The 57,671-nt window shown below is 42.7% G+C and carries 40 protein-coding genes and 1 tRNA gene (2 of these 41 cut by a window edge); 13 read left to right on the top strand and 28 right to left on the bottom strand.

Features of this window, described 5'->3' with window-relative positions:
• Positions 1 to 2,539: the 5' end (the start) of a PKD domain-containing protein gene (locus tag ACH3Z1_RS05105; protein WP_490820782.1), read on the bottom strand. It extends 2,624 nt beyond the left edge of the window; 2,539 of the gene's 5,163 nt are visible here — the first part of the coding sequence; it begins with the start codon at positions 2,537 to 2,539; its stop codon lies beyond the left edge, outside the window.
• A gap of 1,320 nt (positions 2,540 to 3,859) precedes the next feature.
• Here ACH3Z1_RS05105 and ACH3Z1_RS05100 point away from each other — a divergent pair.
• Complete coding sequence (locus tag ACH3Z1_RS05100; protein ID WP_490820781.1) at positions 3,860 to 5,257, top strand: MATE family efflux transporter; 1,398 nt, start codon at positions 3,860 to 3,862, stop codon at positions 5,255 to 5,257.
• 81 nt (positions 5,258 to 5,338) lie between these two features.
• Here ACH3Z1_RS05100 and ACH3Z1_RS05095 read toward each other — a convergent pair whose 3' ends face one another.
• The 6 genes from ACH3Z1_RS05095 to ACH3Z1_RS05070 all read right to left on the bottom strand — a co-directional run bounded on the left by ACH3Z1_RS05095 (position 5,339) and on the right by ACH3Z1_RS05070 (position 11,921).
• Positions 5,339 to 6,421 carry a porin gene (locus ACH3Z1_RS05095; protein WP_490820780.1) on the bottom strand — a complete coding sequence of 361 codons (1,083 nt, stop codon included), beginning with the start codon at positions 6,419 to 6,421 and terminating at the stop codon, positions 5,339 to 5,341.
• Between the two features lie 79 nt (positions 6,422 to 6,500).
• Positions 6,501 to 7,598: a magnesium/cobalt transporter CorA gene (gene corA, locus ACH3Z1_RS05090; RefSeq protein WP_490820779.1), complete on the bottom strand. Its 1,098-nt coding sequence runs from the start codon at positions 7,596 to 7,598 to the stop codon at positions 6,501 to 6,503.
• An 88-nt stretch (positions 7,599 to 7,686) separates the two neighbouring features.
• Positions 7,687 to 8,133, bottom strand: coding sequence for a hypothetical protein (locus ACH3Z1_RS05085; RefSeq protein ID WP_490820778.1), 447 nt, complete (start codon positions 8,131 to 8,133; stop codon positions 7,687 to 7,689).
• Between the two features lie 122 nt (positions 8,134 to 8,255).
• Positions 8,256 to 9,089, bottom strand: a complete 834-nt coding sequence (locus ACH3Z1_RS05080; RefSeq protein WP_490820777.1) for a hypothetical protein — start codon at positions 9,087 to 9,089, stop codon at positions 8,256 to 8,258.
• Between the two features lie 237 nt (positions 9,090 to 9,326).
• Positions 9,327 to 11,681 carry an ATP-dependent helicase gene (locus tag ACH3Z1_RS05075; protein ID WP_490820776.1) on the bottom strand — a complete coding sequence of 785 codons (2,355 nt, stop codon included), beginning with the start codon at positions 11,679 to 11,681 and terminating at the stop codon, positions 9,327 to 9,329.
• A 60-nt stretch (positions 11,682 to 11,741) separates the two neighbouring features.
• The gene (locus tag ACH3Z1_RS05070; RefSeq protein ID WP_490820775.1) at positions 11,742 to 11,921 is read right to left on the bottom strand and encodes a hypothetical protein; all 180 of its coding nucleotides are present in this window, start codon (positions 11,919 to 11,921) and stop codon (positions 11,742 to 11,744) included.
• A gap of 92 nt (positions 11,922 to 12,013) precedes the next feature.
• Between ACH3Z1_RS05070 and ACH3Z1_RS05065 the strand changes: the two genes are divergently transcribed.
• From ACH3Z1_RS05065 to ACH3Z1_RS05030, 8 genes are all read left to right on the top strand, one after another.
• Positions 12,014 to 12,244 carry a helix-turn-helix domain-containing protein gene (locus tag ACH3Z1_RS05065; protein ID WP_295201052.1) on the top strand — a complete coding sequence of 77 codons (231 nt, stop codon included), beginning with the start codon at positions 12,014 to 12,016 and terminating at the stop codon, positions 12,242 to 12,244.
• Positions 12,245 to 12,363: 119 nt separating this feature from the next.
• On the top strand, positions 12,364 to 13,020 hold the full coding sequence (locus ACH3Z1_RS05060; RefSeq protein WP_295201049.1) for a response regulator: 657 nt from the start codon (positions 12,364 to 12,366) through the stop codon (positions 13,018 to 13,020).
• A 214-nt stretch (positions 13,021 to 13,234) separates the two neighbouring features.
• Positions 13,235 to 13,714, top strand: a complete 480-nt coding sequence (locus tag ACH3Z1_RS05055; protein ID WP_490820774.1) for an RNA polymerase sigma factor — start codon at positions 13,235 to 13,237, stop codon at positions 13,712 to 13,714.
• Between the two features lie 3 nt (positions 13,715 to 13,717).
• Entirely contained in the window at positions 13,718 to 14,329 is a 612-nt protein-coding gene (locus ACH3Z1_RS05050) for a hypothetical protein (protein WP_490820773.1), read from the top strand.
• Positions 14,330 to 14,376: 47 nt separating this feature from the next.
• Entirely contained in the window at positions 14,377 to 14,643 is a 267-nt protein-coding gene (locus ACH3Z1_RS05045; protein ID WP_490820772.1) for a hypothetical protein, read from the top strand.
• 145 nt (positions 14,644 to 14,788) lie between these two features.
• Positions 14,789 to 15,079, top strand: coding sequence for an isoamylase early set domain-containing protein (locus tag ACH3Z1_RS05040; RefSeq protein ID WP_490820771.1), 291 nt, complete (start codon positions 14,789 to 14,791; stop codon positions 15,077 to 15,079).
• Between the two features lie 166 nt (positions 15,080 to 15,245).
• The gene (locus ACH3Z1_RS05035) at positions 15,246 to 16,205 is read left to right on the top strand and encodes an L-threonylcarbamoyladenylate synthase (protein ID WP_490820770.1); all 960 of its coding nucleotides are present in this window, start codon (positions 15,246 to 15,248) and stop codon (positions 16,203 to 16,205) included.
• Between the two features lie 84 nt (positions 16,206 to 16,289).
• Complete coding sequence (locus tag ACH3Z1_RS05030) at positions 16,290 to 17,267, top strand: ABC transporter ATP-binding protein (RefSeq protein WP_490820769.1); 978 nt, start codon at positions 16,290 to 16,292, stop codon at positions 17,265 to 17,267.
• Here ACH3Z1_RS05030 and ACH3Z1_RS05025 read toward each other — a convergent pair.
• The 9 genes from ACH3Z1_RS05025 to ACH3Z1_RS04985 all read right to left on the bottom strand — a co-directional run bounded on the left by ACH3Z1_RS05025 (position 17,264) and on the right by ACH3Z1_RS04985 (position 32,802).
• Positions 17,264 to 18,346: a serine hydrolase domain-containing protein gene (locus tag ACH3Z1_RS05025; protein WP_490820768.1), complete on the bottom strand. Its 1,083-nt coding sequence runs from the start codon at positions 18,344 to 18,346 to the stop codon at positions 17,264 to 17,266. The two genes, ACH3Z1_RS05030 and ACH3Z1_RS05025, sit on opposite strands and share 4 nt — an antisense overlap.
• 165 nt (positions 18,347 to 18,511) lie before the next feature.
• Complete coding sequence (locus ACH3Z1_RS05020; RefSeq protein ID WP_490820767.1) at positions 18,512 to 20,953, bottom strand: TonB-dependent receptor; 2,442 nt, start codon at positions 20,951 to 20,953, stop codon at positions 18,512 to 18,514.
• Positions 20,954 to 21,007: 54 nt separating this feature from the next.
• On the bottom strand, positions 21,008 to 22,315 hold the full coding sequence (locus ACH3Z1_RS05015) for a sugar porter family MFS transporter (protein WP_490820766.1): 1,308 nt from the start codon (positions 22,313 to 22,315) through the stop codon (positions 21,008 to 21,010).
• A 446-nt stretch (positions 22,316 to 22,761) separates the two neighbouring features.
• The gene (locus ACH3Z1_RS05010; protein WP_490820765.1) at positions 22,762 to 23,718 is read right to left on the bottom strand and encodes a 3-keto-disaccharide hydrolase; all 957 of its coding nucleotides are present in this window, start codon (positions 23,716 to 23,718) and stop codon (positions 22,762 to 22,764) included.
• 117 nt (positions 23,719 to 23,835) lie between these two features.
• A complete protein-coding gene (locus ACH3Z1_RS05005) occupies positions 23,836 to 24,675 on the bottom strand; it encodes a class I SAM-dependent methyltransferase (RefSeq protein WP_490820764.1) in 840 nt (279 codons plus the stop codon).
• A gap of 136 nt (positions 24,676 to 24,811) precedes the next feature.
• Positions 24,812 to 25,273 carry a LytR/AlgR family response regulator transcription factor gene (locus ACH3Z1_RS05000; protein WP_490820763.1) on the bottom strand — a complete coding sequence of 154 codons (462 nt, stop codon included), beginning with the start codon at positions 25,271 to 25,273 and terminating at the stop codon, positions 24,812 to 24,814.
• 563 nt (positions 25,274 to 25,836) lie between these two features.
• Positions 25,837 to 27,252 (bottom strand): RagB/SusD family nutrient uptake outer membrane protein, encoded by a 1,416-nt coding sequence (locus ACH3Z1_RS04995; RefSeq protein ID WP_490820762.1) that lies wholly within the window; start codon positions 27,250 to 27,252, stop codon positions 25,837 to 25,839.
• Positions 27,253 to 27,268: 16 nt separating this feature from the next.
• Positions 27,269 to 30,310, bottom strand: coding sequence for a SusC/RagA family TonB-linked outer membrane protein (locus ACH3Z1_RS04990; RefSeq protein ID WP_490820761.1), 3,042 nt, complete (start codon positions 30,308 to 30,310; stop codon positions 27,269 to 27,271).
• A gap of 614 nt (positions 30,311 to 30,924) precedes the next feature.
• Positions 30,925 to 32,802 (bottom strand): CocE/NonD family hydrolase, encoded by a 1,878-nt coding sequence (locus tag ACH3Z1_RS04985; RefSeq protein ID WP_490820760.1) that lies wholly within the window; start codon positions 32,800 to 32,802, stop codon positions 30,925 to 30,927.
• A 330-nt stretch (positions 32,803 to 33,132) separates the two neighbouring features.
• Between ACH3Z1_RS04985 and ACH3Z1_RS04980 the strand changes: the two genes are divergently transcribed.
• A complete protein-coding gene (locus tag ACH3Z1_RS04980) occupies positions 33,133 to 34,761 on the top strand; it encodes a hypothetical protein (protein ID WP_490820759.1) in 1,629 nt (542 codons plus the stop codon).
• Between the two features lie 111 nt (positions 34,762 to 34,872).
• On the opposite strand, the gene ACH3Z1_RS04975 is transcribed toward ACH3Z1_RS04980, so the two are convergent.
• Both ACH3Z1_RS04975 and ACH3Z1_RS04970 read right to left on the bottom strand, forming a co-directional pair.
• Entirely contained in the window at positions 34,873 to 35,319 is a 447-nt protein-coding gene (locus ACH3Z1_RS04975; protein ID WP_490820758.1) for a hypothetical protein, read from the bottom strand.
• 682 nt (positions 35,320 to 36,001) lie between these two features.
• A tRNA-Phe gene (locus ACH3Z1_RS04970) sits at positions 36,002 to 36,074 on the bottom strand.
• A gap of 228 nt (positions 36,075 to 36,302) precedes the next feature.
• Here ACH3Z1_RS04970 and ACH3Z1_RS04965 point away from each other — a divergent pair.
• A complete protein-coding gene (locus ACH3Z1_RS04965; RefSeq protein ID WP_490820757.1) occupies positions 36,303 to 37,811 on the top strand; it encodes a choice-of-anchor I family protein in 1,509 nt (502 codons plus the stop codon).
• Between the two features lie 81 nt (positions 37,812 to 37,892).
• Here the strand turns inward: ACH3Z1_RS04965 and asnS are convergent, their stop codons facing one another.
• Positions 37,893 to 39,341: an asparagine--tRNA ligase gene (gene asnS / locus ACH3Z1_RS04960; RefSeq protein ID WP_490820756.1), complete on the bottom strand. Its 1,449-nt coding sequence runs from the start codon at positions 39,339 to 39,341 to the stop codon at positions 37,893 to 37,895.
• Between the two features lie 202 nt (positions 39,342 to 39,543).
• On the opposite strand from asnS, the gene ACH3Z1_RS04955 reads away from it, so the two are divergent.
• Together ACH3Z1_RS04955 and rho are read left to right on the top strand one after the other, a co-directional pair.
• On the top strand, positions 39,544 to 40,539 hold the full coding sequence (locus ACH3Z1_RS04955; protein WP_490820755.1) for a PAS domain-containing protein: 996 nt from the start codon (positions 39,544 to 39,546) through the stop codon (positions 40,537 to 40,539).
• A gap of 329 nt (positions 40,540 to 40,868) precedes the next feature.
• A complete protein-coding gene (gene rho, locus ACH3Z1_RS04950) occupies positions 40,869 to 42,437 on the top strand; it encodes a transcription termination factor Rho (RefSeq protein WP_490820754.1) in 1,569 nt (522 codons plus the stop codon).
• A 156-nt stretch (positions 42,438 to 42,593) separates the two neighbouring features.
• Here rho and ACH3Z1_RS04945 read toward each other — a convergent pair whose 3' ends face one another.
• The 9 genes from ACH3Z1_RS04945 to mnmG all read right to left on the bottom strand — a co-directional run.
• Positions 42,594 to 43,355 carry a sterol desaturase family protein gene (locus tag ACH3Z1_RS04945; protein ID WP_490820753.1) on the bottom strand — a complete coding sequence of 254 codons (762 nt, stop codon included), beginning with the start codon at positions 43,353 to 43,355 and terminating at the stop codon, positions 42,594 to 42,596.
• 126 nt (positions 43,356 to 43,481) lie between these two features.
• On the bottom strand, positions 43,482 to 43,949 hold the full coding sequence (locus tag ACH3Z1_RS04940) for a nuclear transport factor 2 family protein (RefSeq protein WP_490820752.1): 468 nt from the start codon (positions 43,947 to 43,949) through the stop codon (positions 43,482 to 43,484).
• Positions 43,950 to 44,033: 84 nt separating this feature from the next.
• Positions 44,034 to 46,883: a DNA polymerase I gene (gene polA / locus ACH3Z1_RS04935; RefSeq protein WP_490820751.1), complete on the bottom strand. Its 2,850-nt coding sequence runs from the start codon at positions 46,881 to 46,883 to the stop codon at positions 44,034 to 44,036.
• 86 nt (positions 46,884 to 46,969) lie between these two features.
• Positions 46,970 to 49,417, bottom strand: coding sequence for a DUF5916 domain-containing protein (locus ACH3Z1_RS04930; RefSeq protein WP_490820749.1), 2,448 nt, complete (start codon positions 49,415 to 49,417; stop codon positions 46,970 to 46,972).
• A 312-nt stretch (positions 49,418 to 49,729) separates the two neighbouring features.
• Complete coding sequence (locus tag ACH3Z1_RS04925) at positions 49,730 to 51,052, bottom strand: amidohydrolase family protein (RefSeq protein WP_490820748.1); 1,323 nt, start codon at positions 51,050 to 51,052, stop codon at positions 49,730 to 49,732.
• An 11-nt stretch (positions 51,053 to 51,063) separates the two neighbouring features.
• Complete coding sequence (locus ACH3Z1_RS04920) at positions 51,064 to 54,123, bottom strand: amidohydrolase family protein (protein WP_490820747.1); 3,060 nt, start codon at positions 54,121 to 54,123, stop codon at positions 51,064 to 51,066.
• A 163-nt stretch (positions 54,124 to 54,286) separates the two neighbouring features.
• Complete coding sequence (locus ACH3Z1_RS04915) at positions 54,287 to 55,291, bottom strand: proline iminopeptidase-family hydrolase (protein WP_490820746.1); 1,005 nt, start codon at positions 55,289 to 55,291, stop codon at positions 54,287 to 54,289.
• Between the two features lie 128 nt (positions 55,292 to 55,419).
• Positions 55,420 to 56,112, bottom strand: a complete 693-nt coding sequence (locus ACH3Z1_RS04910; protein ID WP_490820745.1) for a hypothetical protein — start codon at positions 56,110 to 56,112, stop codon at positions 55,420 to 55,422.
• A 52-nt stretch (positions 56,113 to 56,164) separates the two neighbouring features.
• On the bottom strand, positions 56,165 to 57,671 hold the 3' portion of the coding sequence (gene mnmG / locus ACH3Z1_RS04905; protein WP_490820744.1) for a tRNA uridine-5-carboxymethylaminomethyl(34) synthesis enzyme MnmG. The gene runs 362 nt beyond the window's last position; only the last 1,507 of its 1,869 coding nucleotides appear in the window; its start codon lies beyond the right edge, outside the window; the stop codon is at positions 56,165 to 56,167.

Raw genomic sequence — 57,671 nt, 5'->3', positions numbered from 1 at the left:
CGGTAATATTTGTTACGCCTGATGTTGCGCTACAGCCCGCTGTATTGGTTACAGTTACTGTATATCCACCTGCCGTTGTAACTACTCGATCAAAATTTGTTCCTCCTCCTGTCCATAAATAACTTGAGCCCGCTACATTCGGTACACTCAACGTAGCCGACCCTCCCGCACAAAAAGTATTTGATCCGGTTAACGTTACTGTTACATCGGGCAAGGAATTAACGGTAATATTTGTTACGCCTGATGTTGCGCTACAGCCCGCTGTATTGGTTACTGTTACTGTATATCCACCCGCCGTTGTTACCACTCGATTAAAACTCGTTCCTCCTCCTGTCCATAAATAACTTGAGCCCGCTACATTCGGTACACTCAACGTAGCCGACCCTCCCGCACAAAAAGTATTTGATCCGGTTAACGTTACTGTTACATCGGGTAAGGAATTAACGGTAATATTTGTTACGCCTGATGTTGCGGTACAGCCCGCTGTATTGGTTACCGTTACCGTATATCCACCTGCCGTTGTAACTACTCGATCAAAATTTATTCCTCCTCCTGTCCACAGATAACTTGAGCCCGCTACATTCGGTACACTCAACGTAGCTGATCCTCCCGCACAAAAAGTATTTGATCCGGTTAACGTTACCGTTACATCGGGTAAGGAATTAACGGTAATATTTGTTACGCCTGATGTTGCGCTACAGCCCGCTGTATTGGTTACCGTTACCGTATATCCACCTGCCGTTGTAACTACTCGATTAAAACTCGTTCCTCCTCCTGTCCACAGATAACTTGAGCCCGCTACATTTGGTACACTTAATGTAGCTGATCCTCCCGCACAAAAAGTATTTGATCCGGTTAACGTTACCGTTACATCGGGTAAGGAATTAACGGTAATATTTGTTACGCCTGATGTTGCGGTACAGCCCGCTGTATTGGTTACCGTTACCGTATATCCACCTGCCGTTGTAACTACTCGATCAAAATTTGTTCCTCCTCCTGTCCACAGATAACTTGAGCCCGCTACATTCGGTACACTCAACGTAGCTGATCCTCCCGCACAAAAAGTATTTGATCCGGTTAATGTTACCGTTACATCGGGTAAGGAATTAACGGTAATATTTGTTACGCCTGATGTTGCTGTACAGCCCGCTGTATTGGTTACCGTTACCGTATATCCACCTGCCGTTGTAACTACTCGATTAAAACTCGTTCCTCCTCCTGTCCACAGATAACTTGAGCCCGCTACATTCGGTACACTTAACGTAGCTGATCCTCCCGCACAAAAAGTATTTGATCCGGTTAACGTTACCGTTACATCGGGTAAGGCATTAACTGTAACCGTTGTCGATGATGTCTGTGCATTAACACAAGATGTTGAACTACTCTCCTGTACCGACACCAACTCATATGTTAGCTCGGCGGCTGTTGTCACTGGTACATTAATAGTTGCTACACCTGCACCATTTGTTACTATTACCTGGTTCGATCCTGCAACACCATTTGTTACCACACGATACGTTACTGAATATGGAGCCGTAGCCCCTGCCGCTGTGATGGTAACAGTAGGAATAGTTCCATTTACACATACTGATGCCGCTGATCTGCTAATTGATGCTGTCGGTAATGGATTTACTGTTACTGAACTTGAATTTTCCAAAAAACACCCTGTGGATGAATTTAAAAGTCGTAGTGTTCCATTATAAGTTGTACTTGCAGACGCGGTTCCCGGTACATTGACAGTTATTGTATTTGTTCCTGTATTATACGTTTGAAAACCATCGTTTGTAAAACCTGCAGCAGTTGCCGTTCCGTCCCATATAATCCTGTACTGATCAGGCCCACCACTTACGCCCGAAAATGTTACACTAAAGTTAGGTGTACCAGAACAAATAGCTGGAAGAATCGGGTTAACGCCAGTCGCATCGGGATTTGAGTTTGTAACAATCGTTACAGATGCTGTCTGTGCATTTATACAAGCTGTAGCACTACTTTCCTGGACCGATACTAATTCATAGTTGCGCGTTGCTGCTGATGTTACTGTTGAAGAAAATGTAGCTACCCCTGCTAAATTGGATACAATAGTTTGATTAGATCCCGGCGTGCCGTTGGTAATTTCCCTGTATGTGAAAGTATAAGGTGCTGTACCGCCCAAACCGGTTATTGTAACAACCGGAGCTGTATTGTTTACGCAAGCCGTTAAAGTATTTGCTGAAATAGTAGCTGTTGGTAAAGCTGAAACAGTAATGGTGGCTCCGCTACTCACACTTGAGTTAGTACAGGTTTCCGACAGTGAGTTGGCATCTACAACGGATGTAAGACTATACGTAAATGTTCCTGCAACATTTGTTGGAACTGAAATAGTAACGGTACCCGTCATGGTACCCGCACCTGTTGTGGTAGCGATGGCTGATTGAGCAACGCCATTCAGATTATAGGTAATTGTATAAGGAGCAATGCCTCCTACTGCTGTAATCGTTAATGTAGGGTTGGCGGCATTTTCACAAACGGTTAATGTACCAGTGATGCTTACACTGGGCATCATCACAATTTGAACGATGTTACTGTATGCAAAACTACCATCATTATCAACCCTTCTTCTGTAATACCAAGTTCCGGTTAAATCAGAATTATCTGTTATTCCAAGCGTTGTTTGTGGAAGGTTTACAACACCACTAGTAAATGTAATATCTTGAGATCTCTCCCAACTATAATTAATTGACTCTAATTGATTTTCACCAGATATAGCAGAAGATTGAAGAATTGTATGAGCCGCATCCCAAACTTGGCACTTTGTTGTAGATATTGTTCCTCCGGTTAACTGGGCTAAAGTAATTGCAGGAATAAAAACAAATAGAAGTAAATAGAATAAAACAGGTTTGTGAAATACCCTCCCCCCCCGCACTCCACGCACAGGCCCGTCAATATTGGATATGATCTTCCTCAAACAGCTCATCGGGGGGATATTGAACTTTGATTTAAAGATATATAATTTTGATATTCAATCATTTAACTGTTGAACCCTCTCAGATTATATATACGTTAAAAGACAGCCCATGGTATGCCACACGCTGCAATTATTTTAAGCATACAAAACCCCGACGCTGCGGTCGGGGCATTTGCTCAGGGTTTGGTTTAGGTGAACCAACTATCGGGTTAATTATTAAGCAGGTTCAATATAGCCATTATCCGATATCATTGAAAATCAGATGCCGATTTGAACATGACTATTTTTTTATACCTCCCGTTACAACCCTTTCGCCCTCTATATCCAACAATTACAGCCTCAACGCCCCTCCGTACCTGGCAGGGTATCCATTCAGTTTACCTTGTTTTGTAAGTCCTGTTTAAACCAGATATAAGCCGGATATAAGCCGGATACAAGCCTGATATAAGCCACCCCTTTAGAGAACGCTTTTATATCTGTTTTATATATAGCTTCTATCGTTTTTAAACAGGTAAAAAAAATGAACCCAACCATAAGTTAACCCTCATCCATACCTAAAGAATCTGTCAACACCAGCCCGCCGCGACCTGATAAAGCTGCTGCCGACAAACAAATACTGTTTGTATAATGGAGCTTGTACATTACTTGTTGGTTTACAATGATTTGTAAACCACGCCTGTTTTCTATACCCCTTCTTTTCGCCGCTCATCCACTTTTTTTCAGTTGGTATGCGGGTAAAAAAGATATTTTTGTTCCGCCTCAGGCGAGATGATGGCCTGGGGATATGTCCACCAATACTGGTTTTATGAACAACTAAGCAGGGTACGCAAACATCTTTCTGCTACCCAATTTTCTTCGCAACCCTTATTACTTACGCCTTTGGCGTAATCATTTTCTATTTAATTTATTCCAACAATGACGAATTTTCAACCAACCAATACGCCCAAAAAGGGCTTCTTCAGTTATTTCCGCGAAGCATTGAACAGCGAGCACCAGGATTTTACACAAGGCAGTATCCGTAAAGCCGTTTTCATGCTGGCCATTCCTATGATACTTGAAATGTGCATGGAATCGGTGTTTGCCGTGGTAGACATTTTCTTTGTGAGCAAACTCGGCGCCGATGCCGCCGCTACGGTAGGTCTTACCGAATCCTTTCTTACCCTTATCTATTCCATCGCCATCGGTTTGAGTATGGCAGCCACAGCCATGGTGGCCCGAAGGGTGGGTGAGAAAAATCCCGATGAAGCCGCACATGCCGGAGCACAGGCCCTGTTACTGGGTTTTGGTGTTTCCGTACTCATCAGCATCGTAGGTATTTTCTTTGCCGGTGATGTGTTGCAACTCATGGGCGCCGGTGAGGGTGTAATAAAAATGGGTACCAACTATACACGTATCATGCTCATCGGTAACCTGGTCATCATGTTGCTGTTCCTCATCAACGGTATCTTCCGCGGTGCAGGTGATGCAGCCATGGCCATGAAAAGTTTATGGCTCGCCAATATCTGTAATATCATTCTCTGTCCCATACTCATCAACCAGTTTGGTTTAACCGGTGCGGCCATTGCCACCACCACAGGCAGGGGTATTGGTGTATTGTACCAGTTATACCATCTGTTCAATGGAAAAAATATGATCCGTATCCTGAAATCGCATTTTGTTCCGAATGCAGTCATCTTAAAATCCATTGCCAATATTGCCTCAACAGGTACACTGCAGTTTATCATTGCCTCTGCCAGCTGGATTGTGATGGCCCGTATTGTTACCGGTTTTGGCAGCGATGCAGTAGCGGGTTATACCATCGCCATCCGACTGCTCATCTTCTTCCTCATGCCCGCATGGGGTTTGAGTAATGCAGCAGCCACACTGGTCGGACAAAACCTCGGCGCACAAAAACCCGATCGTGCAGAACAGTCGGTCTGGAAAACAGCACGGTACAACGCTGTTTTCATGGCTTTTGTGTCTGTGCTCTTTGTGGTAGGTGCTGAATTTTTTGTGGGTTTGATTACACAGGACCCCAAGGTGAGTGGTACGGCCACATCTGCCTTACGTATCGTGAGCCTGGGTTATATTTTCTATGGTGTGGGTATGGTTATGATCAATGCCTTTAACGGTGCCGGCGACAGCCGCACGCCCACCTGGATACATTTATTCTGGTTCTGGATTTTCCAGATTCCCTTTGCACTCTTGCTCTCACATGTGCTCGATTTTGGTACCACCGGCGTATTCATCGCCATTGTAGTGACCGAAACCTGTATCAGCATTACCAGTGTGATTTTGTTCAAGAGAGGAAAGTGGAAACTGGTGAAAGTCTAGGAGAATATTGAACAGAGCAATGTCGAATATTCAATGTCGAAAGGAGATCTGGTCCTGACATTGGGTATTCGACATTCTTTTTTAAAATGAAACAGCAAGCGATGTGGTGAATAAAAACCGATTCCTGACAGGGCTATTACCTGTTTCAAAAATATTGTCTTTTGAACGAAGGTTTCTTGCTTCTATCCGCCACACTGCATTCCTGTGAAAAGAAAGATCGTAATTGATAGAATAGCCCCAGGTTTTAAATCCGTTAGCTGTGCCGGTTGAAATAATCACTCCATTTTTGTCGCTATAGTATTCTACCCTTCCGGCAAGTTTTGACCTCGTGCTGAGTTGTAACCGACCTATCAATACCGGTGAATACCAGCAATGATACTCTTTACTGTTTTTAGCTTTTTGTTCTGCACCTATATCTAATCCGGCTGTTAAGGCGAACAGTTCACTCAATTGAAAAATGCCATACAAATTATGGAAATAACGCATCTGCTTTATGCTGTCGGGTTTATCGTTTCCAATAAATGAACTACTGTTCAGTGTAATGCTGCTATCGGGTTTATAGGTTAGCTGGTGGCCTATACCAATGGTATTGTTACCCGGCACACGTTGTATACGTTGCCAGCCATTGAGCAATAAAGCACTGATGAACCATTTTTCATTGGTTGATGTATAAGAAAGTTTTATGCCCGACTCATAATAGGGTGAATTGTCTGCCAGCATACTTCTTGTAAGGTTCCAGCAATCTTTTCCAATAGCACTTTCAAAACCAATATGTGAAGGGAAAATACCAGCATCCATCCACAGGTTTGAACGGGTGGAAAGTTTTACTCCTGCGTTGGCTTCAAATATGTTTTTGAGAACACCGGGTTCGGCGGCAAGATTACTGTTCATATATGTTCCCGCAGCCAATGCAAGATTTGCTCTGATGCCATTTTCCTGATAAACCGTTTTCAGCATCGCAAGGTTGAGGGTAAATTCATTTCTTCTGTTAAATGAATACAGGAAAGAAGGTCTGTTGTTTGTTGTGCTGCTTCCGCCGTCGTAACCATAATAAGTTTCCAGGTAGCCGCTCACCCTGACCGCATTGCCAGACTCATTTGTCTGTGCCCCAACCTGTACCATACCTATCACTGCCATCAAGAGCAGCATACCGGCTTTTTTCATAACAACGGTTTAGTAAACAGGGGAATATTGAATACCCAATCATGAATTTCGATATTCGACATTTCTCTGTTCTTCTGTTCTAAAACCACCCTCTTCTTTTAAACAGCACCAGCATCCACACCGGTACTATCAGCATAAGGCCTACAGCGATGAAGAAGCCGTATTGATGATGGAGATAGGGAATACGATCGAAGTTCATGCCAAAGATGCCACCTATTACCGTGGCGGGTGCCAGCAGACAGGTTACAATGGCCATTACTTTCATGACCTCATTGGTCTTGAGGTTTACATTACTCAGGTAGAGATCCTGTAAGTTCATCATCATATCACGATAGTTCTCTACATGGTCATTGGCCTGTAGAATATGATCGTATACATCTTTAAAATACTTGGTGGTTCTTTCTTCCAGTAATTCACTTTCACTGCGTATAAAACCGTTGATGAGTTCTCTTACCGGGTTCACATTCCGCTTTAATACAATCAGCTCTTTGCGAAGACTGTTGATGACGGCCAGTGTGCGGGTATTACTGCCTCGTATAATGCGCTCTTCCAGTTGTTCAATTCTGTCGCCCAGTTTTTCCATCACGATGTAGTAATTATCTACAATCATATCGAGCATGGCATAACAAAGATAATCGGCACCACTCACCCTGAGTTTACTACCGGCTAGTTTCAGCTTGTCGCGAATAGGGTTGAATACATCCCTGCCCGCATCTTCCTGGAAGGAGAGAACAAAACCTTTCCCCAGCACAATACTGATCTGCTCCGTTTCAACTGCGCCTGTCTGTTCGTTGAAATACAACATGTTCAGCAGACAGAACAGTACATTATCCATTTCATCCATCTTGGGTCGCTGGCTCACACTCATAATATCTTCTACAATGAGGTAGTGAATACCAAAATGGTTACAAACCGATTCCACATCGGCTTTACGGATACCGTCTACATTGATCCAGGAAATATGTTTGTTATCACGATAAGTAAAACAGTCCTGGATACAGTTCAGTTGTGTTTCAACAAATTCAGTCGCATCATAATCATACACTTTCACTTTTATCTCGCTGGCTTCTACCCTTTCAGGTATCACCGTAGGGTTTACATGAAAGATATCGCGTGTACGTTTGGTATCGAACAGCGTTAATGGGTTGAGGTATTTGAGGTATTTGCTGCCGGTCATGGAGTGAAGATAGAAAAACAGGGGAATAAGAAACAGAGAAATAAGGAATAAGAAACTGTTATCCTTCCAATTTTATGTTTCTTATTCCCTATTCCGCTGTTTCCCGGTCTTCTGTAACAACCGCATCCGGTTTTACAATGGCCGAAAAGGTTTTTTTATCTTTTCCTTTCAGATATGAAAAGAAGATTTTAATCGTTTGATCGGGTTGTTTAGTAAGCTGGAAACCTGATGGACTATAGAGGTTTTTTAAAACAAACAAAGACTGTTTGGGCTGTTCATCAAATTCTGAAACAGCGATATAAATATTATCCGTCACCTCATCTGTCTCCGGCAGTTTTGCGCTGCCACTTTTATTGGAAACCACATATACTGTTACAGCAAACCCCGCTGTCTCCGCTTTATGCGTTGACCTGATATTGTTCAACACATAAGAGAGGTTTGTATTGTTTAGTTTTTGCACAGAAGGTTTTTGTGCATACGCAGACTGGACAAGCAAAAAGAAAAACAGGATAAAGAGAGGCAAAGGTTTTTTCATATGCTAATATTATATAAACAAAGGAATATGAATAAGAAAATGAAGATCACAAGAAATTCATCACAATATTTTCTAACTTACTTTGTTTAAAATTTTCTATGAATCTCCTTCGAGATAGACCCTTATTTGTTTGTTTGCGAAGCAGCAATTTGATCGAATTCGAGTGCTGCAACCTCAGAAGGAACTAACTTTAATTCAGGCGCTACGCGGATGACTTTATGATGCATGAAACACTGCACATAATATTTTTTACCAAACTTAATATTTACAACAATTTTAGTTTCAGTATTACCAGATTTTGCATACAGTTCCAAATCTCCTTCTTTTCTAACTTTTAATACGGTTGCAGAGTTATTAAGCGCCCAATACACTAATCTATTGTCGCCATAAACATAGTATTCATTACCACCTGCTACAAAACGAGGTGATCTGTACAAATAAAGAAGAGCATATGAGCTTGTGTCGTTGAAATGTTTTTTTAAATAAGCTGGCTTTTCTTTTACATCCTCAAATACTTTAAACGGGAGTCTACCTACTTGTTGCTTATACCATATTGTATCAACATCTAAGTGTCGATACTCCGATTTTAATTTGTTAATTTGATCGATATAGCTTTTATAAACTAAATAATCACTTGTCGAGTTGATAATTTCGTAGACAAACTCATGTTCTTTTAAAATTTTCAACTCTTTTTGAGAAATTTTATTATTTCCTGAAACATATTTTAACGAAAAAGAACAATCACTTATTCGTTTGATTTTAAAAATACTTGAATCTCCAGTAAGGAGGTTGTACTCAATACTACTATCTCCTCTTATTATGCATTTGGAATTAATGCCGCTACTGCGAGAGTACATCCAAAATTCACCATTATAAGGGTAGCTACAATTACTCTGAGCGAAAGTTATTTTAGGATAACTCATTATAAGGGTAAGAATAAAAAAAATATTTCTCATAAGAACAGTTCTATTACTAAATGAAACTAAGCAGTTCTGCCTTCATTTAAAATCTGTTTAAAATTATAAAAAAAGTAACTGTAAGAGGCAGAAACCATCACTTTAAAGGTGAACTAAATCAACACATATGCTTTCAGTCGATCTAGCGGTCCTCATCAAAGTCAGGGTTGCTGACCTATATTTATCTAATCTCGAAGTAAACTTTTATTTCATTTCGGATATTGAACATTCGTCTGTTTATACAATGCGCAGTTTCGCATAATTCAGCATAATTTTTTTCTCTCCATTTTTCTCAAACAGAATCGTGGCCACCGGGTTGTGTGCCGATCCTTCTATACTGGTAACGGTGCCAAAACCAAATTTCTGGTGCTCTACTTTTTGTCCGGCCTGTAACTGTGAGGTATCACTTGCCACAAAATCGGCAGATGGCACATGGGCTACCACTTTGGGCGCCACGGGTTGAACCGGCAGGTATTCTGGTTTGGCCGATGATTTGCGGCTGGGTGGCGGACCATATTTTCTTTCGGCTGCGGCGGCATTACTGCTTCCGCCAAAACCAAATCCGCGTTGCATACGCTCAAAAGCACTGCCCATATCGCTTCCCGCATTGTTGCGGGCGCCGCCACCTGCATAGGTTTTATCGATATACTGTTCCGGCATTTCTTCGATAAACCGACTGGGGTCATTCTGTACCAACTGACCAAAACGATAACGGGCATTGGCATACGTGAGCCATAATTTCTGCTTGGCCCTGGTTACTGCCACATAAAATAAGCGACGTTCTTCTTCCAGTTCTTCGCGGGTATTGATCGACATACCACTGGGGAACAATGTTTCTTCTACTCCTCCCACAAACACACATTCAAATTCAAGTCCCTTGGCAGCGTGAATGGTCATCATTTTTACTGCATCCTGTTCGCCTTTGTCGTCATCTGCATCGGTCAATAAAGTAATCTGTTGCAGGTAAGAGCCCAGCGATTTATCGCCCAGTTCACCATCTTCATTGCTGGGGCTTTCGGTCCACTCTTTGATGGAGTTCAGCAATTCCTGTATGTTTTCGTAACGGGCAAGGCCTTCTGTTGTTTTATCGTTAAAGAGTTCTTTTACCAGGTTGGTATGTTTACCTACCTGTACCGCCACATCGTATGCATTGGTGCTGGTAAGCATACTCTGGAAATAGCGGATCATGGTATGAAAGTTCTGCAGGGCTTCCAGTGTACCCGCTTTGAAACCAAATTCTGCAGCCCGCGACACCACTTCATACATCGAAATATTCTGTTCATTGGCAGCAATCACACATTTTTCAATGGTGGTTTTACCAATACCGCGAACAGGGTAATTAATGATTCGCTTTAGTGCTTCTTCATCCCTGGTATTGGCAATTACACGCAGGTAAGCCAGAAAATCTTTTACTTCTTTACGCTGGTAGAAACTCACACCACCATAAATGCGGTAAGCAATCCCCATTCTGCGCAGGCTCTCTTCAAATGAACGGCTCTGCGCATTGGTGCGGTAGAGAATGGCAAAATTTTTATTGTAAAAATGGTAGCGTAGTTTTTGTTCCTGTATACAGTCGGCCACAAAACGTCCTTCATCATTATCGGTCATGGTGCGAACCAGTACAATCTTATCGCCTTCCTTGTTTTCGGTCCAGAGGTTTTTAGGAATTTGTCCTTTGTTGTTTTTAATGACTTCATTGGCCACATGAATAATGTTCTGGCTGCTGCGGTAATTCTGTTCCAGTTTCACCACTTTTACATCATCATAATCTTTCTGGAACTGTAAAATATTTTCAATGGTGGCACCACGGAAGCTGTAGATACTCTGTGCATCATCGCCCACCACACAAATATTTTCATGTACTGCTGCCAGCAGCTTGGTAATCTGGTACTGAACAGGGTTGGTATCCTGGTACTCATCAATCAGAATGTATTTAAACTTATGCTGGTACTTGTGTAATACTTCAGGAAAATTTTTGAGCAGCTCATACATTTTAAGGAGCAGGTCATCAAAATCCATGGCACCGTTTTTAAAACAACGGTTGGCATAAGCTGCATAGATCTGTGCAATGGCCGGACGATTGGCCCGCATATCTTCCTGCTGTATATAATAGTCAGTAGCATATTCTGCCGGACCCACCAATGCATTTTTGGCTGATGAAATACGGTTGCCTACTACATTGGGTTTATAGTGTTTATCGTCGAGGTTCAGTTCGTTCACCACGGTTTTAATAACCGAACGGCTGTCGTCGGTATCATAAATGGTAAAGCTGTTGGGATAACCAATACGGTGTGCTTCGGCCCTGAGTATGCGGGCAAATACACTGTGGAATGTACCGATGTATAAATTACGTGCTTCTGCGTTACCGAGTATCCGCTCAATACGCTCTTTCATTTCAGCGGCGGCCTTATTGGTAAAAGTGAGGGCAAGTATATTAAAAGCATCCACCCCATTATTCATCAGGTGTGCAATGCGGGTGGTTAATACTTTTGTTTTGCCACTGCCGGCGCCGGCCACAATCATCAATGGTCCCTTGATATGCGTTACTGCTTCGCGCTGGGGTTCATTCAATCCATTCAGGTACTCTTGCATGGGCGCAAGTTAATCAGTTGAGCGTGTATGAGATGCGGTCGTGAATAAGTTGGGGCCGATTTATGACCCGATGACTGTTTTTTTAACGGCTTTCTTTTTCTGTTCTGCGTGTTGACGGGTTTTACGCTTTGCCAGTTGTTCCATTGCTACTGACCGGGCCAGGGCATACAGAATTTTGTGCCGTACTTTCTGCGATACGGTGATCAGTTCAATACCGGAAGATGATACGGGTTTATACATATAAATGATTCAAGACTAAAATTAGGAAGAAAATCAACCGGCATATGCTCATACGCCAATCGTTTTCCTGTTTCACATGACCTTGTTCCCGCATGGACAAGGATTCCGTAAAAGCAAGTTTTGGCAGGTATCTGACGAAAGTCAGGAAAGAAAGGGGGCTGAGTATTCATCAGCTTGCTATTGATTGCGATATGGAATACAGTCATTTACAACGTATTGAGAAGGGAAAAGTAGATATTGCCCTTACTACCATGGTAGCCATTTTCAAGGGGCTTGAACTGTCTGCCGAAGAACAGGCTGCACTTTTCCGGTCGCTTAAATAAGCTGGAAAATCTGATGCGCCTGCTAAAAAAAGAGTATTTACCACCTCAAATAGAGTATTTTCCACATTAGCAGAAACGATGCGCTTTACTTATTTCACACAGGTATGAATAAAGCCTGTATGGAATACAAAAAAATTAAACTCATGATTGCCGATGATCATGTGATTTTCCGGAAGGGTTTAAAAAAAATTCTGGAAGATGTACGTTTCCTTCAGATTATCGGAGAAGCCTCCAACGGGGTTGAACTACTTACCCTGGCACATCAGTTAAGACCCGATGTAATACTGGTAGATGTATCCATGCCTGTTATGGATGGGGTGATGGCTGTTAAAGAACTTTGCAAGCGCCAGTTAACCAGACGCATCATTGCCCTTTCGGTTTTCAGTCACGAAACCCATATCATGGAGATGCTGGAAGCAGGTGCCATCGGCTATCTCACCAAAGGTGTTGGAAAAAAAGAAATCCTCGAAGCCATTGAAGCGGTGTATGAAAACCGACCCTACTTCTGCCAGGAAAGCAGCAGACAGGTAACCGATCTTATTGAAAAATACCATACCGGTTACCGCAACCACCTAGTGGTATTTACAGAAAGAGAGAAAGACATCATACAACTCATCTGTGAAGGCGGCACCAGTAAAGATGTGGCCCGGAGTTTATACATCAGCCAGCGCACGGTTGAGGGTCATCGTACCCGTATCATGCAAAAAATGCGCGTAAAAAGTATCGCAGGCCTGGTGGCTTATGCCTGTGAGAAAGGGTTGTATAAGGGGGAGTGAAGAGGAGGCTGCGAGCTTCGAGCCGCTAGCTGCTAGCTAATACTCGTAAATGGAGGATTTCACCATAGATTGTTGAACTTGCCTCCCCAAGAGCATCAGCTAGAAGCTAGAAGCTAGAAGCTAGAAGCTAGCGGCTCGTAGCTCGCAGCTTTTTCCCTCCTTTCTGTAATTTCCCTCTTACTATTGCAACTAACCTTCAGGAAACCATCATCATTTGAGCGAAGCAGCATTTCTGGAAGCGGTTAAAAACAGCCAGGGCATTATTTATAAGCTCGTTGGACTCTATGCCAATGATGCAGAAGAACGTAAAGACCTTTACCAGGAAGTATTATTACAGTCGTGGAAAGCCTGGCCCTCATTCCGGGGAGATGCCAAGTTCAGCACCTGGCTATACCGGATATGTCTGAACACTATTCTTACCCAGAAAAGAAAAGTAACCCGTATTGATTATATCGAATCGCTTGAACCGGTTGAGCACCTGGTGACTGATACGACCAATCATAAAAAAGAGGAAATAGAAAGGCTGCGACGGGCCATCCGCTCTCTTTCCGAAACCGATCGTGCCATTGTTTCCATGCACCTCGATGGATATGAGAATGCTGAGATTGCAGATGTGCTGGGTATCACCGTAAATCATGTGGCCGTTAAACTGCATAGATGCAAACAACAATTGGCTAATCTTTTAAAGCAATAACAGATGAGCATAGAAAAAACCTGGAAAGATATAGATGAGCAATCTGATGAAGCGCTGGCTGCATTGCTTAAACCATTGGTGATTGAGCGTCTGCAATCAAAAAATCCTCTGGCTACCATCAAAAAAAATATGCTGATCAATAGTATCTGGGCCATGCTCATTGCCATCGGCTACCTATTGGTTATTATTTATTTTCCTTTCTGGCAAACAAGGCTCATTATTGGTTTTCTGTTCCTGTTTACCGGTTGGGCTGCTTACGTAACATTAAAAGAATACAGAAACATTCAAACCAGCTCTCCCGGGAGTCCTTTGCTGGAAGAAATGGAAAGACATTACACCAATATCAGCAATTGGATAAAAATGCAGCAAAAAACAGGTATCCTTATCTATCCCATCAGTGCTGCAGGAGGCTTTATGTTAGGTGGCGCAATTGGTGCAGGTAAATCTGTAGATGAGATTATGGCAAAGCCGGTAATGTGGATAGCACTATTTATCGTGACCGCCGTTCTTGTTCCATGCGCTTATTATCTTGCCAAATACATGAGCCATCGGGCTTTTGGCAGACACCTGGAGACATTAAAAAGAAATATCGACGACCTGAAAGAAAAAACATAAGCTCGTAATTTTTTTCAAGGAAGGGCCACTAACTAAAAAAAGAAATGATGGAAACTTCTGCAAAAACAAATGCACAAAACACCAGGTTTCAAAGAGTCGCTTATGGTGTTTTTCTGTTAGCCGGTATCTACTTTCTCATGAGAAAAGACTACGGAAATGCGCTTTTATTTTTTGGTCTTGCCCCCATTTTTGATCCTTTTGATGCAAAAATACCTTTTGGGAAAAGGCCATTATATCAGAAAATATGGCTGGTGGTACACGTAATTATCACACTGGTCTCGCTGGCACTGGTTATTGCCTATAAAGCATGGTGATGTTTTGCTATTGGCGTTTATGCTATTTATACTTGATTTTTTCCCAAGTGTCCTCGCCAGCTATTTCCAACTGTTAATAATATAATAGGGTCTGTTGGGTTACCATTGCCAGCATCTGGTATTAAGGGCAAGCAAACAACCAACCATGATTCAGAAAACCATCTACAAAACCAAAGACTACTGTAAAGTAAAATTCAACCTCGATATACAGAATACTGAAACTGCCTCCATCCTCGGATTAAACGGCGACTGGAGCAACCCTGTTCCTATGAAAAAGAAAAAAGACGGCAGTTTTACCGCTGAATTACAATTACCCAAATCATCACAACACGAATTCCGTTATCTCCTCAACCAGTCTGAATGGCTCAACGAACCAGAAGCAGATGGAGAGGTAGAAAATAGTTTTGGAAGCAGTAATAGTGTTCTTAGTTTATAGTACCATGGGAGTTAGGCTTCAAGCCGCAAGCTACAAGCTACAAGTTGTTTGGGTGTAAGATAATTATATCAGCATCTCTTGAAGCTTGACGCTTGCAGCTTGCAGCTTATTCCTTGAACCTTAATAAAATTACTTGTAGCTTGCTGCTTGAAGCTTGTAGCTAAAAATGTCCCTTATTACCACTGATATTAAGCTGGTAGCCGATAGTCTTTCTAAGGAAGAAGTGGCCGCTATTCCTACCGAAACCGTGTATGGACTGGCGGGTAATATTTATAGTGAGAAAGCTATTCGGAGTATTTTCAGGATCAAACAAAGACCCTTATTCAATCCGCTGATCGTGCACCTGCCGAATGCAGATGCGCTGCGTGATGTGGCAAAAGAAATACCTGCAATGGCAAAAGCACTGGCCGACAAGTTCTGGCCGGGACCTCTTACATTATTGTTACCCAAAAAAGATACGGTTCCTGATCTCATCACTGCGGGTAAGCCAACGGTTGCGGTTCGTGTACCCAATCACGCGCTTACTTTGTCTTTGTTAGAGCAGCTTTCTTTTCCTTTGGCAGCACCAAGTGCCAATCCATTTGGTAGTATCAGTCCAACCACCGCCGAACATGTGGCCAATTATTTTAAAGATGAATTTCCTTATATACTCGATGGCGGACCCTGCAGCAGTGGTATTGAATCTACCATCATTGGTTTTAATGAAGATGGTGCTATTGTATATCGCTACGGTTCACTGGCCATTGAAGACATTGAAGAAATTACCGGCCCCGTTCAGGAATACATACGCGACGAAGAAACACCGGATGCGCCGGGTATGCTGTTAAGACATTATGCACCCTCCACCAGCACCATACTCAGTGATGATATTGAAAAAACAGTAAGAGAACATGCAGGTAAAAAAATAGGCCTCCTGTTGTTCAGTCATTCCAGCAAAGCAGATCATATTGTTGCCCAGGAAATTTTATCGCCATCCGGTTCTCTTGAGGAAGCAGCATCCAATTTATACGCAGCCATGCACCGGCTCGATCAGCAACAACTCGATATCATTATTACCGAACGTTTCCCGGATAAGGGTTTGGGAAGATCCATCAACGATCGTTTACAGCGGGCCACGCATGCCTGAACAAACAAGAGACAAGAAACAAGACTTAAGGGACCGTATCACTGATTTTTATTTACTTTCACGCCGGTCATGGAGCAAGCTAGCATGAATAAGCATACAGAAATTTTATTGAAGGTAGATGCGGTGAGTAAATCAGAAGCAGGCAATCTTATCGTACATCCTACCAGCTTTCAATTATCGTCCGGGAAAAAACTGGCGATTGTGGGTGAAACAGGATCGGGTAAGAGTACATTGCTTCGCATGATTGCCGGACATATTGCACCCGATGCAGGCAGCATTTTCTTTAAAAACAAAAGGGTATGGAGCCCTCCTGTTACTTTGTTACCGGGCCATCCGGGCATTGCTTATCTCTCCCAGGATTTTGAACTGCGTAATAATTATAAAGTTCACGAACTATTAAATTACAAAAACCTGTTGTCGCCCGAATCGGCTGCACAGTTATACCATGTTTGTAAGGTTGAACACCTGATGAACAGAAAAAATGATGAGCTCTCAGGAGGTGAACGACAAAGAATTGCATTGGCCAAACTGTTGGTAGGTGTTCCCGAACTTTTATTGCTGGATGAGCCTTTCTCGAATTTGGATCTTCCCCAGAAAAAAAACATCAATGCCGTTTTACATGCTATCAGCAGCCAGTTAAAAATAACCTGTATCATGGTATCGCACGACCCTGTTGATACACTGAGCTGGGCCGATGAAATCATGGTGTTCAGAAATGGCCACCTGATTCAACACGATACACCTCAACATATTTACCAGCAACCTGCCGATGAATATGTAGCAGGCTTGTTTGGAGCATACAGTATTTTAAAAGGCATCTATCATCCTTTCAAAACAAAATGGGGATTGAAGAACCAGCAACCATTTTTATTCATCAGACCTGAACAGCTGGTACTTACCGATTCACATGAAAGCGCTGTGGATTGTGTAGTAACACAGGTGCTGTATTGTGGTGCTTACTGGTCGGTAACGGTTAGCAATGGCGAACAATCATTGATGATTCATACAGCTATTCCAGGTATACAGAAAGGCGACCTGGTTTGGGTAGCTTTTAAAAATTAAAATACAGCCGCCGCTTTTAGTTTCCCCCACAGTTCATTATCAAAACTTGATACTGCCAGCTGTGTCTGACCAGCTGATTCGCCCATTCTGATGATGACCAACTGCTGTGATGGAACCACATAAATTTTCTGATCGTCTTTACCCAAAGCTGCATAGGTATCTGCCGGTGCATTGGGAACAAGGTTGCCTGTAAACAAAAACTGTACGGTGGGCAACATATAAAATCCTTTTCCATTGAGCCAGGTAAGGTAGCCATAAGAAGGGTTCAGACTTTGAGTACTGTTAATCTGGGTGTTTATATAATTGGTATCAGCCAGTACCGTTATCTCATCCCATTTCCCTTTGGACAACATTAACAAACCAAAACGAGCCATACTTCTGGCTGTGCTGAAGTATACATTATTATAACCAACCCTCACCCATAAACCATTCATACCAATCCGATCCCTGATTTTTTGCTGGAAATAGGTATTATAACTTGTGTTGGTGGCATTCTCCACCACTTTATCCAGTAATGTATACGCCGCATTATGGTAAGCCCATCTTGAACCGGCATCTGCTTTGTACTGCAGACAAGAGGGCAGTGTACAATCTACATCCACAACCCCATCATTCAAACCCGATGTCATGCTAAGCTGGTGTTTAATGGTAATCAGGTTTTCTTTTTCGAGTGGCAGCGAGGTCCATCCTGTTCCGAGATACTGCGATGTTTTGTGATTGATGTTGAGTTTTCCCTGTTCCTGCGCTATACCCACTAAAAAAGCGGTCATGGTTTTACCGGCAGATGCCCAATACCAGTTACTGTCTGCTGTAAATGTTCCGAAGTATTTTTCAGCAACAATTTTTCCTTTCTTGAGGATGATAAAGGCTTTGGTGCCTTTCTGTTGCAGGTAGGTGTACATATCATTCAAACCCGCTTCATTCCAGCCAAGACTGGCTGGCGTTACTGCTTCCCAGCTTGATGATGTTGATGATGGAAAATACAATGAAGCAGTATTCGTATCAGGAACTGGTGTTACTGCTTTTTTACAGGATGACATACAAAGTACGCCCGCGATGATGAACAGGAGGTTTCTCATATGAATTAAAACCATTTGACGGTATTTCCCTCAAGTAGTTTAACTAAAATATGTTTTTCCTCCCGTTCCCCCTTCTCTTTGTTAAAAAGGTTTTGAAAAATTTTAGTCAACTAATGCACGGAGGCAATTAGCAGGGAGAAGGGGAGAATGGGGCTTTACACAGCGTTAGAATTCTACAATTAAACCGAATGTTGGTGTTACCTGCACTTCTGCATTGGATAAAATCAAAGGTATCGCATTGCTTCCATTGGCGGCAATGGGTTGACCATTGGTGGTGAGGAATGCTTTGTTATCAGCCGTTCGCTGAAAAGTATATTGTGGCATCCCGCTAACAGTAGCACCATACCAGTTGGTGATATCAATAAAGAGATTCAGTGTTGTTTTTTTATAGTTCCATTTTTTTTCGATACGAATATCGCTGGCATGAAACGAAGGCAGTCGGTTGGCATTGTACTTTGCATAATCCAACACCCCTGTACCAAGACTCAGGTAATTCAATTGTGAAGCTGCCAGATCAAAAGGCGTTAACGGAGCCGACCCCTGGTAACGGAATTTCAAACCAAGCTCCCAGTTGCGTGGTAATTTATACCCCATGGTTATGCTGAGGAGCTGACCATTATCCCAACCCGCCGGTAAATAATTTCCCGTGCTATTGGTAAATTCAGATTTGTACAAGGTATAACTCAGTAAGCCGAAAAACCGTTTGGTTAATTTTTTTTGCATAAAAATTTCCATTCCATAAGCCCTCCCTTTTCCATTTTGAACAACGGCTTCATTACCAATACTGCCAAACTCTGTTCCTTTATTGGCCAGGCTGATGCCTTCGGTAACACTCACCGGATAGCTGCTGTATGCTTTATAAAAACCTTCTACCGTTAAACGGAAGCTGCCGGACGGCAGGTATTCAATACCCCCTGTATAATGTGTGCTTTGAATATAGTTGCCCGAATTTTTTATGCCTGAACGTATAAAAGCCAGTTGTGTGTAAGAAGGAAGTTTATAATAAGAACCTAAACTGGCATTGATGTTCCATTTGGGTGCCAGCGCATAACTCACAGATACCCGTGGCGACAATTGCTGCAATGGATTTGATTCACTGTTCGATAGTGTATTCGCATCCATCCTGATACCTGCGCTGAAAGCAACACGGTCTTTCAGTATTTTTTTACCTGCCTGCAAAAAAGCGCCGTACCGCAAAAAGTCAATATTGCTGTTGGCATTGATGCGCACTTCGGGTTGTATAATATTACCATTCTGATCGCGCAGTTCTTTTCTATAGAGATTTTCAAAACGGTTCATGAAATCAACATACTGCAATACAGCCCCATAACTTATTTTCCATCCGCCAGTATTGCTGGTTACATCAAAACGCAATTTGTTTTCTGTTTCGCGGCTGTCGGTAAATAATGTTTGTGTGGCAGGCGTTGGATTTTCATTGTCTTCAAATTTTTCCACCGAATTATTCAGTGTATTCCTGCTCAGGGCCAGGTTCCAGAATCCTTTTGCAGTCAGCTTCTTTATACTGGCACCAATGGTATAGTTCCATTGGTTGATACTTGGGTTACTATTGATGACATATAATTTTTCGGGTGTTGCTTTTTTGGGTGCAGCAAACCGAAATTCATCAATGGCACCCAGTCCTAAGAAACTCAGTGTGGTGGTTGGATTAATTTTTGTGGTGGTTTTAAACTGCAGGTCCCAGTAATTGGGTCTGATGGGCAGGTCAATAGCCTGGAACAATAGCTGCAGGTAACTTCTTCTTACGGATGCCAGATAAGTGGTTTTATTACTCAGCGGACCATCTGCTGTTAAGGCAAGCTCCGTTGCGCTTAATATTACATTACCCTGTGTACGTTTATCATTTCCTGTTTTCTGTTTGAATTGTAATACACTGCTCAGTGCATTATCGTAGCGCGCATCAAATGCACTGGAGCTGAGTTTTACCTCTTCAATAAAATTAGCATTGAGAATACCTTGTGGGCCACCGCCACTGCCCTGTGTACCGAAGTGATTGATCAGTGGTATTTCTATTCCATCGAGATAATACACGTTTTCATTGGGTGCACCGCCGCGGATGATGATATCATTTCTGAAACCACCGCCACCCACACCACCACCTACGCCTGGCAGCGATTGTATTACTTTGCTTACATCAAAATTACCACCGGGATTTCTTTTGATTTCTTCAATGGTCATTCGCTGCACACTCAATGGTGTTTCAATACTGGCAGCACGGGCGGTATTTCTTCTGCCTGTTACCGTTACATCAGATAAAACTGCACTCAGGGGTTCCATTTCAACAGATACCACATTAATATTACCATTGGTGACGAGCAGGTTGTTGAGCAGCACTGTTTTATAACCCAGGCTACTGATGCTAATATTATAGGTTCCCGGTAAAATTTCATTGAAACGAAATACGCCTGCCGAGTCTGATAAAACCGTTTGTGCCGATGGGTTTAACAAAACAGTTGCGTCTGTAACAGGTCTTTGCGAGTTTTTGTCGAGAATAGTACCTGTGAGCGACCCTTGTTTACTGGTTTGCGCATTAGCCAGCATAAGCAGCGAACAAGAAAAAAGAAAGGTTTGTATCAGTCTGTTGAACATATTGCCTGTTTTTCTGTGGTAATAAACAACAAAACAAGCTTCTTGTTCGCTACATCAGTGTAAAACAATATTCTGTTCCATATCTTCCAAAGCTACCCCTTTTGTTTCGGGCATCATTTTCCAGACAAACAAGAGTTGCAGCACCATCATAAACGCAAAAAAGCCAAAAATATAAGTACCGGCTACGTTGGTTGCAAAGAAAGGAAAGACCTGTGCCACCAGCGCTGCAAAAACCCAGTGTGTTAAACAACCAAAAGATGTTCCGCTAGCCCTTACCGCATTGGGAAACAGTTCCGATAAGAACACCCAGATCACAGCACCCTGACCCACAGCATGTGCAGCAATAAACAGGAACACATAATAAACAATCATAGAACTGTTGCCGCTGTTGAATGCGAATGCAATCAGGGAGAGCGAAACAATATACCCGACAGATCCCAGGTACATCAATGCTTTTCTACCAAACCGGTCAATCAGGTACCAGCCGGTGAGGGTGAAAATAAAATTCACCGCACCGATTCCAACACTCGACAGCAAAGCACCGTTTCTTTCGATACCTGCCATTTCAAATACTTTTGGTGCGAAATAGATAATGGCGTTGATACCAGATAGCTGGTTAAAAAATGCAATCAGGAAAGCAAGCATCAAGGGTCTTGCAAATTTTTTAGAGAATAGTTTTTCTTTTACACCAGTTACAGATTTTCGAATGGTATCAATCATTTCATCCGTGGCTTCGCCCGTGAGTGATAAAACCTTTTTCGCTGCCACCGCATCATTTTTATACAATACCAACCAACGTGGCGATTCGGGTGTAAACAACATTAACACAGAAAACAACAAAGAGGGTATGGCCACCACACCCAGCATCCACCGCCAGTCTTCTGCGCCACCTGTGCCCTGTAAGAGATAATTGGAAAAATAAGCCAGCAATATACCTGCTACCACATTCAACTGAAATGAAATAACCATTCGTCCCCTGTATTTGGGTGGTGCTATCTCTGAAATATAAACAGGTGCCACTACCGATGATGCGCCAATACTCAACCCACTCACAAAACGAAAGAACATAAAACTATATACATCTGCAGCGAGCGCTGCACCGATAGAGGTAATCAGAAAGAGAATGCCAATCCAGAATAAGGTTTTCTTTCTGCCGATTTTATTGGCGGGAATATTGCCCATTGCTGCACCCACTACAGTTCCATACAATGCCATCGCAATGGCCGTTCCATGCATCCAGTCGCTGAGGTTCCATAAACTTTGAATGGCTTGTTCTGCTCCGGAAATAACAGCTACATCCAATCCAAATAAAAGTCCACCCAAACCTACGGTGATGGACCATAAGGCAAGTTTCTTATTCATGGCAGTATTGTTGGGTATTTAAATATAAGTCGGAAAGTCCGGAAGTCCGAAAGTCCGAAGAGGTTTGATTTACTAAGCCACCCTCCGTGTAACTCTGTGTCCTACTCTGTGAAACTCCGTGGTTAACCACAGAGGTAAAGGAGTAAGGCACAGAGTTACACAGAGGGATTAAAACAGAATTCATCATCTTTCGGACTTCCGGACTCCGCACCAACAAAAAGACCCGCTTCATAAAAAGCGGGTCTGGATTGTATTCAGGGGGGTTCAAGGGCAAATAGATAATAATCCCCCCGGACTTTCTTTATCGCACCCTGACTTCCCGAATCTCTTTTTTCATCCGGCGTTGATTACGGTGAAAATAGAAGTATCGGATTGGCTGATAAAATTCGTTCGATAAAGCCATCTTTTCAGTAGATAACGAATACTGAAAAGTAGATGACGTCATTTTATTTTGCCGGTGTGATGATGATATTTCTGTATTCAACCGGTCCATGATCGCCCTGTAATAAGATGGGGCCCGGTTCTCCTTCTTTGCTGTCGATGGCGCCTCCGGTGATACCTGGTATTATCTGATCTACAATAATGGCTTTACCATTTGCCACAACGGTTACTCTTCTGCCGATCAGCGTAATATCAAAACTCTGCCATTCGCCTGCTGGTTTAGCAGCCATTTCGTTGGGGGTAAGAAATCCATAGATGCCACCGAAATAAGTAGAAGATGGTTCTTTTCCTGCATTGTCTTCTACCTGTACTTCATAGCGGCCACGCAGGTACACACCACTATTGCTTCCGGCAGGATAGCGGAATTCTACATGCAGTTTAAAATCGGTAAACTTCTCTGCTGTCATCAGGTTGCTGCCCGATTTAGGACTGGTGAGAATACCATTGATATTTTGCCACTGGTTATTTTTTCCCTGTGCCACCCAGCCATCGAGGTTGGTTTTGTTCAGCAGGTGAATGGGTTTGCCCCAGCCTACCGGTGTCGTTCTTTTTAACAGTGGCGCGCGCTCACCGGTAAACGTATAGGTTCTGCCATTGCTGGCATAAATGGTTCCTTTTAACTGATCGTTTTCGAGCGTGGCTTCAAATACCATTTCTTTATCGGTACGTTCCCACTGTGCGGGTATAGAGAAATGAATTTTTCCTTCCTTCACTTTTACCTGTGCAATAGGTCGGGCACTGCCGCCATCGGCTACAAATTGTCCAACCAGTGTTTGTATACCCGATAGCTTAACTTCAAGCCATGATGGCGCTATACGGTCGCCCATGTTTACGGTAAGATCCCAGCGGCCAATAATATCCTGATCTGCTGCCGCTGTTTTTTTGTTGGTGAATGCTGTTATGGTAACCAGTACTGCAGCAAGAAATACGAACAATAATGATCGGGTGATGCTTTGTTTCATATGTGCAAGTTTGAATAATGAAGATAAAGAAAGAACAGAAGAACAGAGGAATAAGAAATAAGGAATGTCCAAAGTAGTTATTCTCTTGTCTTCACTTTCTCATTCCTTATTTCTCTGTTACAATCCCTTCCTGGCCAATATCATTAAGCCGTTACCGGAGCGAACGGGTATAACATAATCTAACAGCATACAGATTAGAATGAGCGGGTAGAAGACCAGCAGTGATAGGGATAATACCATTTTCAAGGGGAGGGTATAAGCATTAAAAAGAATAAGGTGACTATTAAGCAGTTCATTACTTAGTTTCCCAAAGAATCCATAGGTGTTTTTTGTTTCAACGACTGTAAAATTACACTCCTCTAAAAGACTTTTCACGCCTGAACTGGTATACACCCGTTGGTTTTGCTGAATGGTTTCATAGTTATCATATCGCTGTACTATTTTTTTGTAAAAGGGGAGTATGATGCTGTTATTCACCGGCACATAGAGTAAGAGTTCGGCTCCGGTTTTCATAGCATGGTATAAACAGCTTAATGCCTGCCGGTCGTTTTTACTATAGGGTAATACTGAAATACATAAAACAATATCATACACATCTTTTTCCTGGAGTTGTTCCATTTCCATCTCTTCAAAAGAAACATGTGTAAAGCCCCGGTCTTCTATATACCTGTTACAAAAACCAATATTGGCTTTCTCGCGGTCGATGCCTTTGAAATGAGATCTGCGGTATTTGTTTGCATAAGGAAAAAGGAACTGCCCCTCACCCGATCCCGCATCCAGTAAATAAAAGGGTGTGTGGGTTGAAGAGAGCAGCTTGTTGAGTCTTGCTGTAATATGCCATTTTCTGAGTTGCAGCAGGTAATTAAGCGTATAAACAAAATGTATCCACCGGGGGTGCTTCAATAACCACAACGGGTACTGGTGTGTAAAAAATTGTTGGTGCTTTTGCTTTTCCAAACCCCCGGTTTTGAGGCCCAAGATAAAGAGAAGAACAGAGAAATAAGAAATATGAAATAAGGAATGAGAAAGTGTTTGCTTGTACTTTCTCTGTTTCTTATTTCATATTTCTTATTCCTTATTTCCCCTTCTTCCGTTACAACTGCCCTACCCAACGTCTGAACTCCGATGCATTTTCCTGGCTTACCTGTATGGGTTGAAAAATATCGAGCTGCATATTGATCTGAATGCGGCCGTTACCGATGGGTTTAAAAGACTGTATAAAATGTATGTTGATGATGACCTGTCTGTTGGCACGAAAAAATAATTGCGGGGGTAGTTCTTCCATCAACTGGTTGAGGTTGGTTCCTTCTACTACATATTTCTTTCCTGTGTTGGTGATGCAGAATACAATTTTATTGACTGTATAAAACATCATTACCTGTAAAGCAGGTAACACAAAGTATTCTGTTCCCAAACGAACAATGACACGTGTTCTTTTGGGTTCTGGTTGTGTGGCCGACATCTGTGCATAAGGCATGGCATAAGCACTAAACATATCTCTTTCTACTGACCCGTACATTTCGCCGGGTACAACCGATAAATAAGCTCCTTTCATCTTGTCCGAATTTTACAGTTTTGTATAAAAGCATTCCTCTTTGTTCTTTATAACAGTAGCCGCCATTGTCTATACAAACAAACGGAAAGCTGTTGTTGAACAGAACTGGTGCAGTTTAGGTAGCTGAGCTGAAACGGATTTGTTTACAACAAAAAGGATCCGTTACAAAAGCTGTATGATTAAGCAGTATAAGCAAGTTCAATATCTGGTCCTTTTCACCATTCGATAAACACAGCATCACATCCTTCATCTTCCTTACATCACTGCATTGATTTTGTATCCTGCATCCAATTCTTTACTCACAGTTATCGAAATCTCTCTGTTGTTCTCTCCTATAAAATTCCTACTATTTTCATAGAGAATGGTTCCGTTTGTTTAGGTATTATGCCGTTTATAAATTGTACCATTTTTACATATATGACAATGCGGTTACAAACAAGGTATTGATTGACAAAAAAGCTGCAAGCCACAAGCTTCAAGCTACAAGGAGAATGATTTCTTGTAGCTTGAAGCTTGTGGCTTGCAGCTTAAAATTTTGTGTATCTATTCCACCAACCCGTTATTTAATAACCCGGGTTCTGTTTAAAGTTGGTATTGAAATTTGTTTCCGCACTTGGATAAGGCAATTGAAAACGGTGATCGGTATTTGCCATATTCAGGAACAGGTAAGTTGTTCCTGTTCCATCGGCACGATCGCCCCTTGTACCATCGCGGTTGATGGGCAGGTTCAATCTTTTCAGATCAAAGAAACGATCTCCTTCAAATGCCAGCTCCAGTCTGCGTTGTCTCAATATTTCTGTCAGCACCTGGTCATTGGTTAATCCAACCAGTGGTTGATAATCTGTATAACGCTGTGAACGCAACAGGTTAAGGTCGGCCAATGCTGCAGTGGCATTACCACTGCGTAAATAGGCTTCGGCCCTGTTCAGTAATACTTCTGCTGTGCGTAATAATTTAATATCGAGCACACCCAGTATACCGCCGGTACGTCCGGCATATTTGATCACATGATTTTGTTGTACGCCATTGTACGGGCTGGTAGTAATATAAGCTGCAGACCTTACATCGGTAGGTGTAAATGCCTGACGCAGGTTGTATTCTACTACATATTCTGAACGAATATTGCCTGAAGTAATCTGGTAATAGTTTACACCCGGTGTATTGATATTATCCAACGTAGTGTTTAATACTTTGAATAAAACACCATTGGTTGTTTCATCTCTCCATACCCTGGCCACATCTGCGAGCGCAGGTAAAACAGGTGTGGTACCCAGTGCAGCATTTGCCGATGTAATGGTTTTTGCATAATCACCCATGTAGAGATACAGACGTGAAAGCAAACCCTGAACAGCGGCCCTGCTTATTCTGCCCGCTCCGTTGTTTACAGCGATCATCGGTTCTGCGGCAACCAGGTCAGCAGCAATTTTATCATAGAACTGTCTTACCGGCTCTTTGCTGGGCATAATATCAGACGCAGTACTGGTTACATATGGTGCTACCGAATCGGTATTGGCGGCATTCACATAAGTTTTAGCATGGTAACGTGCAATATCAAAATACTGCCAGGCTCTTACGGCCAATGCTTCTGCTTTTGCATTGTCTTTAAACGCACCTGCAGGAAACTTATCGATGTTTTCCAGAATGGCATTTGCTCTTCTGATTACACCATACGCGTTGGTAAGAAATGTAATCGTTGTATTACCATTATAACGCCATTCGCTGAAATTGGTAAGGGTCTGTCGGCCCGATGTACTCAACACCAGGTTATCGGCCAATGCATCGGCCATGATATTCCAGGTAGAGTTGGCGTAAACACCTCTTAATCCGGCATACATACCATTTACCGCCAGTGTTACATCGGCCTGTGTAGTAAATGCTTTTCCGGTTTCAATCTGGTCGAATGGACCCAGATCGAGTTCGCTTTTTTTACAACCTGCCAGTGTGGCTATGGTTGCTATCGTGAATATGAATTTTTTCATGCTTCTTTTTTTTGAATTAGAACTTGATATCCAAACCAACAGTAATGGTTCTCGCAGGCGGATAACCATATAGACTTAACTGACCTGGCTGTGAGAATGTAGCAGCACCTGATTCACGGTTAGGAAAACCCACTTCAGGTGTTCCCCTGAATTTGGTACCAGTCCATAAATTGGTTCCCTGTACAAAAAAGCGGAAACTGTTGATGCGCAGTTTGCTGGTGATAGATGATGGTAGTGTATAACCAATCACCACATCACGCAGTGTGATATAATCACCTTTCTCTAAAAACTTATCACTTACAAGGTTTACTTTTTGTGATGCATCCGTAATAGATGGATTGGCCACCACATCACCAGGTTTGGTCCAGTAGTTCAGGGCATCTGTAAACTGGTTAATAGCGAGGCTCGATGCATTACCACCATCACCTACTGCATTTCTGTACATCTGGTTATAGATATAGTTTCCACCATTGTAATAGAACTGTAAACTCAGGTCAAGGTTTTTATAACGCAGGTTTGAATTCACACTACCGAAGAATTTAGCCAGCGGCGATTTTCCTTCCAGCAATACCTGATCGTTGAGTGAATAGGTTTCTGTGATGGAACCATCTGCACGATAATAACGGTTTCTTCCGTTGGCCGGATTAATGCCTGCCCATCTCACCAGGAAATAGGTATTCAATTCCTGACCCACCGTTAACCTTGTATTGGTAGTTGAGGGAAGATCTGGTGATACGAGTTGTGTTACTTTATTATCGTTCTGAGAATAGTTGAATGAAATATTCCAGTTGAGGTCTTTCTTACGGATTACATCACCACTTAAACTAATCTCAAATCCTTTGTTCACTACGGAACCTACATTACTTAATACGCTGGTGAATCCTGTAGCCTGGCTCACGTTTTTAGGGAAGAGCAGGTCTTTTGTTGTTCTGTGGTAATAATCAAATGTACCGGTGATGCGGTTGCTGAATAAACCAAACTCCAGTCCGATATCGTAGTTAAAGTTTTTCTCCCAGGTAAGATCTGGATTGGCCAGCTGGCTGGGTACTGCAGCGGGTAACTGGTTATAACTTGAGCTCAGTGCGTAAGTACCCAACGATCCATAAAACTGGTTGGGAACATTTCCTGAAGTTCCTACAGAACTTCTCAAACGCAGATCGCTGATATAAGAGAGCTTATCCATAAACGCTTCCTTCTTGATATTCCACCATGCACTGGCAGCCCAGAAATTAGAGAAGCGGTTATTGGTACCAAATCTTGAAGAACCATCTGTTCTGGCACTCAGTTTTACACCATAGGTTTTTTTCCAGTCGTATCCTGCCGAAGCAAAATAAGAGATGATGGAAAACTGTGAACGTGAAGTGGTAGCTGTTTGTACCTGTGCCGCATTTTCAATCGTGGTTACAGTTGATGTTGGCATACTGTTACCTGCGAGCAAATAAGAATAGAAATTACGTTTGGTAAATTCCTGACCGGCCAGTACATCAATATTATGTTCACCATTGATACTTTTATTCCAGTTGGCGGTATTGGTAGCTACATACTGGAAATCCTGGTTACCACCATCCGACTTCTGGCTATAACCCAGAATAGCGGCCAGGTTAGAACCTGGTTGCAGGTAGCTTTCTGTTTTGGCCGTATTGTAGTTCATCGCCAACTGTGTTTTTAATGTCAGCGTTTTAATTGGTTTCGCCTCTGCATACAATGTGGCGAATGTGGCGATACGATCGAGGAAGAAAGTGTTTTTCTCCTGTCCCTCAAGTGCCGAGAAGCCCTGGAATGTTAGATTATACGTACCATTTGGCATGTACAGTGGTTCATATGGATTGGTCGTGAAATAGGCTCTCCATGGACTCTGCACATTATTCAGTTCCCTGTTCTGGTATTCGTTCGAATGGGTTACACCCAGGTTGACACCTGTTTTCAGCCAGTCGTATGCCTGGTATTCAATATTGAAACGGCCACCGGTACGATCGCGTTGCGACATGTACATCAATCCTTTCTCATTGAATTTATTCAGCGAGAGATAATAACGGATCTTATCGGAAGAACCTGTTAATGCTACTTCGTGCTGATCGGTATAGGCATCCTGTAAATAATACTTACCCCAGTCGCCCGCACCTCTTGATTCCATCAGGTTCCAGAGGTCTTCGCGTTGTTGTGCAGTAATATTAAACAGTGTAGAACCAGCAGGCAAAGCACCCGACGTAATCCTGTTCCTGATCATTGAATCTGCAATGGCATTTACCACACCCGCATCAAATTCATATTTCAGTTTTTGTCTGGCATTCATCAACGTTACATTGTTCAATGGCTGCAATCCTACAAAACCATGCTGGTAAGAATAACGCAATTCTGGTTTTCCGGATTTACCTCTTTTGGTGGTAACCACAATAACACCATTACCTGCACGCGCGCCATATATAGCAGCCGCAGATGCATCTTTTAAGACAGATACATTTTCAATATCGTTTGGATTGATCAATCCAAATGCAGTAGCAGTCACTGCAATTCCATCTACCATAATCAATGGCTCAGATGATGCGTTGATTGAACCGGTACCACGTACACGCAGATAGCCGCTTTGTCCGGGCTGACCACTCTGTCCTATCACCTGCAGACCTGCAGATTTACCCTGTAATAATTGGGTGAAGTTAGAAATAGGTTTCTGTGCAATCTCTTTGTTATCGATAACAGATATACTTCCGTTGAGGTCGCGTTTCTTGATACTCTGGTATCCTACCACCACCACTTCATCCAGACTTTTATCGGCCGGATCAATCTGTACGGTATAATTCGTGTTGGCAGTGAGGTTCAATTCACGGTCGGTATAACCAACGGCCGAAATAACCAGTGTTTTAGCCGTTGCAGAAACCGTGAGAGAGAATTGTCCGTCTGCATTAGCGGAAGTACCCACATTGGTGCCTTTTACAAGCACACTTGCATTCGGGACTTTATTATTATCCCGGTCGACCACCCTTCCGGTGATGGTCCTGTTTTGAGCGAGAGCTGCCAGTCCTATTAAAAAGGAGCAGCAGAGAAGTACAAATTTTCGCATGATATTTCGAGTTTATTGTTGTGCGTAGACAATAAAACTTCCGCGAATAGCGCATGCGAGACGATGTTAAAAACCCAAGTTCAATTTTTAACAACTGAAGGGGGGAAATGGAGGATTGAGGGGGAGGGGAATCGTTAATGGTCAATGGTGAATAGTGAATGACAGGGTTTGTACATCATGCCGTCTAGTATTGTAATTTAAAAGTTGTAAGAAAACGCTCCGCAGCGTATCTGCCCTTTATTCATGATTACCGATTGACGATTGACCATTCACCATTCACGCCTCAGTTATCATTAATTTCCTTTCAGTATTTTAGATTTTTGAAAGGATTGATGCTGTCATAATATTGTGGCGGACATTTCTCTCATACATCAGTTCTAATAAAACGCGAGCGGGTATTCTTACCTGCTTTTTTTTGCGAAAGGGGGGGGCGGAATCGTGAATGGTCAATGGTGAATGGTGAATTGGTAATGATAAAGTTTGTACATATGCTATGTAACACTGTAATTATAACAGTTTAAGAAAAGCCTCGTTTTATACAGCGTAACCGCCCTTTATTCACCATTGACGATTCACCATTGCCCATTCACCATTACCCATTCACCCGCTTCCCCTCACTTCCTCACCACCGGCAACTTAATTACAGAAGGATATTGCGCCGAGTGATGAATTTTATTTTCTACTTTAATGCCTGTTGATTCATCGTAATTTTTTCCGCCGGTATTCATGTTTCTGTCGAAGCGGGGGAAATTACTGCTGCTTACTTCTATGCGGATGCGATGACCTGCTGCAAAAAAATTACTTGTTACCATGGGCGTGAGGTCTACTTTATATACTTTACCTTTTTCCATGAACACCTCCTTATCATAGCCTTCTCTGTAACGCAAACGCTGGATGGTTTCATCGAGATTGTATGCTTTGCCATCAGGATGCACATCTATCAACTTAATCGTGATATCTGTATCCGGACCTGTTGATGATACAAATAAGGTAGATTCAATAAAACCGGTTACTTCTATCCCTTCTTTCAGTTCATCAGAAGTATATACGAGGATATCATCACGCAGTTCCATTTTAGACTGGTCGAATGAACCACCCACCACCGCATTACCTGTACAACACACATTACCACCATAAGATGGAACAGGGTTCATGGGATCGTACATAAATGCATCGGGCTTATCTTCCTTTGGAGCAGCGCTGCTCAATTGTCCATCTCCATTTCTGGTATTGGCTTTTCCTCCGCTGGTTAAATAGAAAGACTGCATTGCTGCATTAGCCGGTGGAAATGTTTCAGACTGCTGCCATTTGTTGCTGCCCATGGTATAATAGCGAACCCTTGGTTGTTTTTCTTTAAAATCGTTTTTCTCTCCTTTCAAGAGCATATCAAACCAGCCCCAGGTAAGTTCATCGTAGTTTAATCTTGCATCGCCCACACTTCTTTCACCCACAACCGTATTTTCAGTTGCACGTTTATATGAGCAGTGTAATACCGGTGCAATCACGAGGTATTGGTTGTCGGCCGTGGCCTTGTCTTTGGCTGCTTTGCGTGCATGGTTAAACAATGCAATATTGGGAGCAGAGGATACATCGTACCAGGATACAAACCAGTAGGCCGGTACATTCAGCGGCATATTATCATGATACAAACCTCCTTTGAACCATTTGGGATCATTGGGTTTACGGCGTATCATATCTTCATATACCCCTTCCGATCCCTTTACATTTTTAATGATATCCTGCACGGGCAGGTGACGCAGTCCTACCGACCAGTCTACACGGGGCATTTCGGTCGACATATCATAAAAGCGTTGCAAACGCTGCAGGTCTTTCTGTTGTATATTTTTAGGGAAGGTTGGTTTGAATTTATCGTTTTGTGTACCATAGAGCCAGGCGGTAAATAACATTTGCTGTGCGCCACCACGATACCAGTTACCCTGCTCCATGAATTTACCTACGCGGCCCACGCCTGCGCCAAAACCCTGTGCCACCATGGCCGCCAGGGCCGGATGGTTTTGTGAAGCTACAGCCATCTGCCACTCCGCAGTAGAGGAACAACCGATCACACCAATTTTTCCATTGCTCCAGGGTTGTTTGCTCATCCAGGTAAAAGCATCGTAACCATCGGTAATGGGTGGTCCGAGAATATCCCATTCACCTTCTGAGAAATAGCGACCTCTTTCATTCTGTACCACATAGGCATAACCACGCGAAACCGCATTGTAGGCTTCTTCCATGGTGCGGGTAGTCATTTTACCATCTACCCAGGTATTAAACTGGTATGGTGTTTTCGAAAAAACGATGGGCACTTTCTGGTTGCCTTTGGGGCGGTAGATATCGGTGGCCAGTCTGATACCATCGCGCATGGGCATCATTACTTTCTGATCTATGATGGCAATCTCCTGCAGTTTGAGGTAGATGGCTGCGGTGTCTTGTGCGTAGGAAGTAATGATGAGCAAAGAGCTGATCATTACTATGATTATTTTTCTCATATGCATTTTAGAAAGATAAACAGTTTCTCTAAAAATGTTGCATCGAAACAAGAATAAAGGTAAAAAATCTAATGTGAAGGACCAGCAATGAAAAAGTTCACTTTAGGGGTCTGGACTCCCAGATAACATGAGCAGACTTAAGGATATCATCAATACAAGAGGGGTTGTTTATTTGAGTAACCAGAATCATTTCATATACTCATATATGAGTATTTATTGCGCGGTTCAGTTAATTGATTGATGTTGAATGTATATTGCCTTTTGCCTTACAAGCAACTGCTATAAATACAGTCTTCTAAAGCAACACTTTTTTACTCCTATTTCAATACTATGAAGCCATCCAACCTGTGTTTTGCCTTTTCCTGTTTTTTCTTTTTTACACTCTTACAAAATAAAGCCCTGTCACAGGTAGTAAGAGAGCCCGTGCCCGTGAATGAAAGGGATATCTGTTTTTTTTATACAGAAGCCTCCCTGCCTGGTGAAGGCAATTATAAGGTGGTTATTTTTAGCAGCTATCTCTACCGCGCGCCTATGCGGTTTGGTTATAGTTCACCCTCAGGCATTTTAGGGAGTTCTCAATTCAGAACAGCACTTAGTAATGCTTTTTATAAAAAATGTGAAAAAATCATGTCAGATGAAACGACTGGTTATGCATACAGCAGTATTCATCTAGACTACCCCAAAGAACAATGGGGTTATTTCGACAATACCAGCGCCAGAGGACCTTATGATTTATACAATGTTATTTCCAGTACCACCAGCTACATGGAACAGGTGCGCGAAAAAGTAATGGCTGATTTCAGGAGAAGAGGATATACCATTTTACAAACCAATTTTTCAACCTATTTCGATGAGTCGTTAAAAAAGGCAGAAGTAGAACAGGTTTCTAAACTATCCTCCCTTATTATTCCCGATTATACAACAGGCATGTTAAATGATTATGCTAAACGATTCAGGAATAATAGTTCTTCGGGGGGCAGCCTGGGCCTCACCGTTACTTCGAAGGATGAAAAAAAGGATGAGTCTTCCTCCAATTCAGGTACAGCCAAAAAAGCAGAAGACCCCGATAAGTGGAAACGACAGGTTGAAATTGATCGTGTGCGGTCTATGGACCTGGAAGCTGAAGGAGACCGGCTGGAGAAATTGGGTTCCGCATTTGCACAGAGTGCTTATGCCAAATACAAAGAGGCTTATACATTATATCCTTCTGAAAGGGTTAAACAAAAAATGGATGGTATTGCCGCCTATTTTGTGTTGGCGCAGGGCATTAATAAATTAGGAGAAGGTATTGGCAATGCCATTGAAACAATTGACCCGAAAAAGAAGACAAGACATCTTTTAGTAGAGTTTCGTTATGCAGGACTGGCTGCTTCCTATAAAGATATCCTCAACCAAAATAACCAAAGTCCGAGCCTCACTACAGTAGGCATTCTCGGTCACCGCACGATGATAAGTTTTGGTGTGCGGTTTGGCTATATGGTTTCTCCCACTGTTGAGTACAGGGTTAAAAATTTACGTACCGGAAATATCATTGCTCCAACCATGCGTGTTCAGCAAAGCGGGGGCACCGTGGGTATGTCGGGTGGATTAAATATTCCATTACGCAACCTGGTGATTTCGGGTTTATATAGTTATGATATTGGTTTTACGCTCAGCGAAAAAATACTTTCGTCTAATTTCGATTACGACAGCGACGCTTCTTTTAAATATGCATCATCAGGTCCGGCAATGAGTACCTATTCTCTCGGATTGAATTATGTACTGCCCAAAGCGGGTATTGGGTTGGGGCTATATTATAATACCAGCAGCTATAGTGGCGATGATGGTGGTGGACTAATTACTTATAAACCCAATACCAGCGATTCGCATGGCTTAAATGGTACAACACAGGAGAAATATAAATTTTCCAATCTTAGCTTTAGTTTTTTTATCTATCCCCGCGGAAGTAAAAAGAAATAATTAATTGCATTTATTTTATTGCAAGGTCCATCTTACTCGGGTGGCTCTGCAATAGAATAGTGCATTACATACAATGAACAGGCTCTCATGTATGTTGATGCAGGTGTTTTACTAAAAACCTGTTTTGATAAAATTGTCCATGAGTGTTTTACCATCCTTATCTGCCACATTCAGGAAGCCAATAATTGTAACTCCCTTTTTTTTGAGGCGGTGTTTTTCTAAGATCCTCATGGCTGAAGATTGGTCTGCCGCGTCCACTACGGCAATATGGGTGCAGGTATAATTTCCGCTGGTTACTTTCCATTCATATATAATACCCACCTGTTTATCTGAAACCTTATAAACGCCTATGTCTTTGGATTTGTTTTCTGTAAAAGCCCTACTCGCGTGAGCTGACGCTTCCTTTGCTGTGGCAAAACTGGCAGGTGACATCATTCCGTCTCTGCAACCAACCCCTTTATTTTTTTCTGTATACTTTACCACCACTACATGATGTTGTTGTCCATAACTGATTACAACGGCCAGTAATATTGTTAAAAAAATGGTTGCTTTTTTCATCTGTTACTAAATATATCCTGTTAAGGTCTGAAGGTACGGATTGCTTTTTTGAGCTGCAAGGTTTAGTTTCAGAACGGATATGCATTTTCTGAATTGAGCATCAGCATTCACCAGGTTTTAGGAGAGCCTTTATCGAAGTAAAATGTTTCGTGGCGAGTGAACTTTTGGAAAGTTCCGAAACTTTCCAAAAGTTAGTGCCGCCTGTTCTTGTAAATCTCCTTACCACAAACAAAAAGTCCATCATCTCTGTCAGGGTCTTCCTGTGTTGGCCGTCTGTTGGAAGACCATCACAAAACGCTTATCTCCCTGATTAAATTTCGATTTACGCTTATAGGCATATCTTTGTTTACTTACAGCACCGGCTGTACTGTTGCCGCTTCTGAAAGAACACTAAGTAAGAAAAGGAAGAAGTACACTGCAGCTATTAGTAAATAATTCACTAACCTTAAATTTAAATCTATGTCAAAAAAGACAGCTCACCCTAAAAAGAATAAGCCTACTAAAAAGAAAAGCTCTGCCCAGAAGAAAGCTGATCCAAAGAAAAAAGCACGATAAGGTTAAAGATGCCGAGTGCCCGGTTCACAGAGCCGGGCTTTTTTTATGTTGTTTTTTAAATGTTTGTTTAGGGTTATCGCACCAAATAGAAAAACCCACGACCAGCGTGGGTTTTATCTTTTCGAAGTGGTGTGGGCCGGGATCGAACCGGCGACACAAGGATTTTCAGTCCTTTGCTCTACCGACTGAGCTACCGCACCATCGGTGAAAGAGAAGAATCAAGATACCAGGTTTTGCTTGTGGCTTGTAGCCTGCAGCTTGAAGCTTTTCTCCCTGTTTCGGGGCAGCAAAAATAGGGGGTTTTCACATATAATCCACATTATCGCCCGTTTTTTTGCCTATTTTATTGAGGGTCAATAACAATTCGGTAACAGGTACATAATAATTCCATCATCTACAGTGTACAGTTTTGCAGCAAAACCGAATCTATGATCAGAATAACCAGCATGGCACTCTGCCTACTTGTTTTTGTTGCCTGCAAAAAAGATGAAACAGCACCCGCTGAATTAATCGTGAATGAAGACCCTGCTTCCTATGCAGAAATAGCCTCCCTCAACCTCGGCGGTGCAGGTGCAGCAGAAATTACCACTTATGACCCCGCCACCAAAAGGCTTTTTGCCGTTAATAATGGTACCACCAATAAAATTGATGTGATCAATATGGCTGACCCGGCCAATATCACCGTCATTCACAGTATCAGCATGGCGCCTTATGGTGGTTATGTTAACAGTGTAGATGTGAGCAATGGTAAACTGGCGGCCGCCATCGAATCGGTCAACAAACAGGAAAATGGTAAAGTGGTGGTTTTTAATACCAGCACTTATGCCGAAGAAAAAACAATAACCGTAGGTGCCCTGCCCGATATGGTTGTGTTTAGCCCCGATGGAAAATTTATACTCACCGCCAATGAAGGCGAACCCAATGCCGCTTACAGCGCCGACCCCGAAGGATCCATTTCTATTATCAGCATAGCAGATAATTACGCTGTTACCACGATTAATTTTGCTGCTTTTGCCAGCCAGCAGGCTGCATTAACAGCAAAAGGTTTTCGCATCAGCGGACTGAATAAAAACTTTCTGAATGATATAGAACCTGAATACATCACCGTTTCTTCCGATTCTAAAACAGCCTGGGTTACCTTACAGGAAGCCAATGCCATTGCAACCATTAGCCTAGTTTCAAAAACCATTACCGGTATTATGCCATTGGGTTATAAAGATTTTAACCAGACAGCAACCGCTACAGATGTGTCTGACCGCGACAATGCCATTGCTTTTGCTCCCTGGAAAATCTTTGGTATTTATATGCCCGATGCCATTGCCAATCTTTCTTATAATGGCAAAACCTATTTGTTTACCGCCAATGAAGGAGATTCGAGGGAGTACACAGCCTTTACAGATTTTAAACGTCTTTCTACCGTTAACCTCGATGCAACCGCATTTCCAAATGCCACCACTTTAAAAACCGATGCACAGTTGGGTCGTCTCAATATACTTACCACCGATGGCGATACCGATAACGATGGCGATTATGATGCCATCTACAGCATGGGTGCCCGTTCTTTTAGTGTTTGGGATGCATCGAATGGTTCACTGGTTTTCGACAGCAAAAACGAACTCGATGTAAAAGCAAAAGATCTTTCTGTTTACGATGATGGAAGAAGCGATGATAAATCAGTGGAGCCCGAAGCCATTACAATCGGCAAAGTAGGCAGCAAACAAATTGCTTTTGTAGGTCTCGAAAGAGCAGATGCCATTGCTATTTATGATGTAAGCAATCCGACAGCACCTGTATTTCTGAAAATGATTAAAACAGGAGATGCCCCAGAAGGTATGCTATTCATCCCCGCCTCCAAAAGCCCCATTCAACAAAGTCTGCTGGTAGTAAGCAGCGAGAATGACGGGCTGGTTAAGATTTATAAGGCAATGAAGTTGTAGTAAAGCTGCTAGCTACTAGCTTCTAGCTGCGAGTTTAAAGACATCTCACTCGCAGCTAGAAGCTAGTAGCTAGCAGCTATATTAAAACTCACAATTCTTCGGCGTTCTTGCAAAGGCAATGACATCGCGGATATTGGTCATGCCGGTTACAAATAATACCATTCGCTCAAAGCCCAAACCAAAGCCGGCATGGGGTACGGTTCCGAAACGGCGGGTATCGAGGTACCAGCTCATTTCTTCCAATGGTATATGCATGGCCTGCATACGGGCTTCTAATTTATCGAGGCGTTCTTCTCTTTGCGAACCACCTACAATTTCACCAATACCGGGTGCCAGTATATCCATGGCAGCTACCGTTTCTTTGCCCGGTTCACATCCATCATTCAGTCGCATATAAAACGCTTTGATGGCGGCTGGATAACCCGTTACAATCACTGGTTTTTTGAAATGCTTTTCTACCAGGTAACGCTCATGTTCGCTCTGCATATCAATACCCCATTTCACTTCGTACTTGAATTTCTTTTTCTTGTAAGCGGGTGAATCGAGTAATATCTGAATAGCTTCTGTATAGGTAATACGTTCAAATTGATTGTCGACCACAAATTTCAGTTTCTCCAGCAGGCCAAGTTCCTGGCGCTCGTTCTGTGGTTTTTGTTTTTCTTCTTCTGCCAGTCGCTGGTCGAGAAATGCCAGGTCTTCGGCATTGTGTTCCATGACATATTTAATGAGGTATTGAATGAACTCTTCGGCCAGGTTCATATTGTCTTCAATATCATGAAAAGCCATTTCGGGTTCAATCATCCAGAACTCTGCCAGGTGGCGTGTTGTATTCGAGTTCTCTGCCCGGAAGGTGGGACCAAATGTATAGATCTCACTGAATGCCATAGCACCCAATTCGCCTTCTAATTGTCCGCTCACCGTAAGATTGGTACTCTTGCCAAAAAAGTCTTCTGCAAAATCGATGCTGCCATCTTCTTTGCGTGGCGGATGATCAAAAGGCAATGTGGTTACCCTAAACATTTCACCTGCACCTTCTGCATCACTAGAGGTAATAATGGGTGTATGCAGGTACACAAAACCTTTTTCATTGAAAAATTTATGTACCGCAAATGCCAGTGCGTGTCTGATGCGGAACACAGCCCCGAATGTATTCGTGCGGAATCGGAGATGTGCTATCTCACGCAAAAACTCCAGGCTGTGTTTTTTGGGTTGAAGCGGATATTTTTCTGCGTCGCTGTCGCCCAGTATTTCTACTGTTTTGGCTTTCAGCTCTACGGTCTGGCCTTTCCCAAGCGATGGTACAACGGTTCCTGTTATTTTTAAAGACGCACCGGTAGTGATGCGTTTGAGTGTAGCATCATCTAATAAACCCAGTTCTGTTACAATTTGTAAGTTATTATTGGTACTGCCGTCATTCAATGCAATAAACTGGTTGTTACGAAAAGTGCGTACCCAACCCATCACGATAATGTCTTGCCCGGTCTGCCCGCTACTCAGCAGGTCTTTGATCCTTGTTCTGTTGTTAAACATTGCTTGCTGTTGCTTGATTTGAGGGCAAAGATAGGGGAGATGGGAGAAGCTGCAAGCTGCAAGCCACAAGCTACAAGCCAGAGGCAGAATTGTACTTGTAGCTTGTGGCTTGCAGCTTGCAGCCTGCCTATACATTTCTTCCTTTTTCAACTTTAAATTGTATATTTTTAACCGCTTTTAACTGATCCATATCCAATACCGAATGATTCATCCATCATTGTTCCAGTCATTGATTGAACTCACTACCGAAGCCGTGTTTATTGTACAGGTACGGGCCGGCGGAAAAGAGTTTGTGATGGAATATGTTAACCCCGCCTATCTCAAAAAATTTGCTGTTACTGAAGCCTCTGTAGTAGGCAAGGAGTTTAAGGAGATGCTCCGTACCAGCATTATTGATGCCATCCGTTTACGTTTTATTGAATGTGTTGAAAAGGGCCACAGCATTAGCTTTGAGGAAGATTTTGAGGACCAGACGGCCAGTCTGAGTGAGCTTTTTCCCATTAAAGATGATAATGGCAACATTACACATGTAGTGGGTATTTCAAAAGATATTACCGAGCTGAAACATAAGCGCGACCAGATTGCGGCTTCTGAAAAAAACCTGCAGTCTATTATCAACAGTTCCGATAATGTGCTTATTTATATCAGCAAGGATTTTCGCATCAAATATGCCAATAAAAGAGCCCAGCAGCATGCGGTTAAAATGTTTGGTAAACCCTTCGAAATAGGAGACAAACTCACCAATTATTATGAGGAGGAATACAAAACCATTGGCATGGAACATGGGCGTATGCTCAAGGAAAAAAAAGCCACTATCACACACGAACATTTGGTAGAATATCCGGATGGCGAAAAATGCTGGTTCCTGCGCCGGTATTATGGTGTTTTTGATGAAAACGGAGATTTGTCGGGAGTAGTTATTGCTTCTATTAATATTACCAACCGTAAAGAGCAGGAATTGCAGATCCAGCAACATGTGGATACGCTGAAAGAGATCGCCAAAATACAATCGCACGAAATACGCCGACCAGTGGCCAATATTATCGGGTTAACCGACCTGATGGATTTTAAACTGAAAACGGTGGAGGAGAACGATCAAATATTACAGTATTTGAGAATGAGTGCGCTGGAACTCGACCAGATTATCAGTAAAATCGTTGATAAGACACAGTTTGGGGATGAAAAGAAGGCTGATTAATCCTGGTGTATAACAAAATAGACAGCGGCTTTCGACATGATTTTTTGGCCACAGATTCACAGATTATTGGATCTTAATCTGTGAATCTGTGGCCAAAATCATCGCTACCTAAAAGCATTCGAAATGAATTTTTTGTTTTGTTTTTGATTTTTTTCGCTTAACATTGCATCGGAAATCAAGCTGATTTAGTCCTTCTTTCGCTCTTGACGCATCAGTTTACCCTCTTCCAATCAATTAACAATACCCAAGTTTTTCCGATCTGAGCCTGCAATTCCCTTAGACTGGATTTTGAACGATGACAATTTGAATTTTTCCCATCAATAGAGTTTATGTACGATATTTTGCAATTAAACGACATGTTATTGCCCGAGCTGCTTGATATAGCTGAGCAGCTAAAGATTTCAGGCGCCAAAAAGCTTGATAAGCAGGGCCTTATTTACAAGATCCTCGATAACCAGGCTGTTCAGGCGAGTGAGTCGAAAGACGATCCCAAGAAAAAAACAGCACGTGCCCGCAAACCAGTTACGGTTAAAACCGCCAATGGTACCGAAGAGGCCGAAGTAATGGAAGATGCCCCTGAAAAAGCGGCTCCCAAACGCGGACCGGTTAAAAAAGCCCGCAACGAAAGAGCTGAGCCTGCTCCTGCAGAAGAAACAGCACCACAGGGCAATGAAAACAGTGCCAACGAAACAGCACAGGCACCGGAAACCGGACTTCCACAGGAAGCACCCGCTCAACAGCCCCAGCGTCAACACAAAAAAGAACCCAATTTTAATATTGAATTTGAAGGCGTAATCCTCGGTGAAGGCGTACTTGAAATGATGCCTGATGGTTATGGCTTCCTGCGTTCTTCTGATTACAACTATTTATCATCACCCGATGATGTTTATGTATCTCCATCACAGATCAAATTATTTGGTCTGAAAACCGGTGATACTGTTCAGGGTGCTGTTCGTCCGCCAAAAGAGGGAGAAAAATATTTCGCCTTACTGAAAGTGGATCATATCAACAATAAACGTCCGGATGAAGTTCGCGACCGTGTTCCATTCGATTACCTCACACCGCTTTTCCCTTACGAGAAACTCAACCTGTTTACCACTTCCAATAATTACAGCACACGTATCATGGACCTGTTCACACCAATAGGTAAGGGACAGCGTGGATTGATTGTGGCACAACCCAAAGTGGGTAAAACCATGTTGCTGAAAGAAGTGGCCAATGCCATCGCCGCCAATCACCCGGAGTGTTACCTGATGGTGGTGTTGATTGATGAGCGTCCGGAAGAGGTTACCGATATGGAGCGCAGCGTTAAGGCAGAAGTCATTGCTTCTACTTTTGATGAGCCTGCAGAAAAACACGTAAAAGTGTCTACCATTGCTTTACAAAAAGCAAAAAGACTGGTTGAGTGTGGTCATGATGTGGTGATCCTGCTGGATTCCATTACACGTTTGGCCCGTGCACACAACACCGTTGCACCTGCCAGTGGTAAAGTATTGAGTGGTGGTGTGGAAGCCAATGCCATGCAGAAACCTAAACAGTTCTTTGGTGCTGCCCGTAAAATTGAGCACGGTGGTTCTCTTACCATCCTGGCTACTGCGCTGATTGAAACCGGTAGTAAAATGGATGAAGTAATCTTTGAAGAATTCAAGGGTACCGGTAACATGGAGTTACTGCTTGATCGTCGTTTGGCCAACAAGCGTATTTTCCCGGCCATTGACCTGGTTGGTTCTTCAACCCGTCGCGATGATTTGTTGTTGGATAAAGAAGTATTACAAAGAATGAATATTCTCCGTCTGTATATCAATGATATGAACACAGAGGAGTCGATGAACGAATTACTGAAACGTATGAGAGGAACGAAGGATAATGAAGAGTTCCTGGCTTCGATGAATCGATAGGGAGTGAGTGGTGAGTAGTCAGTAGTGAGTGATTTAATAATAAAAAAATTCAAAAGCGGTGAGTATTATGCTCGCCGCTTTTTTATTTTCTTCTGTGTAATTCTGTGTCCTCTGTGGCAAAATAAATTGCCACTGAAAGCAGCAGAGTAAACATATTTATTCTGACTGTCTTGTTTTCACCTCCTCAAACCTTGCATCATAATCTTCGCGGATGGTGCCCAGCAGGCGATCCCAAAACAGAAAGTACAATCCGTAGTTCCCTTTAAAGTATTGATGGTGCTGGTTGTGGTTGATGGATGTGTTGATCCATTTACCAATCCATGTTTTATTAAAGCCTTTGGGATAGAGCTCGTAACCCAGGTGACCGTACACATTGTACACAATCATGAATAAAAAGAAAATGAGCAAATGTGTTTTGTGTATGGGGATGGTGAATACAAAAACAAAGAGAATACCTATTTCAATAAATGCTTCTACCGGATGAAAAGAATAGGCCGCCCAGGGTGATGGATTGGTCGACTGGTGATGCACCAGGTGAACATAGTTGAATAGCTTTTTATGATGCATGAGCCGATGCATGAAATAGAAATAAGTATCATGTATAAACAGCATCAAAGGAAATGCTGCGAAATAATAGATCCAGCCAAACTCGCTGACCTCTTTATAAATAGTTGTATGTGGTCTGATAGACGGGTGTGTAAAAACAACAGAGGAAACCAGACTGAAAATGAGCATGGTTACCACAGAGTAGATGATTTCTCTGGCATAATCCTTATTCTTTGGAAAACGTTGCTGAATTTTTTTGTACAACCATTTATTTCTGAACAGCACATAAAATAAAAGAAACCCCATCAGTGCCAGCAAAAAATACCTGGAGCCTATGAGTTGTGCGTTTTGAAAGAATGCGTTCCAGTTCATCGCCTGTCATCTTTATGGTGCCGTATAAAGATAAAGAGCAATGAATAACTATCAGCCGTCTACGATGGGTAATATTCTGTGGACTTTCCGACTTGTCACCCTGACGAAAGAAGGGCGGTCTCCCTCCTACTGCTCCATAAATCTCGTCAACCCGATTTTAGCTTTCAGTTGTAATTTTTTATGAAAATACCCTGACCAGCCGAGCAGCCAGCCGGTTAGGCCAAAAGCCTGTTTACTCCAGCGGTAAATAGAGAAAGCATCAGAATGTTCAATGATCAGACCATCTTTAAATCGCATATGCGCTTTGATCTGGTTTTCTACTTTCCGGCCTGTTTGAGAAAAAATATAGACCGCTTTCCATTCTACGGTAGCATACTCTTCATCGAGCAACTGGATATTACCATAAGTGAGCGAAAATTCTTTGGCCCTGGTACAGAGCATTTCCCACATGGCTTTTACTTCATGTACATCCAACAACCCAAACACCGGATCGCTGAACACCGCTTCGGGATGATAGCAGGATTGCATGGTAGCATAATCAAGCTGCTGAAAAGCAGTATAAAATTTATGTATGGTTGCCTCGTTCGTATTCATGGTGGAGAGGTAAATATTTGAATAATAAATATCGAATATCCAATTTCGAAATTGGATATTCGATATTTCTCTGTTCGTCTGTTCTTAATGCGCTTCGAGCCAGTTGGTGCCCATGCCCACTTCTGCTTCAACAGGAACATCGTTGGGTAGTGGCATGGCGGTGGTCATACAGCGGATGATGAGTTCTTTCAACAAATCCACTTCACTGGCTACAGCATCAAACACCAATTCATCGTGTACCTGTAAAATCATTTTCGACTGCCAGTTGCCTGTCTTCATTTCATTATGAATCTTGATCATTGCCAGCTTAATCATGTCGGCAGCCGTTCCCTGTATGGGTGAGTTGATGGCATTTCGCTCCGCATAACCACGCACTGTGAAATTGCTGCTGTTGATGTCTTTCAACCAGCGTTTTCTTCCGGCCAGCGTTTGTACAAAACCATTCTCTTTGGCCAGGTTTACCTGCTCATCCATATAACGCTGGATATTGGGAAACTCCTTTTTATAATTATCAATGATCTCTTTCGCCTCTGTTCTGCTGATACCCAGATTATCTGCCAAACCAAATGCACCCTGACCATAAATGATACCAAAGTTTACGCTTTTGGCTTTGTAACGCATTTCTTTGGTTACTTCATTTTCAGGAACACCATATACTTTTGATGCTGTGGCAGTATGAATATCTTTATGCTGTCTGAATGCTTCACACATGTTCGGATCGCCACTGATGGCAGCCACAATACGTAATTCAATCTGCGAATAATCCGCGCTGAGCAGTACGCGTCCTTCTTCTCTTGGGATAAACGCTTTCCTGATTTCTCTTCCTCTGGCTGTTCTGATGGGAATATTCTGCAGGTTGGGATTATTGCTGCTCAGTCTTCCTGTTACAGCCACCGCCTGCGCATAACTGGTATGCACCCGACCTGTTTTCGGATTGATCATTTCGGGCAGGGCATCCACATAAGTTGATTTGAGTTTGGTCAACTCCCGGAAACCAAGAATATCATCTACTATTTTATGCTGGTTCGCGAGCTTCAATAAAACATCTTCACCGGTTGCATACTGACCTGTTTTTGTTTTTTTGGCCTTGGGATCCAGTTTTAGTTTTTCAAACAACACTTCACCAAGTTGTTTGGGGGATGCAAGATTGAAACGAACTTCTGCCTGCGCATACACGCTCTCTTCACATCGTTTGGCTTCTGTTTCCAGTTCCCGGCTGTATTGTTTCAAAAAATCCACATCAATCTTTACGCCTTCAAATTCCATATCGGTTAACACTCGCACCAATGGGTTTTCTACGTTTTCAAAAACAGGCTGTACTTCTTTTTCTTTCAGCAAGGGAACAAAAACCTGTTTTAGTTGAAAAGTAATGTCTGCATCTTCTGCTGCATATTCTTTTATCTTTTCCAGTTCCACATCGCGCATGCTTCCCTGGTTTTTTCCTTTCTTCCCTATCAGTTCTTCAATATGTACAGGTTCATAACCGAGGTACTGCGCACTCAACAGGTCCATGCTTCTTCTGCCTTCCGGCTCTATAAGGTAATGGGCTAGCATGGTATCGAATAAGTGTCCTTTTAATTCTATGCCATACCATTTTAATACGAGCAGGTCGTATTTGGTATTTTGTCCTACCCAGGTAATTGACTCCTTTTCAAACAATGGCAGAAAATATTGCAGGGTTTTCTTTACTTCTTCCTGGTTAGCAGAGCATGGTACATAATAACCTTCCCCGGCTTTATAAGAGAAGCTGAGTCCAACCAGTTCTACATTATTGGCATCAGTGCCGGTGGTTTCTGTATCAAAACAAATTTCATTTTGCTGCAAGAGTGTAGCCACCAGTTGTTGAATGGCTTCGGCGCCTTGTACCAGTTCGTATTTGTGTGCAGTATTGTTGATGTTTTTTTCGGCCACCAGTCCGAGTTGTTCTGTTTCGGGACCACTTACCGGTTTTTCTGTTTCCGCTTGTTTTACTGATTTGGCTGGTGCTTTTGGTGTTGCCACCGCATTGCCAAACAGATCGGTCTGAACACCCTGCGGTGCTGCATGAAATGCATTGAAGTCGTCGCCAAGTATGCGTTTGCCAAGGGTTTTAAATTCTAACTCTGTAAATATTTCCGTGAGCGCTTCTTTGTTCCATTCTTTCAGGCGATAATCTTCTTCATGAAATTCAACCGGCACATTGGTGATAATGGTGGCCAGTTTTTTACTCATGATGGCGAGGTCAACAGCGTTTCTTACTTTTTCGCCCAGGGCTCCTTTTATTTTATCGGCATTGGCCAGTACGTTCTCCAGTGTGTCGTATTCTTTCAGCAATTTGGCTGCTGTTTTTTCGCCTACACCGGGAATGCCGGGAATATTATCAACCGCATCGCCCATTAAACCAAGCATATCTACCACCTGTTCTACTCTCTGTATATCCCAGCGTTCACATATTTTGGCGGCATCCAATATTTCAGAGGGGTTACCAAATGATGCGGGTTTATAAATATATACATGTGGGTGTATGAGTAACTGACCATAGTCTTTATCGGGCGTTACCATATACACTTCATATCCTTTATCTGCAGCCTGCCAGGCAACGGTACCGATGACATCATCTGCCTCATAACCATCCATTTCTACCACAGGAATATTAAATGCGCGAATGATGCGCTGTATATCTGGAATAGAATCAAGCAGGTCTTCAGGAGCTTCCTGTCTGTTTGCTTTGTATTCTGTAAAATCTGTATGTCGCTCTGTGGGTGCATGGGTGTCGAAACAAACAGCAAGATGGGTCGGCTTTTCTTTGTTGATGAGATCAAACAAAGTATTGGTAAACCCGAACTGTGCATTGGTGTTTCTTCCTTTTGAAGTTATGCGGGGGTTTCGGATCAGCGCATAATAAGCGCGGTATATCAGTGCCAGGGCATCCAGTAAAAATACTTTCTTACTCATTCAGCTAAGGTAATGAACTGTTCCGTCAAAAAAGAAAAGCATCCGATCATTGATGGGATGCTTTCTGGGTTTTGGGGATATGGGATTTATGATTTCTTCTTCAGCGTCAGCGCATCAAGGAAATAAATAACCCTGATGGAAATACTGTTTTGCTGATCGGAACTCAATGTATTACCAAAGTTTTTGAAATAGGTTGTTCTGGTATCCTGGTTGAATGTGCTGATGGCATCTTTCCATACAATATTGATAAAGCTACCCAATGCAAACTGCCAGGTGTACACCATATCGATATTGAAATAGTTTACATTGAAATCAACGTTCCGGTTAATTCCGCCGGCTATATGATTCAGATAACCATCATTGCGGAGTTTATAAAACTCGTTATTAGCCACTTTACTCCAATAGTGTCTGGCGCGAAACGACAATCCCATTTTATTCGTGAAATTATACTTGACGTTCAACACGTTTTCAACGGTATTTCTTTTGCGAAGTGCAAAAATGATACTGTCGTTATTAAACATGGTTGCATAACCGAGGTTATTGTGTGAAAACATCAGAAATGTGTTGGTCGTAATCGTCAGTTTTTTATTGAAGCGATAATTGTTGCGGAAGAAAATTTCCTGACCGTTACTACCAAACTTGTTAAACGTTCTGTTATAAAATTCTACAACGGCTGAATATTTTTTGGCATTGTTCGTTTCAAACCAAAAACCAGTCATCCAGCTTCCGGGGCGTTTGAAGACTTTGCCATTTACCCTTGGTTCAAAAAAGTCGTTCTGCTCGGGATTCAGGTTAAAATTAAAACCTGCCCACCAAAGATTTTTTAGCTGACCATTCAGGTTAGCGTTAAAATTAAACCGCTGATAATCCATGGGCTTATAGCGCATCGAATAATTCATGTTCACATTTGCATTGATGCGGTTGTACCATTTCTTCGGTTTTAACCACCTGTATCCAAGCCATATACCATTATTAAAATAGTTGTTGTTGGTAAAATACCCCATATCATTATGGTTGTATTTATTATCTGCCAGCTCCTGCCACAGATTAAAATTAAAACGGCCACTTGTTTTACCAAACCCTAAGGTATGATTGTAGCCCATGAGTGTTTTTCCGGGTGCTTCATATCCAATTAACTGGCTCACGCCAACCTGTCCGTTTACGTTCCAGGTATTTTTCTTGTCATAAATATCCCATAATGCCGCAGTTACATTCGCATCATAATCGGTACCGCTTCTCGTAACATTGGTATTGATAAGTGAAACACTCGAGTTGTTTTTTAATGTCTGATCAAACACCAGGATATTATAATTGGTGAGCGGATTGGTTTCAAATTTTCTGGTCTCTTCTCCACCCGCTTCTATACTTGCATGCTGTGCTTTGGTAACCGCATTAAAGAATCCGATACCAAGTCCTTTACTCGTTCTTCCGCTTATTTTACTGGCATTAAGCAGTCTTGTTTCCACCGGGTTTTTTCCAATCGTCTCCCCGGGTTGCAACTGGCTGCTTACTTTACCCAGATGCATTGGTGTTCCGCCTATACGCCTGCTGTAGAAAAGATTTCCTTTGCCAAACAATTCTGTTCCTTCAGTAAAAAAGGTTCTGTTTTCGTTGAACTGCACTTCAAAAGGTGTGAGGTTTAATACCTGGTTATCACTTTGTACCTGTCCAAAATCCGGTACCAGGGTCATGTCTAATGTAAATGCCTGGTTAATACCATATTTCACATCCATACCACCATTGATAGATGTAGTGGTATTTTTTACGCCGGGTTGGTTGTATGGAAAATGGTTGGCGTAGGTGGAGAGATACGGCGAGAAGGAAAGACGAAGGGGCGGCTTAATATCCTGTATACCTGTCCACAAACCAAACTGCGCAAGGAAATTACCCCCGATAGCAGGATCGGTTGGACTCCACATCATCTGCTTTCCGCTCTTACTTCTTCTTCTGGTGATATTGATTCCCCAGTCCTGTATTTTGGTATTTCCAAAACGAATGGCCCCATAGGGAATTTTCATTTCAAAGGTCCAGCCATCGGACTGTATCTTGGCATTGCTTTCAAATACACTGTTCCAGCTTCCGTCTTCTCCGTTGGATGAGTATTTGGCATCGAACTGTTCGCCCAGTGCGGTTACATAATAGCCAAAACCATTGATCTTATCGTGGTAGGTATCGAATATAACGCCTACAAAATCGTTAACACCCACTACATCGCGACCCACCAGCTCTTTGGTAATGCTGTCTGGGCTTGCTTCATGGGCATAACCTGCTATATAAATGGCATTGTTATCGTAAAGAATCCGGATTTCGGTTCTGTTTTTTTCATCTTCCTTATTACCAAATGTGGGTCTCCACTCAATAAAATCGGTGGCAACGGGTGCTTGTAACCAGGCTGAGTCGTTGAGGTTTCCGTCTATGACGATCTTCTGCGTCGTTCTTACAGCGGGAATTTTTTTCACCACTTTTTCTGTTTGCTGTGCAAACAGCATGGTGCATGATATTAGCAGGCCCAGCGTAGTTAATAAAGCTCTCATATAGTCAGTTTATAGCGTATCAGTATTTGCAAAAAAGGGCAAAACATTCACCCTGGTACCCTTTTATACGAAACTAAACGTAGTAAAAGTAGAAACGTTACAGACAGGGGGCTGTTAATGCTGCGATAAGAACGATGAGCGGTAAATGAGGGAGAAGGGTGGTTATTAGTAAGGATACTGCTGTAAATATTTTGTTAAGCCCCCCTTTCCCCCATGTTTCCCTGCCCCGGATTTAAATCCGGGGCAGATGAGATGAGGGCAAGAAAAAACCCCGACATATTTGCCGGGGTCTTTATTAAAAAAGCACTGTTTTTATTTAATACCGTATTTGTGCTTATATCGCTCAAACAACTGTGTGTGTTTGCTGTGTAAGCTGATGGCACGTCCCTGAATAAAGGCATTGGTTACAATGCTGCTTTTCATATCAAGGATATCTCCTTCGCTAATTACGATATTGGCATCTTTACCAACTTCAAGCGTTCCTGTTTTATCATCAATGCCTAATATTTTGGCAGCATTTGATGTAATGGCTTTCAGGGCTTCTTCTTTACCTAAACCATAGGCAGCGGCAGTACCGGCATTGAATACCAGGTTGCGGCCACGGTTCTGCGGATCATCGTCGTTCAGACAATACAATACACCTGCTTTCTGTAAGAATGTAGCTGACTTGTATGGCTGGTCTACATCATCATCATCCAGTGTAGGCAGGTTATGTTCCTGGGTAAGGATGACTGAGATATTGTTTTGTTTGAGGAGGTCGGCCACCTGCCAGCTTTCGCCGGCTCCTACCAACACCACATCAAAACCAAACTCTTTTACAAAATCAATCGCTACCAGCATTTGTTTTACCTGTGAGCAGTGGATATAGAATTTCTGTTTCTTGTCGAACAACGCTTTGGTTGCTTCAAACTTGAGGTTGATTTCTTTACCCGCATCTTTCTGGTGGTAAGCTTTGGCCTCCCTGAAAAACGCTTTTACCCCTTCAATTCTGTCGAGCGCTGCTTTAACAGGATCAGACTGTTGCTGGGGACCAAGCAGTGCCAACAATGCAGCAAAGCGACCACCACCCGGACGTGACAATAAGCTGGGCATATAAAAATGCATGCCATTGTCTGCTTTGTAAGCGGCATCTTCCCAGTTCCAGGCATCGAGTTGTACAACAGATGACTGACCCGCTATTAACTGACCACCCGGAATAACCTGTGCAAACAGGATGCCGTTGGCGCGAACGGTATTGGTAATAATGGATTCTGCTTTGTAGGCAACAATAGAGCGAACAGATGGATTTAATTCTCCGATCTCATTCACGTCTGTACTACCTCGTACACCCGAAATTTCCTGTAACCCCATATTGGATGCCGGAAGAATGATACCGGGATATACGTGTTTGCCTTTTGCATCAATGGTTGTTTCGGCTGATGGTGCTCCTGATGCTGCACCGGCATAGGTAATCTTTCCATTGTCGAAAACAACGGTTCCGTTTTCTATTACATTACCATTACCCACATGCACAGTAGCATTGGTAATGGCTGTTTTTTTAGCCTGCTTGCCTGCAGGATAAACATCATCCTGCGCTACAGATGCTTTGGATAGCATGAGGGCCAGGACACTGATATATAAAAATGATTTTTTCATGTTGCAGTGTTTTATTGGTTATCGCCATGGGTTTCTTCTTCCGCCTCAATTTCCAGCATACCCAGTTTATGAGAATGGTCTAAACAAGTATGTACATATTTGTAACTCGGTGTTGCCGGCATGGTTGGACGGCCTCCGCGTTTTTCACCCACCATTTTACCGATGAGTCTTGTTCGTTCTGCCAACACTGTTTTACGCATGGCCGCATCTTTTTCACGATCGAAATAGATGGTACCATCTACCATTGTTTTTTCTGCTTTCGCATAAATACTCAAGGGATGATCACTCCATAAAACAAGATCAGCGTCTTTACCCGCTTTGATACTTCCCACTCTGTCATCAACATGCAACATTTTTGCAGGGTTGATGGTTACCATTTTCAACGCTTCTTCTTCGCTCATGCCACCATATTTTACACTCTTTGCTGCTTCCTGGTTCAGACGGCGCGCCATTTCTGCATCATCAGAATTAATCGCTACGTTCAGTCCTACTTTGTGCATGATGTATGCATTGTAAGGAATAGCATCTGTTACCTCTACTTTATAAGCCCACCAATCAGAGAAAGTAGATGCGGCTGCACCGTGCGCTTTCATCTTATCGGCTACTTTATATCCTTCGAGAATATGGGTGAATGTGTTGATACGGAATCCGAATTTCTCAGCGACACGCATGGTGGCTGTTATCTCACTTTGTACATAAGAGTGACAGGTGATAAAACGCTGTTTGTTCATGATTTCTACAAGAGCATCAAGCTCCAGGTCGCGACGTGTACCTTTTGGATCGGCTTTCATCGCTTTCTCATAAGCCACCGCTCTGTTGAAGGCATCAGTCAGCACCTGCTCCACACCCATACGTGTATCGGGGAAACGGTTATTGCTGGTTGAAGAAGTACGTTTTACGTTTTCGCCCAATGCGAATTTGATAAAGGGATCCCAGTTTTTGAATTTCAGTTCTTCATCATTCACACCCCAGCGTAATTTGATGAGCTGCGTCTGACCACCAATGGTATTGGCAGAACCATGCAGAATATGTGATGTTGTTACACCACCACTTAACTGGCGATAGATATTGATATCATCCGGGTCAAGGTTATCCTGCATACGAACTTCAGAAGTAACACTCTGCGCACCTTCATTCGTAGAGGCAGACGCAATATGAGAGTGCTCATCTATGATACCAGCAGTAAGGTGTTTCCCTGTACCATCAATTACGGTTGCGGCAGCGTCGCTCAGGTTTTTACCTACACGTGCAATTTTTCCGCCTTTTACCAATACATCTGTTCCTTCGAGTTTACCATCTTTTTCGCTGGTCCAAACGGTAGCGTTTTTAATCAGGTAAGTTCCCTGCTGTGGCAGAGTAGAATCTGTGCCATATGCTGTAAACGGATAGGTTGTTTTTCCAATCCTGTTTGGAGGTGTTGGTCTGTTACGTGCCGAAGCTGTATCCGGTTTGGTTGAATTCAGTTTGGCAGTCCAGGTCATCCTGTTGCCTTCTGCATCTTCTGCCATACCGTTCCAGTCGCCACCATTGTTAAATCCGCTGAAACGGATGATGTTGCGTGAACGTCTTTCAGGCGCAAAGCTGAACTTCACCGCTTTTCCATCATAGCTGAAAGTAGCGGTAACCGTATCTTTTGCAATGACAGTTGCAGACGTGCTGCTTTTCACATCAACAGAATAGGTATTGGTTCCTTTGGGTCCATTGGTGGTTAATGTATACAAACCAGTTACGCTGGTCCATGCACTTTCGTTCACGGCATGTTTTATACCCTGCACCCAGTTTTGCAGCAGTGTGGTTCTTTCAGCAAATACAGGTCCGTTGGTTATAACAAAGTTGGCCAGTTTGCCATTATCGAGACTACCTACTTTATCATAAATACCCAACCAGGTAGCGGGTGTTTTGGTAAGCGCTTCCATGGCCGCTTTTTCTGATAAGCCATTTTCCATGGCTTTTCTCAGATTGGTCATGAATGTGCGCGCATCACGCAAATCAGCAGAAGTAAGTGCAAATGATATTCCTGCTTTTTCAATGGCAGCTGGGTTGGTGGGTGCCAGCTCCCAGTTTTTCATATCGGCAAGAGAAACCAGGCGAGCATCATTTGGATCTTCCACATCCATCGCAGCAGGGAAATTCAATCCAACAATCAGTGGCGCTTTGGTGGCCGCCACTTCTTTGATGCGCTGGTATTCTTTACCTGTTGCTTTCAGGATATATTGAACACCAAATTCATCACCCACACGGTCGGCGCGGATGATGTTCCAGAAATCATTGCCTGCCCTGTCGGCCGGATCAAAAATCTGTGGCAGCGTTTGCTGGTCGTTGAAATATTTCAGACTGATGTTTACACCATCGCCTTTTAAACCCGCCGCAGCCGGATTTTCTTTGTACCATTTTGCATCGAGATAAGTCTGACGCAATAATGCGATGGTTCCCATTAATGAGCCGGGGTATGACTGACCAGATGTTCCTTTATTGAATGAAAGGTGTGCCGAAGCCTTGTCTTTCACAATTAAAAAATTATCAGCCTCGTTGGCGAGCGTTACTACTGTTCCTGTTCCGCGGGCAATTCCATCTTTCTGGTGAGAAAGTACGGTACCAAAACCCATGTCACGAAGTGGTTTGGCACGCGCTTCATCGGCGGTAAATATTTTGTAGGCCTGAACATCGGATTTTAAAGCCTGGTTCCAGCCATACGCTCCTTTCTGATTGGAAGTTAGCTGTGCTGGCGCATTAAAATTGAAGCCGCCGCCAGCCTGCTGGCGCTGAGCCTGTGGCATACCATAATCGCTGAAGATATCGATGAAAGAAGGATAGATATATTTATCCTTACAGTCAACAACAACCGCATCTTTGGGAATGGCAACGCCATTTCCTACCGATACAATTTTTCCATCACGGATAACGAGTGTGGCATTGGTTAATGTGGTTTGTGCATCTTTTACAATGGTGGCATTGGTAAACGCGTAACATCCGTCGCGCTTGTCGCCAACACCATTCACCTGAAATGTTTCCTGGGCCTGTAGCAGAGATGCAAACAGGAGCCCCGAAAACAGGAGCTTTAGTCTTCTCATGGTAGTGTTTAGATTGGTTTTAGGAAGACTTTAAAGCTACAGAAATAAGCGAGCCCGCAAAAACGGATTTATTGTTTTAAGGATGAATGGATAAATGAAATCGGTGGGCAGGTATTTTCCCATCTTAGCTCCGGACTTAAGTCCGGAGCTGGGATAGGAAGATTTATTTCGATTGATCGGTTTCTTTGATGAATTTAATAACCCCTTCCATAAAGACTTTTTGATCGTCCCACATCGACAAATGGCTTCCGTTGGGACAATAGAGGTATTTCCCGTTTTTCACCTGTTTGCTCATCCATTCCATATGTGCCGGATCCATGGTATCGTATTTGGCGCCAACCGTTAAGGTCGGTACGGTGATTTTGGGAAGATCTGCTTTTCTGTCCCAGGTTAATAAGCGCCCACCCACTTTAAACTCGCTGGGCCCCTGCATCATTACATAAACGGTTTCGTTAATGTGTTTAAAACAGCGGTTGACCGGATCGGGCCATTCCGGTAAACGGCAGAGGTGTTTGGTATAATATTCATCGAATACCAGTTGCTGATATACCGGATCTTTAAACAAGCCCTTTGATTCATATGACTGAAGCGTATCGACCAATCCCGGACGCATTTGTGCACGCAGCTGGCCGTTGTATTTTTCATAATCGGGAATACTGGCCATCATATTACAGATGATGAGGCCTTTCAGGTTTTGCTGGTATTTCAGCGCATATTCCATTCCGAGTATGCCTCCCCATGAATTGCCCAGGAGATAAAAATTGTCTTTGTTCAAACCCAGGGCAATACGAACCTGTTCTACTTCTTCTACAAATCTTTCGGTGGTCCATAAAGAACTGTCTGTTGGCTGATCGCTGTAATAAGATCCGAGCTGGTCGTATTCAATCATTTCAAAACCTTCTTTGGGAAAGAAACTTTCAAATGCTTCCATGTATTCATGTGTCATGGCCGGACCGCCATGCAATAACAATACTTTGATGCGGGGGTTGTTGCCGATGGTTTTGGTCCACACTTTGAATGTGCCAACGGGTGTTGTGATGGGAATCATTTTGATGCCGGCTACCTGTACGCCGGAATCTTTATTTGCAAAATATGCTGTAAAGGTGGTTTGCTTTTGCTGGCAGGAGAAGAGTGTAAAAAGTATGAATAAAGAAAAGAGAATTCTCATAGCATTTTGATTGTATGCTATTAAAGATACGTCTTGTTTTAGTGCTGTTATAATGATGAAAATAATAAGCCACAGATTCGCAGATTATAAAAACAGATAATCTGCGAATCTGCGGCTTTTCTTTATGATTATTTTCCGGGCGCACGTTGTTTAAGCAGCAGTTCAAAATCAATTTTATCAAAATCCATCTCCAGGGCTTTGCTTGTTGGACAATCATTTACAATGACGGGAAATAAATGGGCCTTCCTTGCATCAACCATTAAAACGCAGCTCACTCCTTTTCTGAATTTCGTTGGACCAAAACTTATCACCGATATTCCTTTCGTTGTGTCAAGCTGTTTTATTTCAACGCGCCTGCCTTCCCAATAATTGGTTCCTTCAATAATGGCATCTGTTGTTGAAGGAAAATAAATTTTTTCGAGTCTGCTTGGCTCAGGTCCTTCCATGGTATAATTAATCGTGGTGCTATCGGTTATTTCAAAACGAAAATGATACCCCCAATCACAGGGCCTGTACAGAAAAAATTTCCCTTTCCGTTGATATAATGCAATCCATTTCCTTGGAAAACTTGAAGGAATTGTTTTCTTGTATGATAAAGGGCGAAGACTTTTTAGTTGGTCAAAATAGGTCGTGCTGTCGAAATGATCGAATGTAAAATTGGTCAGTTCGTTTCTGTATTTCTGATTGGTGTCTGTTAATATCTCAGGATATAAAAGATCCCGCCTATATCCTGGCTCTGTTTTTACAGAACTTGTGTCTAGATCTTTTGCAAGTATTGTGTATGATATAATCAGCGTTAAAAGCAAGATGTATCTTTTCATACGCTAGTATGTTTATCAGAGCCGGTTGGTCGCTCATCAACACCCACAGAAATCATCTCCCCATATACACCATCAAAATCTGCACATCACTCGGATTGACTCCGCTGATTCTGCTGGCCTGTCCGAGGGTACGCGGACGAATACGTTTGAATTTCTGCAGCGCTTCGTTCGACAAGGCAGCCACACGATCATAATCAAATGTATCAGGAATTTGTGTGTTCTCCATCTGGCTCATACGGGTAGCAATCTCCTGTTCTTTCTCAATATAGCGTTCGTACTTGATTTGTATTTCAGACTGCTCGAGACTGTCCTGGTCAAAAGATGACAGCGCTTCTTTCAATGCAGGAATATATTGTGCCAGCGAACCAAGATCAACATTGGGACGAAGAATAATTTTTGATGCTTTTTGTTTTTCGGTAATCAGCGCCGATCCGATTTTTTCAAAGTATGGATTGATCTGATCCGGCTCCACATTCAGTTCCTGCAATATTTTTTTAACGGCCGTAACATTGTTTCGTTTGCTGATGACTTTATCCATTCTGTCCTGCGATGCCAGACCCAGGCGATAACTCAGTTCTGTTAAACGCAGATCGGCATTGTCCTGTCTGAGCAAGGTTCTGAACTCTGCCCTGCTGGTAAACATCCTGTAGGGTTCATCGGTTCCTTTGCTGATGAGGTCATCAATCAACACACCTATATATGCTTCACTTCTTTGTAAAATCACAGGGTCTAATTCTCTTGCACGCTGGTGTGCATTGATACCCGCCATCAAACCCTGACAGGCTGCTTCTTCGTAACCCGTGGTTCCGTTGATTTGTCCGGCAAAGAATAAATTACCCACCAGTTTTGTCTCGAGTGAATATTGCAATTGTGTTGGTGGAAAATAATCGTACTCGATGGCATAACCCGGTCTGAATATCCTGCAGTTCTCAAAACCCGGCACAGTACGAATTGCTTCGTATTGAACCTCTTCCGGTAATGAGGTAGAGAATCCGTTTACATAAATTTCAACCGTATTCCATCCTTCGGGCTCCACAAATAACTGGTGACGTTCACGGTCGGCAAAACGGTTGATTTTGTCTTCAATACTCGGACAGTATCTGGGGCCCGTTCCTTCAATTCTTCCCTGAAACATCGGGCTACGGTCGAAGCCGGTTTTTAAAATATCGTGTACTTTTTCGTTGGTATAAGTGATATAACAACTGCGCTGGTCGGCCGCTTTAATTCTTGGTGTATCAGTATAAGAGAAGCCCACAATTTCATCATCTCCCTTCTGCTCTTCCATCTTGCTGTAATCAAGACTACGTCCATCTACACGCGGTGGTGTTCCTGTTTTCAGGCGGTCGCTTTCAAAACCCTGTTCAACCAGTTGTTCGGTGATACCTGTTGCGGCTTTCTCGGCCACACGTCCGCCACCAAATTGTTTTTCGCCAATATGAATGATGCCATTTAAAAAAGTGCCGCTGGTAACCACCACGGTTTTGGATCGTATCTCATGTCCCAAACCGGTAACCACACCACAAGCTCTTCCGTCTTTGATGAGGATGGAGCGGACCATA

It is taken from the genome of Sediminibacterium sp. FW305-C-49, assembly GCF_058231085.1.
The sequence above is the reverse complement of the archived record's forward strand: the minus strand, read 5'-3'. Positions and strand labels throughout refer to the sequence as shown.

What these genes read in the sequence shown, in the direction of transcription:
- ACH3Z1_RS05100 (WP_490820781.1), top strand. Translation starts at nt 3,860, where the DNA reads ATGACGAATTTTCAACCAACCAATACGCCCAAAAAGGGCTTCTTCAGT.
- ACH3Z1_RS05095 (WP_490820780.1), bottom strand. Translation starts at nt 6,421, where the DNA reads ATGAAAAAAGCCGGTATGCTGCTCTTGATGGCAGTGATAGGTATGGTA.
- corA (WP_490820779.1), bottom strand. Translation starts at nt 7,598, where the DNA reads ATGACCGGCAGCAAATACCTCAAATACCTCAACCCATTAACGCTGTTC.
- ACH3Z1_RS05085 (WP_490820778.1), bottom strand. Translation starts at nt 8,133, where the DNA reads ATGAAAAAACCTTTGCCTCTCTTTATCCTGTTTTTCTTTTTGCTTGTC.
- ACH3Z1_RS05080 (WP_490820777.1), bottom strand. Translation starts at nt 9,089, where the DNA reads ATGAGAAATATTTTTTTTATTCTTACCCTTATAATGAGTTATCCTAAA.
- ACH3Z1_RS05075 (WP_490820776.1), bottom strand. Translation starts at nt 11,681, where the DNA reads ATGCAAGAGTACCTGAATGGATTGAATGAACCCCAGCGCGAAGCAGTA.
- ACH3Z1_RS05070 (WP_490820775.1), bottom strand. Translation starts at nt 11,921, where the DNA reads ATGTATAAACCCGTATCATCTTCCGGTATTGAACTGATCACCGTATCG.
- ACH3Z1_RS05065 (WP_295201052.1), top strand. Translation starts at nt 12,014, where the DNA reads ATGGACAAGGATTCCGTAAAAGCAAGTTTTGGCAGGTATCTGACGAAA.
- ACH3Z1_RS05060 (WP_295201049.1), top strand. Translation starts at nt 12,364, where the DNA reads ATGGAATACAAAAAAATTAAACTCATGATTGCCGATGATCATGTGATT.
- ACH3Z1_RS05050 (WP_490820773.1), top strand. Translation starts at nt 13,718, where the DNA reads ATGAGCATAGAAAAAACCTGGAAAGATATAGATGAGCAATCTGATGAA.
- ACH3Z1_RS05045 (WP_490820772.1), top strand. Translation starts at nt 14,377, where the DNA reads ATGGAAACTTCTGCAAAAACAAATGCACAAAACACCAGGTTTCAAAGA.
- ACH3Z1_RS05040 (WP_490820771.1), top strand. Translation starts at nt 14,789, where the DNA reads ATGATTCAGAAAACCATCTACAAAACCAAAGACTACTGTAAAGTAAAA.
- ACH3Z1_RS05035 (WP_490820770.1), top strand. Translation starts at nt 15,246, where the DNA reads ATGTCCCTTATTACCACTGATATTAAGCTGGTAGCCGATAGTCTTTCT.
- ACH3Z1_RS05030 (WP_490820769.1), top strand. Translation starts at nt 16,290, where the DNA reads ATGAATAAGCATACAGAAATTTTATTGAAGGTAGATGCGGTGAGTAAA.
- ACH3Z1_RS05025 (WP_490820768.1), bottom strand. Translation starts at nt 18,346, where the DNA reads ATGAGAAACCTCCTGTTCATCATCGCGGGCGTACTTTGTATGTCATCC.
- ACH3Z1_RS05020 (WP_490820767.1), bottom strand. Translation starts at nt 20,953, where the DNA reads ATGTTCAACAGACTGATACAAACCTTTCTTTTTTCTTGTTCGCTGCTT.
- ACH3Z1_RS05015 (WP_490820766.1), bottom strand. Translation starts at nt 22,315, where the DNA reads ATGAATAAGAAACTTGCCTTATGGTCCATCACCGTAGGTTTGGGTGGA.
- ACH3Z1_RS05010 (WP_490820765.1), bottom strand. Translation starts at nt 23,718, where the DNA reads ATGAAACAAAGCATCACCCGATCATTATTGTTCGTATTTCTTGCTGCA.
- ACH3Z1_RS05000 (WP_490820763.1), bottom strand. Translation starts at nt 25,273, where the DNA reads ATGAAAGGAGCTTATTTATCGGTTGTACCCGGCGAAATGTACGGGTCA.
- ACH3Z1_RS04995 (WP_490820762.1), bottom strand. Translation starts at nt 27,252, where the DNA reads ATGAAAAAATTCATATTCACGATAGCAACCATAGCCACACTGGCAGGT.
- ACH3Z1_RS04990 (WP_490820761.1), bottom strand. Translation starts at nt 30,310, where the DNA reads ATGCGAAAATTTGTACTTCTCTGCTGCTCCTTTTTAATAGGACTGGCA.
- ACH3Z1_RS04985 (WP_490820760.1), bottom strand. Translation starts at nt 32,802, where the DNA reads ATGAGAAAAATAATCATAGTAATGATCAGCTCTTTGCTCATCATTACT.
- ACH3Z1_RS04980 (WP_490820759.1), top strand. Translation starts at nt 33,133, where the DNA reads ATGAAGCCATCCAACCTGTGTTTTGCCTTTTCCTGTTTTTTCTTTTTT.
- ACH3Z1_RS04975 (WP_490820758.1), bottom strand. Translation starts at nt 35,319, where the DNA reads ATGAAAAAAGCAACCATTTTTTTAACAATATTACTGGCCGTTGTAATC.
- ACH3Z1_RS04965 (WP_490820757.1), top strand. Translation starts at nt 36,303, where the DNA reads ATGATCAGAATAACCAGCATGGCACTCTGCCTACTTGTTTTTGTTGCC.
- asnS (WP_490820756.1), bottom strand. Translation starts at nt 39,341, where the DNA reads ATGTTTAACAACAGAACAAGGATCAAAGACCTGCTGAGTAGCGGGCAG.
- ACH3Z1_RS04955 (WP_490820755.1), top strand. Translation starts at nt 39,544, where the DNA reads ATGATTCATCCATCATTGTTCCAGTCATTGATTGAACTCACTACCGAA.
- rho (WP_490820754.1), top strand. Translation starts at nt 40,869, where the DNA reads ATGTACGATATTTTGCAATTAAACGACATGTTATTGCCCGAGCTGCTT.
- ACH3Z1_RS04945 (WP_490820753.1), bottom strand. Translation starts at nt 43,355, where the DNA reads ATGAACTGGAACGCATTCTTTCAAAACGCACAACTCATAGGCTCCAGG.
- ACH3Z1_RS04940 (WP_490820752.1), bottom strand. Translation starts at nt 43,949, where the DNA reads ATGAATACGAACGAGGCAACCATACATAAATTTTATACTGCTTTTCAG.
- polA (WP_490820751.1), bottom strand. Translation starts at nt 46,883, where the DNA reads ATGAGTAAGAAAGTATTTTTACTGGATGCCCTGGCACTGATATACCGC.
- ACH3Z1_RS04930 (WP_490820749.1), bottom strand. Translation starts at nt 49,417, where the DNA reads ATGAGAGCTTTATTAACTACGCTGGGCCTGCTAATATCATGCACCATG.
- ACH3Z1_RS04925 (WP_490820748.1), bottom strand. Translation starts at nt 51,052, where the DNA reads ATGAAAAAATCATTTTTATATATCAGTGTCCTGGCCCTCATGCTATCC.
- ACH3Z1_RS04920 (WP_490820747.1), bottom strand. Translation starts at nt 54,123, where the DNA reads ATGAGAAGACTAAAGCTCCTGTTTTCGGGGCTCCTGTTTGCATCTCTG.
- ACH3Z1_RS04915 (WP_490820746.1), bottom strand. Translation starts at nt 55,291, where the DNA reads ATGAGAATTCTCTTTTCTTTATTCATACTTTTTACACTCTTCTCCTGC.
- ACH3Z1_RS04910 (WP_490820745.1), bottom strand. Translation starts at nt 56,112, where the DNA reads ATGAAAAGATACATCTTGCTTTTAACGCTGATTATATCATACACAATA.